Here is a 49790-nt window from a genome sequence, read left to right as displayed (position 1 = left end):
GCAGGTCGGCCGCCACCGTCGCCGGGTCGGCGCCGAAGCCGTAGAGCGTGCGGAACGCCTCGATCGCCGGCCCCGCCTCGCCGCGCACGCACTTTTCGAACAGCTCGATGGTCTGGATGCGGTCGGCCAGGCCCAGCATGTCGCGCACCAGTGCCGCGGTGACCAACGCGCCGGCGTCGGCCTGCACCAGCGCCTGGTCGAGCAGCGACTGGGCGTCGCGCACCGAGCCTTCGGCGGCGCGGGCGATCAGCGCCAGCGCGTCGGTCTCGATGCGCATGCCCTCGGCCTCGGCGATCTTCTCCAGGTTGGCGGCGATCACCTCCGGCTCGACCCGGCGCAGGTCGAAGCGCTGGCAGCGCGACAGGATGGTCACCGGCACCTTGCGGATCTCGGTGGTGGCGAAGATGAACTTGGCGTGCGGCGGCGGCTCCTCCAGCGTCTTCAACAGGGCGTTGAACGACTGGGTCGAGAGCATGTGCACTTCGTCGATGATGTAGACCTTGTAGCGCGACGAGACCGGCGCATAGCGCACTCCGTCCAGCAGCTCGCGCATCTCGTCGACCTTGGTCCGCGAGGCGGCGTCCAGCTCCAGGACGTCCATGTTGCGCCCTTCGATGATCGAGGCGCAGTGGATGCCCTCCACCGTCAGGTCCAGCGTCGGCTCATGCACCGTGGCGCTCTCGTAGTTCAGCGCCCGGGCCAGCAGGCGCGCCGTGGTGGTCTTGCCCACCCCGCGCACCCCGGTCAGCATGAAGGCGTGCGCGATCCGCCCCGAGGCGAAGGCGTTCTTCAGCGTCCGCACCATGGCCTCCTGGCCATAGAGGTCGTCGAAGGTCTTCGGCCGGTACTTGCGCGCGATGACCGTATAGGCGGCCGAGCTGTCGTCCCCGCTCATCGTCGGCGCCGGCGCGTCGCCGAACATGTCCACGGCGTTCGGGTCACGCTCGGGCGGCGCATCGGCCGCCCAGGGCGGGCCGTCGTCCCCATCTTTGGGCAGCGTGGAATCTTCGTCGGCCATGCCCTACATGTAAGAGATCGCCCGACCCCCGCGCCATGCGAAAGTGGGGCGCACCCGCTTTATCCCTTCCCCATGCTCGTCAGCGCCGCGCCCAAGTTCAGCGCCGCACCCGCTCCAGCCGGATCGACCAGTCCGTCACCCCCGCCGGCAGCGGCCTCGGGTAAAGCGTCAGGCGGTCGCCCGAGAGATCGAAGCGGCGTTCGCGTGTGGTCCCGGCGTTGTTCGGCGACATGGTGGTCTCAATGTCGAAGAGGATCACCTGCCGGCCTTCGTCCACCCGGTAGCGGCCGCAGTAGACCACCGTCTGGTCGAACAGCGTCCGCAGCTCGGCCTCGCTCGGCCGCGCCCCGGCCCACCTGGGCCGCGTGGTGTCGTTGAACAGCGTACAGACCCGCCCGGCCGAGGCGTCGTACATCATGTAGCCGGTGGGCCTTGGCCCGAGGTCCGGGTCCGGCCGCACCGTCCCGTCCGCCATCACCTGCCGCGTCTCGACCAGCCGCCAGGTCCCCGAGAGTCCGGCCGCGCCCTGAGCCGCCGCCGCAGGCAAGGCCCCGGCCAGCGCCGCCAGCGCGACCACCCCGCACGCCAAAACGCCCCTCATCGCACGTTCCCCGGCTCCGCCACCTCAGCGGCCGAGCCCATTTTACGGGATGGCGCGGCTCCGCGATAGGCGACGACACTGGTTTTGGGGAAAGGTGGAGACCGAACGGCGACCCGGAACGGAATTCGTTGTGGCTGCTGCCTTCCGGCCCTGACCAGGTTGGCGAAGCGTCCGCCCGCCGCCGATCTCCGCGCGGGGATATGGCGGATGGGGGGCGGGGTGGCAAGGGGTTGACGCGGAACGGTCAAGGCTCCCCCAACACCGCTCATCCCCGCGCAAGCGGGGACCCAGGCTTTTTCCGTGTTTGGGCCAATCGGGCGGCCCCAGGCATTCCCCGCTCAGCAACAAAAACACCTGGGTCCCCGCTTGCGCGGGGATGAGCGGATGAATTTGAGCCTGGCGCTACTCCGCCCCGGGCTTCGGCCCGCCCTTGGCCCCATCCTGTTCCTGCCGCCTCGCCCCCGCCAGGATCGCCGGCAGGGCGTAGTTGCCCTCGTGGCAGGCGTATTCGTAGACGATGCCGTGCAGCGGGGAGAAATCGTACTCGCCGCCCCAGGGCTTGTCCCAGGTGTCGGGGTCCTCGACCTGGAAGCGGTAGTTGATCCGGGTGGGCGAGACGCGGGTGAACCACTCGGTGACCTTGAGGTTCTTCCACGACCCCATGAAGGCCTGGCCCTGCGGGATGTTCGTCGTCTCCACCACCAGGGTGGCGCCCTCGAAGTGGCCGATGGAGTCGCCCATCCACTGGCGCACCCCGTCGGTGCGGTGGCCGCCCTTCAGCCGGATGATCCGCGTGTCGTGGATCAGCTCCACCTGGATCACCACCGCGTCAGGCGACTGCACGATGTTGTAATTGTTGTTGTAATAGCCGTTGGCGAGCATCGGCGGCCCGGCGTTGGCGCCGAAGCCCATGATGCAGCGCTCGCCCAGCGAGCGGTTCTCATAGCTGTCGTAGATGTCCCGCGGGAAGCCGCGGCCGGGAGGGGCGCCGGCCTTGCGGGCGGGCGGCATGCCGTTCGGCGTCGTCAGGATCGAGGAGCGGTACTCGCCGTTCACCTCCATCATGTGGTTGCCCGGATCGATCCAGAAGGTGTTGTAGCCGCCCACGTCGCCGCCGGCCGCGGCGAAGTCGGGCCGGATCTTGACGAGCTGCGCCTCGGGCGAATTGGGGTCGGTGACGGCGCCCGGCCCCTTCTTTTGATCCGTAGGCGCGTCGGCCGCGGCGAGCGCCTCGGCGAAGACCTTCTCCAGCGAGGCGGCCTGGGCCGCGGGGATCACCAGCTTGTCCGTCAGCTTCGCGTTGCGGGTCAGCGGCGTCATGGTCGCGTTGGACCAGTAGCCGGAGAGGTCCGGCTGGCCCATGGCGTTCCTGGGCGGCGACCAGCCCGGCGGCGAGACGGTGGGATCGGCTGCGGGGGGCGGGCCCTTGGCGGGCGCGGCGTGGACGGCCAGCGCCAGGCCGACGGTGGTGAGCGCTGTTCCCAGCGCGAGGATGAGGGCGCGTCGCATGGCGTCAGGTCTCCCTAGGGTCGGAGCTTCAATGAGACTCCCTGTATCATAACATCGCCTGCCCGCGACGGCTGGGCAAGCGCCGGCTGCGGCTACTTCGGTTTCCGGAACCGGAACAGGAACTGGTCGGTCTTGCCCAGGATGACGGGCTCCAGGACCATGCGGTCGTGGGCGTCGGCGGGGTTGGCGAGGATCGGGCTCTCGGCGTCGAGGACGAAACCCGCGGCCGTCACCTCGGCCTTCACGTCGGCCGGGTCGATGCGGTGCAGCCGGTTGGCGACCGCCAGGCCCGCGCCGGGCGTCGCGGCGTGGTCCAGCACCACATAGACGCCGCCCGGCTTCAGGGCCGCGAAGACCTTGCGGTTGAAGGCCGGCACGTCCGCCGGGCCCATGAAGCCCACGTGCAGGTCGTGGTAGTTCTGGCGGATGAACACCGCGTCCAGCCGCGGCGGCAGGACCATGGCGTCGATCTCCGGCGTGGTGATCTCCACATTGGCGTAGGCCGGGTCCTTGGCGCGGGCCTCGACCATGCCGCGCAGTTCGGGATGGATCTTGATCGCCTCCTCCGGAACGACCGCATAGACGCGGCCCTTCGGCCCGACGGCGGCGGCGAGCGCGGTGGTGAAGCGGCCGCTGAACACGTCGGCCACGCGGTCGCCGGGCTTCACGCCGATGAACTTCAGGACCTGCGGCCCCTTGAACTCCGGGTTGTTGAGCGCGTCGCCGCGCGACGGGTCGGTGGGCGCGCGGATGTCGAACTTCGGGGGCTGGGCCAGGACGCCGCCGGCGACGGCCGCTCCCATGCACACGGCCAGGGCCAGCACGGCCCCGCGCAAACGCCTCATCGTATCGCCTCCCTGTTTTGGCGGCATTCTAGGCCTGCCCGCCGCCGCGGGCCACGGTCCATCGCTGCCCCGGCGCGCGGGTGGTTAAGGCCGCCGCAAGCACCCTGACGAACCCGTTCACCCGCCGTTCAAAGCGCGGATTCAAATCTGGCGGCCGACCCTCAGCCGCAGGAGCGCCGGCCATGTCGAAAACCCAGACCCCGCGAAAATCGCCGGCCTCACCCTGGGCCGTGGCCCTGCTGATCCTGAGCAGCGGATTCGCCGCCGTCTCGCTCGCGCTGTGCACGACCGGCTACAGCCCCGCCTAGGGGTCAAACCTCATATAATAGTAAATAAATTCAATAGCCTATATATTCTCGCCGGGATGAGCGGCTTTGAAAACGGGCCTACGCCCCGGCCTTTTCCGGCTCCAGCTTGTCCTGCGTCCGGGTCTCGAAGTCGCCGGCGTCGTGGCGTTCGCGCAGTTGGCTGGAGGGCTCGCCGAAGGTGCGGTTGACCATGCGGCCGCGCTTCACCGCCGGGCGCTCGGCGATCTGGTCGGTCCAGCGCTGGACGTGCTTGTACTCGTCCACGCCCAGGAACTCGCCGGCGCCGTAGACCACGCCCTTGGCCACCGCCCCGTACCAGGGCCAGGTGGCGATGTCGGCGATGGTGTACTCCGCGCCGCCCAGGTACTCGCTCTCCGCCAGCCGGCGGTCGAGCACGTCGAGCTGGCGCTTCACCTCCATGGCGTAGCGGTCGATGGCGTATTCGATCTTGAACGGGGCATAGGCGTAGAAGTGGCCGAAGCCGCCGCCCAGGAAGGGCGCGGAGCCCATCAGCCACATCAGCCACGACAGGGTCTCGGCCCGAGCCGCGGGCTCGGTGGGCAGGAACTCGCCGAACTTCTCCGCCAGGTGGATCAGGATGGCGCCGCTTTCGAACACCCGGATCGGCTTGGGCCCGCTGCGGTCCATCAGGGCGGGGATCTTGGAGTTGGGGTTCACCTCCACGAAGCCGGAGCCGAACTGGTCGCCGGCGCCGATGTTGATCAGCCAGGCGTCGTACTCGGCGCCCGCATGGCCCCGCGCCAGCAGCTCCTCCAGCATCACCGTCACCTTCACCCCGTTGGGCGTGCCCAGCGAATAGAGCTGCAGCGGGTGGCGGCCGACCGGCAGGTCCTTCTCGTGCGTCGGCCCGGCGATCGGGCGGTTGATGCTGGCGAAGCGGCCCCCGTTCTCCTTGTTCCAGGTCCAGACCTTGGGCGGGACGTAGGCTTCGGCTTCGGACATGGGTCGCGGCTCCGTTGAGGCGTGGGCGAGGGCGCCGGGCGGCGCCGGCCCTTGCGATGTGGGGGATGCGCGGCCGTTTGACCAGTCGTCGTCATCCGAAGTCCTGTAGCCAAGCTCGACGGCGGATGGCTTTATGGGTCGAAGAACGCCGATCTCCTTCGCGGCGATCAGGAGCGGGGCATGATGCAATCCCTTGGTCCCTGGCGCGCCTGCGCCCTCGCGGTCCTGGTCGGCCTCGGCCTCGCCGCCTCGGCCCGGGCCGCCGGCTACCGGGCGCCGCGCACCCCCTGGGGCGCGCCCAACCTGCAGGGGCTGTGGAGCAACTTCGCCCTCACCCGCCTGGAGCGTCCGCCCGGCGTGCCGGCCAAGGTCTCCAAGGGCGACGACATCGCCGCCATCGAGCGCATCGTCTACGACCACATCCTGCCCGCCGATCCGTTGGGCAGCCGCGAGTCGGAGTTGTGGGAGCCGTCCCACCTGGCGGTGATCGACGGGCAGATGCGCACCTCCTGGATCGTCAGCACGGCGGACGGGCGCATCCCCTACACCGCCGAGGGCCGCAAGCGGCTGGAGGCCTGGCGGGCCGAGGCCTTCACCAATTTCGACGGTCCGGAGGTCCGCAACGCCAGCGAGCGTTGCCTGACGCCCAGCTTCTCGGCCGCCTCGCCGCCCATGCAGAACCCGCCCTATGCGGCCAACTACCAGATCGTCCAGACCCGCGAGGCGGTGGTGATCGTCTCGGAGATCGACAACGAGGTGCGCATCGTCCGCCTGGGCGGGCCGCATGTGCCGCACCGGCTCTGGGGCGGCGATTCCGTCGGCCACTGGGAGAAGGACACCCTGGTCGTCGAGACCGTGGGCATCCGCCCCGGCGAGACGTTCCGGGCGCCGATCTACTACATCGGCCCCGACGCCCGGGTGACCGAGCGTTTCACCCGCGTCTCACCCACCGAGATCCGCTACGCCTTCACCGTCGAGGACCCGGCGTCCTACACCGAGCCCTGGCGCGGTGAGATGCCGTTCCGGGCGAGCCAGGGGCCGATCTACGAATACGCCTGCCATGAGGGGAACTATTCCCTGGCCGGAATGCTCCAAGGCGCCCGCTACCAGGACGCCCACGCCAAGCCGGCGGCGCGCTGAGCTCCTTCCGCGCGGGGGAGGTAGGCGCCGCGCCGGCCCCGCCCTAGAAGGACCGCATGGCCCTCGACAGCTTCCTCAACACCTTCGCCGGCAACCCGCTCGACCGCGCCAGCGACCGGCGAAGCAAGCCCGAGTGGATCGCCGAGCAACTGGCCTCGCCGGACTCCCTGGGCCTGGCCATGTGGAACGGCCAGCCCTTCGTGGAGCCGGCCAAGGACGGCGGAATGCAGATCGCCTACCTGCCGGCCAAGCTGGCGGGCGAACTCGCCGGCGGCGCCGAACGGCTGCTGTTCATGGGCCTGTGGAAGGACACCGCCGTCTTCGCCGTCGACCTGGAGGACGCCGCCAACCCGGCCGACGGCGGGCCGCTCTCGGGCTTCGGCAAGTTCGAGGACCTGCGCGGCGTCGCGCTGCGGCTTCCCGCCACCGAGGCCGGCATCGTGGCCACCGCCAAGCAGATGTTCGAGTGGCGCCGCCGCCACCCGCACTGCGCCGTCTGCGGCCAGCGCAGCGAGGTCCAGGACGGCGGCTGGAAGCGCAAGTGCCCGTCCTGCGAGACCGAGCACTTCCCGCGCACCGACCCGGTGGTGATCATGCTGCCCTACCACGGGGACCGCTGCATGCTGGGCCGCCAGGAGCGCTGGCCGCCGGGCATGTTCTCGGCCCTGGCCGGCTTCCTGGAGCCGGGCGAGAGCATCGAGGAGGCCTGCGCCCGCGAGCTCAACGAGGAGGCGGGCCTGCGCGCCCGCAACGTCCGCTACCACTCGACCCAGCCCTGGCCCTATCCCTCCTCCCTGATGATCGGCCTGATCGCCGAGGTCGAGGACGACGAGGGAACCCCCGACCAGACCGAGCTCTCCGAAGTCCGCTGGTTCACGCGCGCCGAGGCCCGCGACCTGATCGCGGGCAAGCTCGACGGCGTCGCCGCCCCCGGCAAACTCGCCATCGCCCACCAGCTCATCAAGGCCTGGGCGGAAGAAGGCTAGACATCATCCCTCCTCTTTAGGGGAGGGATGAGCGCGTCGGTCACCCCCGCGTCCGGAACGGATCCGCGGGATAGACCCCCAGGATCTCGAACTTCTCGGCGAAGAAGCTCAGTTCCTCGAAGGCCAGCGCCAGGCCCCGGTCCTCGGGTCGGCCGTCGGCCTCGGCGTAGAAGAAGGTCGCCGTCCAGGCGCCGTTCTCCATGTAGCTCTCCAGCTTGGAGATGTTCACGCCGTTGGTGGCGAACCCGCCCATGGCCTTGTAGAGCGCCGCCGGCAGGTTCCGCACCCGGAACACGAAGCTGGTGATGCAGGGCGCCGTGAACGGCGGCGGCGGCGGGTCCTTCTGCGCCGTCATCACCAGGAAGCGGGTGGTGTTGTGGTGCTCGTCCTCGATGTCGCCGGCCAGGATGTTCAGGCCATAGATCTTGGCGGCCAGCGCCGGCGCCACCGCGCCCATCGTCGGATCGGGGCGCTCGGAGACGATCCGGGCCGAGGCGGCGGTGTCACCGGCGGCCTGCATGGTGACGCCCAGGGACCGCAGCACGCGGCGGCACTGGCCCCAGGCGAACGGCATGGAGACCACCGTCTTGAGGTCCTCCAGCTTCGTCCCCGGATTGGCCATGAGCTGGAAATGGATCGGCTTGAACCGCTCGCCGATGATCTTCAGGCCCGACGACGGCAGCAGGTGGTGGACGTCGGCCACGCGCCCGGCGATCGAGTTCTCCACCGGGATCATGCCGAGCTGGCAGTCACCGGTCTTCACCGCCTCGAACGCCTCTTCGAAGGTGGCGTGCGGCACGGGCTCCATGGCCGGATAGGCCGCCATGCAGGCCTCGTGGCTGTTGGCGCCGAGCTCCCCCTGGAAGGCGATGCGGTCCTTGCTCATGCCAACGTCCCATTCTTCAGGTTTCGGGCGTGGGCCCGCGCCCGCTCCAGGTCGGCGGGGTTGTCGACGCTGATCGGCGCCTCGTCGATCACCGCCGCCCAGATCGACATGCCCAGTTCCAGCGCCCGCAGTTGCTCCAGCCGCTCGCGCATCTCCAGCGGCGAGGGCGGCGCGGCGCAGAACCGTTCCAGCGCCCCGCGGCGGAAGCCGTAGATGCCGTGGTGCAGCCAGACCGGCCCGTCCCCATAGAGCACCGAGCGGGTGAAATAGAGCGCCCGAGCCGTCCGCCCATCGGCCTGCAGGGCGGCCACGACCTTGGGGATGTCCGGGTTGGTCCGCTCGGACGGATCGGCCTCGGCGACCATCACCGTGGAAAGATCGCACGACGGCTCCGCAGCCAGCAGGCGCGCCACGACCGCCACCGCCTCGGGCCTCACGAACGGGATGTCGCCCTGCAGGTTGATGACCACGTCGTGGCGCCGCCCGGGGTCCAGCTCAGCCAGGGCGGCCACGATCCGGTCCGACCCTGACGGCAGGTCCGGGTCGGTCAGCACCGCGCGGCCGCCGGCCGCCGTGACCGCGTCGACGATCTCCGAATCGCCCGCCGCGACGGCGACGGGACCGACGTCCGCGGCCTCAGCCTGCCTCAGCACGCGGACGATCATCGGTATGCCGTCGATGTCCGCCAGCGGCTTGCCGGGCAGGCGCGTCGCGGCCATGCGCGCGGGGATCAGGACGATGGGGTTCACGAGGATGCTCGCAGCCTTGCTTGGGCGGTTGCGCGAGCGCCGGTAGCGTGTAAGAGAGCCGGACGCAACAAGGGGCGGGATTCCCGCGCTTGCGCCGGCTTGTTCGCCGGTACGCAAAGAGGGCCGATTTCGGGACGATGAGCGACCTGACCTTCAACAAGTACGCCGGCGCTGTGCTCGCCACGGCCTTCGTCATCGCCGGCCTCGTGCAGCTCTCGGGCGGGGTGTTCAGCGACGAGAAGGTCGCCAAGCCGGGCTTCCAGGTCGCGGTCCAGGAAGAGGCCGCCGGGGGCGCAGCCGCGCCCGAGGTTCCGCCCGATTGGGGCACGGTGCTGAAGACCGCCGACCCGGCGGCCGGCGCGGCCGTGTTCGAGAAGTGCAAGTCCTGCCACAACGCCGACAACGGCGGCCCCAACGGCACCGGCCCCAACCTCTGGGGCGTGGTCGGCCGCGCGCCCGCCAGCCACGCGGGCTTCGCCTATTCCGACGGCATGAAGGCCTTCGCCGCCAAGCAGCCGATCTGGGACTACGAGCACATCTACGAGTTCATCAAGGGCCCGCAGGCCTATGTGAACGGCACCAAGATGACCTTCGTCGGCCTGAAGCAGCCGCAGGACCGGATCAACGTCATCGCCTATCTGCACGGCCAGGGCTCGACCCTGCCGATCCCCGCGCCGAACCCCGCCGCGGCGGCTCCGGCCGCGGCTCCCGCTGCGCCGGGCGCGGCTCCGGCGGCGGGCGCGGCCGCCCCCGCGAAACCCGGTGACAAGCCGGCGGCTCCGGCGGCTGCGGCTCCGGCGGCCGACGCCAAGACCCCGCCGACCAAGTAGCCCCCTTCCGCTCATCCCCGCGAAAGCGGGGATGAGCGGATGCTATGCCAGCCGCCTGAACGTCGTCGGCGGGCCCACGCCCGAGGCGTCTATCCGCGCGATCGCCGTCTCCAGGGGCTCGATGGCCACGGCCATGTGGAAGCCGTTGGCGTGGACGATGCGCCCGCCCTTGACGTCTGGTGGGTCGAGGCCGATGCCCACATGGCCCTTCCAGAACACCAGGTCGCCGCGCCCGAACGCGTCGCGCCCGATCTCGCGGCCCAGCGCGGCCTGCTGGTCGGCGTCCCGCGGACAGGCGAGCCCGCAGGCGAACAGCGCCGCCTGCACCAGCCCCGAACAGTCCAGGCCCAGGCTCTCGCGCCCGCCCCACAGGTAGGGCGCGCCCAGGAAGCGTTCGGCGACGCCCGCCACGTCGGTCTCGAAGGTCCCGATCGGCGTCAGGTGCCCGGCCGCCATCCAGCCGCCCCCCGCGGCCTTGGCCAGCCGGCCTTCCTGCGCCTCCACCGCCACCAGGGCGTTCATCGAATAGGGGCCCATGGCCCGCGACTTGATGCTCGGCTCGGCGAAGGCGTAGGTGCGCACCGCGCTCACCCGGTGGGTCGGCTCCGGCGCCGGCGAACTGAGCGCCGAGGCCGCCACGAACCCCACATAGCCGTCGCGCCGCGCCTGGCCCCAGAAGAAGCCGCCCTCCTCCTCGATGGCCTCGAAGGCCTCGCCGAACAGGATCTGGTCCATCTGCTCCGACGCCAGATCGGGCGCGCGATGGACGCCGGCGGCGGGGACCGCGCAGCTCATGGCCTTGGCGTCCAGATAGACCTCGGCGCGCGCCAGGCCCTCCAGCGCCCGGCTGGCGATGCCGTCGCGCAAGGGGGTCGTCCGCGGGTCCCAGGACGGCGAGGCGTCCATCACGCGAACCGATCCCGGATCATCCGGTAGAGGCCGCGGATCGCCTGGGCCTCGGCGCCCGCCGGGTGGCCCGGCCGACTGCGCGGGTTCCAGGCGAAGATGTCGAAGTGCGCCCAGGGCCCCGCAGGCGCGAACCGCTGCAGGAACAGGGCCGCGGTCACCGAGCCCGCCTGGGCCCAGGGGTCCGGGTCGTTCTTGATCTCGGCGACGTCGCTGTCGAGGGCCTCGGCGTAAGGCTTCCACAGGGGCATCCGCCACACGGGGTCCGAGGCCGCCCGGGCCGCGGCCTCGATCTGGCCGGCGAGCTCCTCGTCGTCGGTGTAGTAGGGCGGCAGTTGCGGCCCGAGCGCCACCCGCGCCGCGCCCGTAAGCGTCGCCAGGTCGATGGTCAGCGCCGGCTCCAGCTCGCCTGCCCGGGTGAGCGCGTCGGCCAGGATCAGCCGGCCCTCGGCGTCGGTGTTGCCGACCTCGATGGAGAGCCCCTTGCGCGAGGCCAGCACGTCCCCCGGCCGCATGGCGTCGCCGGAGATGGCGTTCTCCACCACCGGCGTCAGCACCGCCAGCCGCACCGGCAGCTTGGCGGCCATGATCATCCGCCCCAGCGCCAGGGCGTGGGCCGCCCCGCCCATGTCCTTCTTCATCTGCCGCATGCCGGCCGAGGGCTTGATGTCCAGGCCGCCGGTGTCGAACACCACGCCCTTGCCCACCAGGCAGACCAGCGGCCTGTCCTTACCGGCGCCCTCCCAGGCGATCTCGATCATCCGCGGGCTGCGCGCCGGATCGGCGGCGCGCCCGACCGCGTGGACCGCCGGATAGTTGGCCTCCAGCAGGGCGTCGCCGGCGACCACGGCGATGGTCGCGCCATGCAGCTCGGCGATCTCGCGGGCGATGGTCTCGATCTGCAGGGGGCCCATGTCGTTGGCGGGCGTGTTGACCATGTCGCGGGCGAGCGCGCAGGCGTGCGCCACCTGGCGGACTTCGCCCGCGTCGGCGCCCTCGGCGACCAGCCTGGCGCGCTCGCCCCCATGGGCCTTGTAGCGGTCGAACCGGTAGCTCCCGAGCGCGAAGGCCAGGGCGATCTGGTCGATCGACATCCCGTTCGGAACCCGCGCGATGCGGTAGGTTCCGGCCGGCAGCTTGCCCGCGAGCGTTCGGAAGGCCATGGGGTCGCCCCCGGCGCCCAGGCCGAACAGCACATGGGCCAGCGCCCCGTCGGCGCCGGGGACCAGCAGCAACTGCCCGGCCTTGCCCTTGAAGTCGGAGATCGCCGCGAACGCCTTGGCCCCGGCCGGAATGGACTCCAGCGCCGGCCCGGTCTCGGCCTCGGTCATCGCCTGCACCGGGATCGTGGAGCCGTCGGCGGCGTCGAGGATCACGTCGGACATGTGGAGCACGCCTTTCGGAAGGACGAGGAAGCCGTCCTTTTCCTAGGCGACTTTGCGATAGCCTTCCAACGGAAGGTGCTGCCGCCCTTCGCCTCTCCCCCGGCGAAGCCGAGAGGGAGAGGCGGCGGCTTCAGAGATGCGCGCCCAGCGCCGAGAGCGGGAAGGCCATCAGGGCGCCCAAGGCGATGGCGACGCCATAGGGCACGCCCTCGCCCCGCTCGGCCAGGCGCAGGAACCAGGCCGGGCCCGCGCCGATCAGCGGCCGCACGGTCGCCGAGCGCAGGCCGAGCAGGCACAGGGCCAGCCCGCCGCCGGCGACGCCCGTGACCAGCAGGAACGTAGGCGCGCCGGTGAGGCCCAGCCACAGGCCCGCGGCCGCGAACAGCTTGGCGTCGCCGCCGCCGATCCAGCGCAGGGCGAACATCGCCATGCCGGCGAACAGGGCCACGACGCCGACCGCCACATCCACCGCGACCAGCCGCCACGGAAGGCCCAGGGCCACGACGGCGACCGCAAAGCCCACGACCAGCGCGGCCGGCATCCAGTTGGGGATGGTGTAGCTGGTCGCGTCGCGCAGGCCCGCGGCGATCACGATGACGGGGAAGACCAGCAGGGCCAGGGTCTGGAACAGGTGGATCATCGCGCGCTCCCCTAAAGTCGCCAGCATGGCGCACGGCGATGAACGGAGGGTTTCATCGCGGCGTCGGGACGCCGCGGAACGCAAAACCCCCCGACGGTCGCCCGTCGGGGGGTTTCTTGGGTTCGCGTCGTGCGACGCCTAGGCGGCGCCGGCGTTGCCGATCGTCGTCTTGATAGAGTCGAAGGTCGAGCTGAGCTGGCCGCCGAGCGCGGTCAGCGCCGTGACGATGGCGACCGCAATCAGCGCGGCGATCAGACCGTATTCGATCGCGGTCGCGCCGGACTCGTCTTTCAGGAAGCAATTTACAAATTTAGACACGCTACCTCCTTTGCTAAGCGACCAATCGCTTGCAGGCTCAAAATGTCCGATTAGGACGCGGCGTTCAGCTTCGTGGTGATCCCGGTGAACGTCGTGCTGAGCTGCCCGCCGAGCGCGGTCAGCGCCGTCACGATGGCGACGGCGATGAGGGCGGCGATCAGGCCATATTCAATGGCGGTGGCGCCGGATTCGTCCTTCAGGAAGCGGGTGACAAGCTTGGACATGGTCATCTCCTTTTAAGCGAGCAGTCGTTGGCGGGCTTCAAGCGGTTTGCCTGCTCGCCCTAATGCCACTCCAAGTTCGCAGGTCTCGCTTAATCGGTAGTAAATGGAATAGTATTCAATCTAATTTTCTTTGGTAAATTGAGTTTAATCCTTAAATTTGATTAACCACGCAATATGCTGAAAGCAGCTTGGCCGTAGCTCTTGCTTATTGCGCGGCGTTAAATCTCGGTTAGCCACGGGGCGCTATCCTGGCTCCGACACTTGAGAGAGACTCGTGCGTAGCCGCCCACCCTTCCGGCCTGGCCGTTTCGCGGCGCGGTTCGCTCGCGCCGAGCGCGGCGTCACCGCTGTCGAATTCGGTCTGGTCGCCGCGCCGATACTGCTCCTGACCTTCGGCGCGCTCGAACTGGCCCTGGTCTTCCTGGTCTCGACCACCCTGGACATCGCGACCGAGGCCGCCTCGCGTCAGATCCGCACCGGCAATTTCCAGATCAGCGCCGCCAACACCAAGACCGACTTCAAGAACCTGGTCTGCGGGGGCATGACATGGCTGAGTGGCAGTTGCGCCTCCGGCCTATGGGTCGATGTGCGCACCTTCTCGAGCTTCTCCGGCCTGGCCACCACGCCACCCATCAATCCGACGACCTTCGTTCCGGGGACCACGCCCACCTGCTTCGCCGCCGGCCAGCCGACCGACATCGTGCTGGTGCGCACCTACTTCGTCTGGAACCTGTTCACGCCGCTCCTGAACAACGCCCTGGAGAACATGGGCGGCGGCTCGGGCGAGCGGCTGATCACCTCCACCACGGCGTTCCGCAACGAGCCCTACAACAGCAACCCGCCCATAGGCGCCTCATGCTGAGACGCCTGCGATCCGACCAGCGCGGCCTGGCCGCCGTGGAGTTCGCGCTCATCGCGCCCATGATGATCCTGCTCTACACCGGGCTGGCGGAGTTCACCCTGGCCATGATGGCCGAGCGCCGAGCGGCCCACGCCGCCTCGGTGGTGGCCGACCTGGTGGCCCAGACCAACCAGATCACGGTCGCTCAGGTCAGCGACGTCTTCACCGTCGCCAACGCCATCATGAGCCCGTTCAGCACCACGACGCTGAAACTGCGGATCACCAGCGTCACCGCCGATGTCAACGGCGTGCCCAAGGTGAGCTGGAGCCAGGGCAGCGGCCTGGGCGCGCTCACGACCGGCGCGACCGTCGCCGGCTTTCCGCCCACCCTGCTGGCGGCTGGCGACAGCGTCATCATGGCCGACGTGCAGTACGCCTTCACCTCGCCCCTGAAGTTGAACCTGCCCAATCCCATCAACTACAGCGACACCTTCTACCTGAGGCCCCGCACCTCACCCTCGGTGACCCTGCTTCCCTAGAGCTTGGGCGGGGCGGCCGGGCCGCCCCCCTTGACGAACATCAGGCCCGCCAGCCCGATCGCCAGCAGCAGGATGATGGTGGCGAAGCCGCCCTGCTGGCTGTGGGTCGCCCGGGTTCCCCAGTTGACCAGGGTGGGCGCCAGCCACGCCGTCGCCACGCCCGAGAGCGCGAAGACGCCGAAGAAGGCGCCCGCCTGGCTCGGCGGCGTCAGGCGCGTCAGCAGGGTGCGGCTGGAGGCGTACTGGCCTGAAATGAACACCGCGTTCGAGAAGCCGATCAGGATGAAGATCCAGTCGGGAAGCTGGCGGAACACCGGCCCGTTCCACATCGGCGCATGCGCCGCCGGATCGTAGGGCCACAGGTACAGGATCCTGTCCGGCGCGATCCCGAGCATGGCGCCGAGACCGACGATGGTCATGAAGATCTGGATCCTCAGCGCGTTCTTCGGCCCGACGCCGGCGTCCAGCCAGCGGGCGACCAAGCCGCCGAAGGCCGCCAGCACGCTCAGCAGGACCCCGTAGGCCAGCATCGCCAGCGGCGGCCACTTCATGACGCCCACGGCGTAGACGCCCGCGTAGATCAGCACCCCGTTCATGCCGTCGACGAAGAACATCCGCGCGCCGAGGTAGATCACCGCGTCGCGGTAGCGCCGCACGGTCTTCAGCATGGCGGCCAGTTCGCCGGCCCCCGCCGCCCAGGCCTTCAGCACGGGGATGCCGGTGCGCGGCGCGTCCGGGGTGAACAGGAAGAGCGGGATCGAGCCCACCGCGAGCAGCCCCGCCGACATCAGGGCCACCACCCGCTCCGGCTCGTGGGTCGCCGGGTTAAGGCCGAACAGCGGCGAGGCGGGAACCCAGGCCCAATGCACCTTGCCCGGCAGGGCGAAGGCCCAGGCAGTGAAGGCCAGCGCCACCACCGAAAAGGAATTGCCCAGCGTCAGCGCCAGGCCCGAGGCCTTGTGCGCCGCGCCCAGGCCCGCCGCCCGCACCAGCAGCGAGTTGTGAAGCACCTCGGTGTAGACGAACAGCACCCGCGCCGCGATCACCAGCAGCATCAGGACGCCCAGCGTGATCGCCCCGCCGGGCTTCGCCCACCAGAGCGCCGCGATCAGCGGGACCATCATCCCGACCGCCAGGCCCAGCCAGCCCTTGCGCGGCCCGAGCTTGTCGATGGACGCGCCCAGAAACGGCGCCGTCACCACCACGATCCAGCCGATGTACTGGTCCCAACTGGAGATCACCTGCTGGCCGCGCACCGGGTCGCCCACCAGCACCGAGGCCACGTAGGGCATGAAGATGTAGATCGTCACCAGGATGATGAAGGGATCGCGACCGCCCTGGAAGATCGACCAGGCCGCGCCCCCAAGACTGAGCTTCCCGTCCCCGCCCACCTCGCCGATCATCGGCTCGTCGATCACGGCGGACACGCCGTGAACCTCCAGCGGTGCGGACTCGGTCAAGGCGACGCCCTCCCAGGCTCCGCCCTTGGACAGGCGGTCGGGGAACGACGTTGCCGGACTTTCGGGACCGAAGCTAGGCGACTGCTCCTCTCCCCCGCGCAGCGAGAGGGAGAGGGTCGGGAGAGGGCGGCTCGGCTCCTCCGTCTCGGCTGCGGACGGCCAAGGGCCCTTGGCTCGCCGGCGGTGGATCGCGTCCCAGGGCGCCGCCCTCTCCCGACCCTCTCCCTCTCGGCTTCGCCGGGGGAGAGGAGGCGCTAACCCAGCTTCGTATCCGCCGCCGCCAGGGCCGTCTTGGCGTCGGCCGCGAAGCCCTGGGCGTTCAGCGCCTCGCAGAGCGCCGTCAGGCACAGGCGCACGTGCCAGGCGGTGGCCGAGGCGCCCATCAGCCCGATCCGCCAGACCTGGCCCTTCAGCGGCCCGAGCCCCGCGCCGATCTCCAGGTCCCAATGCTTCAGGACGTGGGCGCGGACGGCCGCCTCGTCGACCCCGTCGGGCACGCGCACGGTGTTGAGCTGCGGCAGGCGGTGCGGTTCGGCCACCAGCATGGAGAGTCCCGCGGCCTCGACGCCGGCGACCAGGGCCTCATGCATCCGCGCGTGGCGGACGATGGCCGCCTGCTGGCCCTCCTCGAAGATCGCCACCAGGGCCTCGTGCAGGCCGTAGAGGGCGTTGATCGGGGCGGTGTGGTGATAGGTCCGGCCGCCCTCGCCGCCCCAGTAGCTCATCAGCAGGTTGAAATCCAAAAGCCAGTTGCGCACTTTTTCCTTGCGGCCCGAGATGGCCGCCTGCGCCCGCTTGCTGAGCGCGATGGGCGACAATCCCGGCGGCGCGGAGAGGCACTTCTGGGTCCCCGAATAGACCACGTCGGCGTCCCAGGCAGCCACGTCGACGACGATGCCGCCCAGCGAGGTCACGCAGTCCACCACCGCCAGCGCCCCGTGCCTGCGGGCGACGGCGCAGAGGCTGGCCGCGTCGCTGCGCGCGCCGGTGGAGGTCTCCGCATGGACGAAGGCCAGGACCTTGGTCGGCGCCTCGGCCACCGCCGCCTCGACCCGCGCCGGATCGACCGGCAGGCCCCAGTCGTGGTCGACCGTGACCACCGTCGCCCCGGCGCGGCCCGCCATGTCGGCCATCCGCCCGCCGAACGCCCCGTTGATCGCGATCACCGCCCGGTCGCCGGGCTCCAGCAGGTTCATGATCGCCGCCTCCATGCCGGCGGTGCCCGGCGCGGGCAGCGGCACGCAGGCGTGGTCCGGCGCGTTGAACAGGCGCTGCAGCGCCCCCTTGATCTCCTCCATCAGCGCCTGGAACTGCGGGTCCAGGTGGCCGATGGTCGGCCGCGCCAGGGCGCTCAGCACCCGCGCGCTGACGTCGGAGGGGCCGGGGCCCATCAGGATCCGCCGGGGCGGCTGGAAGCTTTGCATGAGGTATCCCTGGATCTTCAGGCGAGCAGGCGGGCTTGGAGCCGCTCGCGCAGCGGTGGGTCGACCCCCAGGACGTCCGTCAGATAGCCGTCGAGGGAGCCGTGCGCCTCGCGGATCGCCGCAAACGCGGTCTCCAGATAGGCAGGATTGACCGACACCGCCACGCGCAGGGCCGCATCGTCGACGATCTTGCCCGCCGTGTCGCGGAGCCAGGGGCCCAGGAAGGCCATCTTGCGCGCCATCCGCGCCTCGTCGTTGGTCAGCAGATAGTCGGCCATGATGTCGTCCGGGCCGACGCCCAGGACGTGGTGGGTGAGCGCGCAGATCAGCCCCGTGCGGTCCTTGCCCGCCGCGCAATGCACCACGATCGCCCCCTCGGCCTGCGCCAGGGTTTGGAAGTAGCGGGTGAAGAGATCGATGTGCCGCGGCTCGAACGGGGCTCTGCGATAGTAGCCGAGGCCGTCGGCGAGGAACCACTCGGCGTCGACCTCGACGCCCTTCATCATGTCCACCCAGTCGCCGTGGTCGGACAGGATGTCGTTCTCCACCACCGCCGCGCCGAACCCCGGCCAGCGCTTGGAGGGCTCGCGCCGGCGCTCCTCGGTGCGGCGCAGGTCGACGATCGCCGCCAGCCCCAGGCCGGCCATCCGCGCCAGGTCGGCGTCGGTGGCGTAGGCGTGGTTCGCCGAGCGGTACAGCAGCTCGCGCTTCACCGGCCGCCCGAAGGACGTGTCGTAGCCGCCGAAGTCGCGGAAGTTCTCGATGCCGTCGAAGTCGATGTGCCGGGTCATGGCCGGTCAGATAGCCGGGTTTTCGCGGCGGATCGAGAGCCCGCCGCCGGTCAGCGGCGGACGTGGACCACGGCCCAGCGGTCGGCGTAAAGCCGTCGCCATCCCGGCATTTCGTCCATCGCCTCCACGACGGGCGATCCGGCCCTGAAGAGGGTCCAGCCGACCTGGCGTGCGTCCAGCGTGGCGGCCAGCGCCGCGCGGTCCGGCCTCACCAGCCGGTCGTAGGCCTCCAGGTAGGCGTCGCCGTAGAGGTCGGCCCGGCTGTCGATGAACGGCTGCAGGCCGCGGCCGATCAGATAGCCGCCGAAGCTGTAGTCGTTGAGGACGTGGGTCCGGAGAGTCGCGGCCGGAACCGCGGCGATCGCCGAGACCGGCCTGCCGGCTGCGTCGCCCAGGACCACCGGCCAGGCGACCCGGCCCGCCGCCAGCAGGACCGCGAGCGCCAGGGCCCCAGCGGTCAGGATCGGAGCCCTGGCCGGCCGCTCGCCCGACGCCGGCGCGGCCGCGCCCTGGCCGAACGCCTGCGCCATGGGCCGGGCCAGGATCAGCGCGCCGATCACGCCCAGCATCTGCTCGTAGCGCGCGTGCTGCAGGGCGAGGTGCAGCAACAGCAGCAGCAGCATCGCGCGCAGGACCGGCAGGCGGATCGGCCGGGTGACCGCCACGAACAGGCCCGCCATCAGGGCGATCTCCAGCGGCCCGACGGTCGCGAAGCTGGCCGGCGCCCACTCGCCGATGTGGGCGAGGCTCCTCATCCCCAGGAGCTGGATCGGGAAGAGTACGGTCCCGATCCCGTCGGGGCTGACGACCGCCATGGCCGCCGCCGCGAGCCCGAAGGCGCCCCAGCGCAGCACGACGTCGCGGCGCGCCCCCGCCGACCGCGCCGCGAGCAGCGCCTCCAGCGCGAAGGGGGCGATCATCGCCAGGCCGAACATGAAGCCGCCGTGCAGGTTCGCCCACAGCGCCATCAGCGGCAGGACGACCCAGCGCGGCGCGCGGTCCTCGGCCCGGGCGCGCAGCAGTTCCGCGGTCCAGATCTCGAGAATCGGCAGGGCCAGCATGTGCGGCCGCGCCAGCAGGCTGCCCGTCCCCAGGCTGAGGCCGAGCGCCAGCAGGCAGAGCCACGGAAGGCCGGTCACCCATCGGCTGAGGTCGCGGGCGAGCAGCCAGGCCGTCAGGCCCGCGGCCGCCGCCGTCAGGATCACCACCGCGCTCCAGCCCCCCAGGCCGAACGCTCCGCCCAGAAGGATCTGCGCCAGCCATTCGTGCGTGTGCCAGGCCGCGCCGGCGAAGGTGTAGGAGAACGGGTCGCTGTGGATCACCGCGCGCCGGGCGATCATCAGCCGCCCGGCGGCCACGTGCCACAGGGTGTCGCCGTCGTTCAGCACGCCGACCGAAAGCGCGGCCAGAAACGCCAGCACCCCGGCCGCCGGCGGCGCGACGCTGCGCAGCGTCAGGCCCGCCGGCGCCCCCTCCCGCGCGCCGCTCTGCGTTCGGCTCAGCAACGATCCCGTCTCCCGAAACCCGTCCGCCGTCAGGGTTGTGGTTAGGTTTCTCGAATAGGGTCTTGGGATGAAGATTTGGTCGCTGCAGGCGCTGCGGTTTTGGGCGGCCTTCGCCGTCCTGCTGTACCACGCCTGCAACACGACCTTTCACATCACCGGCCGGTTTGGGGTGCTGGGGGTCGATGCGGCCCTGTTCGGGCGGGTGGGCGTCGACGTGTTCTTCGTGCTCTCGGGCGTGATCATCACCCTGACCTCAGGAGGCCTGACCGCCGGCGCCTTCGCCGCAAGGCGGGCGCGCCGCATCCTGCCGCTCTACCTTCCGCTGACCGTCTTCTATCTGGTCGCGGGCGGGATCGCCGGCGCCGTGGGCTGGCGCGAGGCGGTCACCAGCCTGACGCTCTGGCCGGTCCTCGATCGCATGGCCGAGCCGGCCGTGCCGGTGGCCTGGACCCTGTGCTTCGAGGCCCTGTTCTACGCCGCGGCCGCCCTGGTGATCTGGCGGCCCAAGGCGGTCTGGGTCCTGCTCGCCCTGTTCGCCACGGCGCTCTGCCTGCGGTCCAGCCCGCTTCTGCGCTTTGTCGGCAATCCGATCGTCCTGGAGTTCCTCATGGGCGTTGGGCTGGCGCGGGCGCCGCGTTGGCGCGGCGCCGTCTGGCTCATCCCGATCGGCCTTGCGGCCACCTGGTTCCTCGGCCCGACGGTCTATCCGTCGGTCCTCGACGTGCCCGGCTTCCTGAACGGCGAGATGGCCTGGCGCCGGGTCCTGGCGCTCGGCGTTCCGGCGGCGCTGATCGTCTGGGGGACCTTGCAGGTCGAGGCCAGGGAAGGCGCGCAGACCCGGCTCGGCGACGCGTCCTATGCGCTCTATCTCGTGCACCTGCCGGTGGTGACCCTGCTGATCGCGGCGCTCTGCCGGGTTCCGGGCCTGCCGCCGGACGTCATCGTCCTTACGGCCGCCGCCGCCGCCGTCGCCCTGGCCTGGCGGGTCCACGAACTGTTCGAGAAGCCGCTGCTCGCCTGGGCCCGCCGTCCGGCCTTCCGCCTCAAGGCCGCCTGACCGAGCCCCGCCCTAGCCCGGCCCCGGCGCCGGAGCGGTCTCGTACTCGAACCCGGGCTCCTTGGCCGCCTTGCCGCCGGCCCCGCCGAACCGATAGTCGAGCCGGAAGAAGACCGCGCGGGACACCGGGCGGACGTCCAAATGCTCGAACAGGGTGGGCGTATTCAGCCTTCGCTCGAACTTGCTGCCCGCCAGCAGGTCCTGCACCGTCACGGTCGCGCTGATCCGGTCGTTGACCTTGTGCCGCCAGCCCAGGTTGATGGTGTAGGTCGGCTCCAGGACGCCCTGGGCGACGTAGCGCTTGGCGTTGGCCTGGGCGTTGAACTGCAGCAGGTCGTCCGGCCGCGCCTGCCAGTTGAGGCTCACCCGGCCGCCGACGGCGTAGCCCGACTCCGACGGGGCGTTGGCCACCAGATTGGCCGAGTTGATCTCGGCCCAGTAGGCGGTGGTCGAGGCCGTGTAGCTGAGCGTCGGCGTGACCTTGCCGTTGGCGCTCAGTTCGATCCCGGTCTGATGGCTGCTGCCGATGTTGCCGAAGCTGAACTCGAACACCCCGTCGCCCAGGTCCCGTTCCACCTGCTGCACCTGATGGACCTTGTTCCGGTAGAAAAGCGTCGCGGTATACGAGCTCTGCCCGTGGCGCTGCTCGTAGCCCAGTTCGTAGGACTGGGTCTCCTCCGGCTTCAGGCCCGGATTGCCGACCACCACCTCCTTCGGGTCGAGCACCTGGAGCAGCGGATTGAGCAGGAAGGCGGGCGGACGCTGAACGCGGGTCGAGATGCTGGCGGTGAGCTTGCGGTCGTCGTCCAGCTTGTAGCCCAGATGCAGGCTCGGATAGGCCTTGGCGTAGTCCTGCCCGGTGCGCTGGCCAGAGGTCAGTTGGTCCAGGCGAAGGTTCAGTTCCTCCAGCCGCAATCCCGCCAGCAGGCTCAGGTCGCCGAACGCATGCTCATAGGTGGCGTAGGCGGCGTTGATCGTCTGTTGAAGATTGAAGCGGTTCGCGAGCCCCGGCACGGGAACCAGTGTCGCGTCGGTCGGCCCGACCCGGTCGGTGTGGTCCAGGTCGTTGTTGTCGTGCTTCAGCTCGTAGCCGGTCTTCAGCGACCCGCCCGCCAAGGGTCGGTTGTAGCCGACCCGCAGTTCGGAGTGGTGATCGCCCTCGTCGTCGCGCGTGGCTTCCAGCGGGACCGTGGCGAGCGGCAGTTCCTGCACCGAGGCGTAGAGAATGCGGTTGCGGTAGTTGGAGACGTTGTAGATCGCGTCCACCGAAAGGTCGTGGCCCTCGGCGAAGGTGTGTTTCCAGCCCGCGTTGAGATTGGTCTCGAGGCCAAGCCCACGACGCTCGCCCAGGCGGTCCAGGATGCTGACCGGCTTGCCGTCGACGCCGTTGTCCACATAGCGGTCGAAGGGATGGCCCTGGGCCAGGTTCTCGTTGTAGCTCGCCGAGCCGGTGACCTGGTCTTTCGGGTCGGGCGTGTAGGTGACCGAGAGCCGGCCTGAAGGCCCGCGGGTGAGATTGCGCCCGCTGCCGATGTCGCTGTTCGTCAGGATCTGGCCGCTGGTCGGATCGAGCCCGCCGCGGAAATCGGAATTGTGCTGCTTGTTGCGCTGGTAGTTGCCCGCCAGCGATCCCGTCACCGCCAGCTTGGGCGAGTTGTAGCCGAAGTTGGCGCCCGCCCGCTTCAGGCCTGCGCTGGCCGCGGTGACATAGGCCGAGCCGGTCACCCCGGCGCCGCGGCTCTTCTTGGTGATCAGGTTGATGACCCCGCCTGAGCCCTCGGGGTTCAGCGCCGCCGACGGGTTGGTGATCACCTCCACCCGCTCGATCTGGTCGGCGGGCAGTTGCTGCAGGGCGTCGGCGCGGCCACCGCCGTTGAACGAGGCCGAGGGCTTGCCGTCCACCAGGATGGTGACGTTCTGATCGCCGCGGATGCTGAGCGTGCCCTGCACGTCGACGTCCACGGACGGCAGATTCCTCAGCGCATCGGCGATCGAGCCGGAGGTCGCGGCCAGGTCCTTGCCGAGGGTGTAGCTCTTCTTGTCGATCGAGGTCTCGACCTCCTGCGGCGCGGCGCCCGTGACCGTGACCGTTTCGACGGTGTGGGTCTTCGGGGCCGGCGCGGCGGCCTTGGCCTTGTCGCCGGGCTTGGCCGGCGCCGTGGGCGGACTATTCGCTGGCTTCGGCGCCTCGCTCTGCGCCATGGCGGAGCTTGCGCCCAGCAACGCGCAACCAATGGTCGTCAGGCCGACCCGCCAGATCCTCGAACCTGCCATTGGCGGCCCCCATCCCCGAAGAACGCAGTCATTCAACCGCAGATGGCGAAATGAAGGCTCGCTTGGACAAAATACAGCCGTAATTTAAGCCGGGGTCGGCTGTCAATCTACCGGCGTCACCGGAACGGCGGTTCGTCGAAGCTGCGCAGCTTGCGCGAGTGCAGGCGCGGGCCTTCCTGGCGCAGCAGGTCCATGGTGGCGATGCCGATCTGCAGGTGCTGGCCGATGGCGCGGTCATAGAAGGCGTTGGCCTGGCCGGGCAGCTTGATCTCGCCGTGCAGCGGCTTGTCCGAGACGCACAGCAGGGTCCCGTAGGGCACCCGGAAGCGGTAGCCCTGGGTGGCGATGGTGGCGCTCTCCATGTCGATGGCCACGGCCCGGCTCTGGTTGAACCGGAGCGCGCTGGAGGAGTAGCGGAGTTCCCAGTTGCGGTCGTCCGTGGTCACCACCGTGCCGGTGCGCAGGCGCCGCTTCAGCACCTCGCCGGTCTCGCCGGTGACGATCTCGGCGGCGTGGTTCAGCGCCACCTGCACCTCGGCGATCGGCGGGATCGGGATCTCCGTCGGCAGGGCGTCGTCCAGCACATGGTCGTCGCGCAGATAGGCGTGGGCCAGGACATAGTCGCCGATGGTCTGCGACCCGCGCAGCCCTCCGCAGTGGCCGATCATCAGCCAGGCCTGGGGCCTCAGGACCGCCAGGTGGTCGCAGATCGTCTTGGCGTTGGAGGGGCCGACGCCGATGTTGACCAGGGTGATCCCCGCGCCGTCCGGGCCCATCAGGTGATAGGCCGGCATCTGGTGTTTGCGCCAGGCCGCGGCCTGCACCACGGCTTCCGGGTCCGGCGTCGAGGCGTCGACCAGCACATGGCCCGCCGCCGACAGCGCCGTGTACGGACCGCCGGCCTTGATCTGCTCGCAGGCCCAGCGGACGAACTCGTCGACGTAGCGGATGTAGTTGGTGAACAGGATGTACGGCTGCACGTGGGTCGCCGGCGTGCCGGTGTAGTGCGCCAGCCGCGCCAGGGAGAAATCGGTGCGCAGGCCGTCGAACAGGGCCATGGGCCTGGGCTCGTCAGCGTCCTGCGACCAGGACCCGTCGACGATCTCGTCGCCGATGAAGGCCAGCTCCGTGGTCGGAAAATGCCGGGCGATCTCCGCGGAGCCGATGTCGGCCAGCGCGATGTCGGCCTGGCCGTCCAGCACATAGGGGAACGGCATCTCCTGGGTGGAGCGCCCGACCTCGATCTCCACCTTGAAGTCGTCCATCAGCAGGCTGAGCTGCTCGATCAGGTAGCTGCGGAACAGCGCCGGCTTGGTCACCGTGATCGCATAGTGGCCCGGGGCGCCGATGCGGGCATAGGCGCGGCTGATCCGCGGGAACGGCTGGCCCGCCGGCCAGTGCAGGCGAAGCTCGGGATAGACGAAGGCGCCGGCCGCGCGCACCGCGGGGTCGGGCGGCGGCCCACCGGCCAGGAATTCCTTCAGGGCGCCCCGGAGCGCCTCGACCGTCTTGCCGTATTCGTCTTCGAGCCGATCAACGATGCCGGCTGCTGCTGTCTTCGATGTCATCGCCCTATTATAGGCGCCCCTGCCCAAGCTTGGCGAGCGGGCGCGCCGGAGGTCTTGAACGGCCGCGGAGCGGCGCCCTCCCGATTTTGACCGCCAAGGACACCAAGATCGCCAAGGAGACGCGAAGATCCAAAGACCACGAAGACCGCGAAGGGGCTGATCAGGCCGCGGCGTGGCGCCACGCTGGGCGTCTTTGTGATCTTCGTGTCCTTGGTGGTCTTGGCGTTAAAAAGACTGAGCCCCCGCTCCGCGGAGTCTCAGGCATAGGCGCTCGCCGAGCCGTCTCTTTTTCCAGCAGCATCTCGCGCCGCGGCCGCCGTGCGTCCGGCGGGATGGACGCGGCCAAGGTTCCCGGCGACAAAGGCGCCCGAAGAAACCCCCGGGACCCTGAATGAACCGCCTTTTCTCGATCCTCATCGTCGTGGCCATGGTGCTGGGCGTCGCCGTCGGCTGGGGGGTCCACGAATACGCCGCGCCCGCCGCGGCCAAGGCGGTAGCCTCCAACCTCTCGATCGTCACCGATGTCTTCCTGCGGCTGATCAAGATGATCATCGCGCCCCTGGTGTTCTCCACCCTGGTGGCCGGCATCGCCCACATGGAGAACGCCTCCACCATCGGCCGCGTGGGGGCCAAGACCCTGGGCTGGTTCATCTGCGCGTCCCTGGTCTCGCTGACCATCGGCCTGATCATGGTCCACCTGATCCAGCCGGGCGTCGGCATGCACCTGGTCGCCGAGCCGACAGCGCCGGGCGCCGCGGTCGACATGACCAAGTTCAACCTCAAGGAGTTCGTCAGCCACATCTTCCCCAAGTCCATCGTCGAGGCGATGGCCAACAACGAGATCCTGCAGATCGTCATCTTCTCGGTGTTCTTCGGCACCGCCGTGGCGGCCATCGAGGACCGCGCGCCGGCCGTCGTCGCCCTCGTCGAGCAGGTCTCGGCGATCATGCTGAAGGTCACCGGCTATGTGATGAAGACCGCGCCCCTGGCGATCTTCGCGGCCCTGGCGGCCACCGTCTCCACCCAGGGCATCGGCGTGCTCGCCACCTACGCCAAGTTCGTCGGCGGCTTCTATGTCTCGATGCTCCTCTTGTGGGCGCTGCTGATCGCGGTGCTGCTGCTGATCGTCGGGCCCCGCGCGATGAAGCTGATCCTGGCGATCCGCGAGCCCGCCCTGCTGGCCTTCTCCACCGCCTCGTCGGAGGCCGCCTATCCCGGCACGCTCGAGGCGCTGCAGCAGTGGGGCGTCTCGCGCCGGGTGGCGAGCTTCGTCCTGCCGCTGGGCTACTCGTTCAACCTCGACGGCACGATGATGTACTGCACCTTCGCGACGCTGTTCGTCGCCCAGGCCTACGGGGTCCACCTCACCCTCGGCCAGCAGATCACCATGCTGCTATTGCTGATGGTCACGTCAAAAGGCGTGGCGGGGGTTCCCCGCGCGTCACTGGTGGTGATCTCTGCGACGCTCACCTACTTCCATCTGCCGGAGGCGGGCCTGTTGCTGATCCTGGCGGTCGACAACCTGCTCGACATGGGCCGCTCGGCCACCAACGTGGTCGGCAATTCCGTGGCCGCCGCCGTCGTCGCGAAGTGGGAAGGCCAGATCGAAGCGCCGAAGACCGAGGACGCCGTGATCGCCGAAGCCGCGGGCTAAAGGGCCGGTCGAGGCCCCTCTCCGCCTTCGCCGGGGCAGATCGATTCAGGGCCCTCGGCCGCGGATGCGTCAATCTGTCCGGAAAGGCTTTCATTAGGCATGTCGCTTAACGGGGCGTTCGCCTCGTGGGCGCTAATTCGCTGGCCAGTATCCTTGCTCGCCTGAGGCCCCCTCCCCGTGCCCGATAGCGTCCAAACGTCGGCCGACCTGCGAGCGCGCGTCGCCGAGCTTGAATCCGAGCGCGAACTGACCCTTCGCCTGGCCCAGACCGACAGCCTCACGGGCCTGGTCAACCGCGGCGCCTTCACCGCGGCGCTGTGCGAGCGGCTGGAGGCCGCGCGGGCGGCGCAGGCCCGCGTGGCCCTGTTCGTCGTCGACCTCGACCGTTTCAAGCACCTCAACGACACCCTGGGCCACCACGCCGGAGACCTCTTCCTGGCCGAGGTGGGCGAGCGGCTGCGCGCAGACGCGGCCCCGGGCGAGCTGGTCGCCCGACTGGGCGGCGACGAGTTCGCGGTGATCTCCCCGGTCGCCGAAGCAGGCCCCGCCGCGCCGGCCCGCCGGGCCCAGCGGCTGCTCGACCTGCTCACCCAGCCGCATGCGATCTACGGCCGCCAGGTCTCGCCCGGCGCCTCGGTGGGGGTCGCGGTCTATCCGGACGACGCGCCCGACGCCGGCGACCTGCAACGCTTCGCCGACATGGCGCTCTATCGGGTCAAGACCCAGGGCGGCCGCCGCTGGTCGGCCTTCGACGCCGAACTGCGCGCCGAGAACACGCGGCGCCGCACCCTCGAAGCGGAGCTGCGCCGCGCCATCCCCGCCGGCGAGATCGAACCCTGGTTCCAGCCGGTGGTCGACGCCCGCGACGGGCGGATCGTCGGCGTCGAGGTCCTGGCCCGCTGGCGCCATCCCGAGCAGGGCCTGCTGGCCCCCGCCGCCTTCGTCCCCATGGCCGAGGAACTGGGCCTGATCGGGCGCATCGACGAGGCGGTCTTCGAGGCCGGCTGCGCGCGGACCGCCCCCTGGGTCGAGGCCGGCCTGATCGAGACGGTCGCCTTCAACGTCTCGCCCCGCGACCTCCTGGACCCCGGCTTCTCGCGCAAGCTGATCGGGCGGCTGGGCAAGACCGCCCTGCCGGCCACCGCGCTCACCGTCGAGATCACCGAGACCTTCCTGCTGCAGGACCTGGCGCTCTCGCGCCGCCACATCGAGCGGCTGACCGCCAAGGGCGTGAGCATCGCGCTCGACGACTTCGGCACCGGCTATTCCAACCTGCGCGCCCTGATGCACCTGCCGATCCAGACGGTGAAGCTCGACCGTTCGCTGATCTGCGACGTGGCCAAGGACGGCCGCGTCGCCAAGCTTGTGGCCTCCATGCTGCACGCCGCCCGCGCGCTGGGCGTCCGCATCGTCGCCGAGGGCGTCGAGGAGGAGGCCCAGGCCATCTTCCTGCGCAGCGCCGGCTGCGACCGGATGCAGGGCTACTTCTTCGCCCGGCCCATGCCGGCCGCCGACATGGAGGCCCAGCTCAGGGTCTCCCACGCCGAAACGCCGCGCGTCTTCGACGCCGCACCGACCCGCCGCCGCGCCCGCGCCTGAGGGCGCCTGCCCCGTTTCGCCTGTCGTCATGGCCGGGTTCGCGCCGCCAGCCCCATTGCGAACACCCTTGCCCGCTTGTTTGCGGGCCTGCATGACAGCGCCGATGCTCAAGCCCGCCCTGGCCCTCGCCCTCGCCGGGGCGCTCCTCGCCCTCTCACCGGCCCAGGCCGCCCGCCATCCCGCCGCCATCGGCTACTCCCGCGACGCCGAGCGGGTGCTGGCCCAGGCGCGGGCGGCGGCCGGGGGCGCCGGCTGGTACATGCTGCGCGGCTGGCACGAGACCGGCCACGTGGGCGGCGTCCCCTACGAGCGCTGGCTGGACCCCTTGCGCTTTGGCCTGCGGGTCGAAGTGCGCGACCCGGCGGGCATGCGCGTCGAGGGCTTCAACGGCCAGGGCGACTGGACGATTCCGGCGCCCGGCGCAGCCCCTCTCACCGGCGACGAGGCGGCCACGGCGCGGGCGCGCGGCGAGGCCTTCTTCGGCGTCTACGGCTTCTTCTACGCCGCCCGATTCGACGCCCACGGCCAGGTGCTGGGCGTGCGCCAGGCCGGCGGCAGGAGCTACGACGTCATCGAGGCCAAGCCCTACGGCGGCGATGCGCGCCAGCTCTGGTTCGACCGCCGCACCCATCTGCTCGCCCGCATCGTCGACCGCACCGGGCCCGAGCCGGTGACCGTCGAGCTCTCCGACTACCGCAAGGTCGGCCCAGTCCGCGTCGCCTTCCGCGAAACCGTCATCGGCGCCGGCGGCCCGCCCCGCGTGCGCCAGATCGACAGCCTGGTCTTCGCCCCCTCCGACCGCGGACTCTTCAGCCTGCCCCGAACCGCGCCCTAGGGCGTTTCTCAACTATCTAGTTGAATTTATTAAATAACGTCATGGCCCCGCTTGTCCGGGCCGCCCATGACCTCCGCGTCGAAGACGGGGCGCGGCGCGGCCGTGGGCCTTTCCGCAGCGGCGGCGTTCATGGGTCGCCCGGACAAGCCGGGCGATGACGATCGTGGGGATGACCATCCAGGCCACGCGCTTGCTCGGCGCAGCGAGGCTGCTACAGCTTGGCCGCAGGCGGAGGCGACGTGCCCATGCGACTGCTCCTGAACGTCCTGTGGTTCATCTTCGGCGGCTGGATTTCCGGGTCGCTGTGGATCCTGGCGGGCGTGATCTTCGCGATCACCATCGTGGGCCTGCCCTGGACCCCGGCGGCGTTCCGGCTGGCGGGCTTCAGCTATTTCCCGTTCGGCAAGATCCTCATCGACCGCGACGACGGCCCGGCGAGCCTGCTGCTCAACGTGCTGTGGCTGATCTTCGCCGGCTGGTGGCTGGCCCTGCACCACCTGGTCCTGGCCGCGGCTCTGGCGGTGACCATCATCGGCATCCCCTTCGCCTGGCAGCACGTGAAGCTGGCGCTGGCCTCCCTGACCCCGGTCGGCAAGGCGGTCGTCGAGGCCTGAGGCCCCGAATACAATTCTGGCGCGTGATTATCCTGGATTAATCGTTCTGCGGCATGGTCGGCGCGTGCGAGAGGACCACACCGCCGTGTTGCGTCTGTTCGATCAGGGTCTCGACGAGATGGCCGCGGGCGCCCGCGCCTCGTTCGGCGCGCGCCTGACCGTGACCCTCGGCGTCGCCGCGATCGCGCTCGCCTTCCTGCCCTGGCAGGCGTGCCTGGCCTGGGGCGTCGTGGTCGGCGGGCTCGACGTGCTGAGCTGGTTCCTCACCCGCGACCAGCACCTCGGCCTCCCGGTGACCATGGCCGCGCGGCTGCGGCACGTGGGCTGCCTGATAGGCGGCGTCATAGGCTGGGTCGTCCTGGGTGTGCTCTTCTGGCGCGCCGGAAGCGCGGCCGGCGCGATCGCCGCCGTCGCCATCTGGCTCTCCGTCATGGGCTTCGCCCAGGTCTACGCCTACCAGTCGCGGGCGGGCTACCTCCTGGCCGGGGCGCTGCCCGCCGCGGCCCTGCTGATCACCCCTCTGGCCTCGCCCAGCCCCGCCGTGCCCCATGGCCTGCCGGCGTGGCTGGTCCTGGCGGTCAGCGTCGGCTTCTCGATCTCGGGCGCCCAACAGACCCGCGCCGCCCGCCACCGCTACGAAAAGGCGACCCAGGACCTGCGCGAGAGCGAGCGGAGCTACCGCCTGCTGGCCGACAACGTCATCGACGTGATCTCCCTGACCTCGGCGGACAACCAGCGGCTCTACATCTCGCCATCGATCGAGCGCGTCCTGGGCTTCGAGCAGGGCGAGCTGATGCGGACGCCGAACTACACCTACATGCACCCCGAGGACACCGAGACGATCCAGGCCTTCATCACCTCCGTCACCGAGGAGAGCGGCCCGAAGACCACGACCTACCGGGTCTTCGCCAAGGACGGATCGGTGGTCTGGGCCGAGACCACCTTCTCGCGCCTCAACGACGGCAGCGGCCGGCTGCTGGGCGTCTCCCGCGACGTCACCCTGCGCAAGACCCTCGAAAGCGACCTGAAGGACGCGCTCGCCCGATCCGAAGCCGCCGCGGCCGCCAAGACCGACTTCCTGGCCAACATGACCCACGAGCTGCGCACGCCGTTGACGGCGATCGTCGGCTTCGCGGGCGTGCTGCGCCAGTCGGAGGCGCTCTGCGAACAGGACGCGCGCCATGCCGGCCTGATCCACGACGCCAGCCAGACCCTGCTGGGCGTGGTCGGCGACGTGCTGGATTTCTCCAAGCTCGAGGCCGGCGCCTTCGAACTCGACCCCGAGCCCTTCGACCCGGTCGCCACCGTGCGCTCGGCCGTGGGCATCATCTCCGAGCAGGCCGCCGCCAAGGGCCTGGCGCTCACCGCCCGGGTCGACGAAGCCACGCCGGCCCTGGTCGGCGATGCGGCGCGCCTGCGCCAGGTGCTGCTCAACTTCCTCTCCAACGCCATCAAGTTCACGCGCGAGGGCAGCGTCGACCTGACCCTCAGCCAGGGCCTCGAGGCCGGCCGCTGCCGCCTGCGCGTCGCGGTGGCCGACACCGGCATCGGCATCGACGAGGCCCACATCGGCTCGCTCTTCACCCGCTTCACCCAGGCCGACGCCTCGGTCTCCCGCCAGTTCGGCGGCACGGGCCTGGGCCTGGCGATCTCCAAGCAGATCGTCGAGGCCATGGGCGGGCGGATCGGGGCGAGCAGCGTGATCGGCGAAGGCTCGACCTTCTGGTTCGAGGTCGACCTGCCGCTGGCCGCCGACGGCGCCGCGCCTGTCGAGCCCGAGGCGGCCGGCGCCGTCATCGACCGTCCGATCCGCCTGCTCGTCGTCGAGGACAACGCCGTCAACCGCGAGCTGATCACCATCCTGCTGAGCCCCTTCGGGGTCGAGATCGACACCGCCTGCGACGGCGCCGAGGCGGTGGAGGCGGTCAGCCGCGGCCGCTACGACGTGATCCTGATGGACATGCAGATGCCGGTGATGGACGGCCTGACCGCCACCCGGCGCATCCGCGCCCTGCCCGACGCCGACGCCGCCCGCACGCCGATCGTCGCCATGACCGCCAACGTCCTGCCCGAACAGATCGCCCGCTGCCACGAGGCGGGGATGGACGACCACCTGGGCAAGCCGATCAACCTGCCCCAGATGCTGGCCGCCCTCGACCGCTGGACCAGCCCCGCCGACGCGCGCGCGGAGCCCCGGCCCGACGCGGTCGCGCCGCCTATTTCGACGCCTCGGCGTAGAAGCCGTCCAGCCGGCCGGGCGCGTTCCAGAACGCCGGATTGAAGGTCCACAGGTCGTCCCACCTGATGGCGGCGATCAGCCCGTCCTTGGCGCGCCGGCCTTCACCTGTTCGCGGGCCCGGCTGAGCAGGGTCGCGAGCTTGCCCTGGAAGGCGCCCCGCGTCCGGCCCTTGCCGATCCCGGGACCCTAATCGCCGGTCGCGCGTTTGTGGCTCGGACCCAGCCCGTCCAGGGGAAACAACGCCAATGTACAGCTCCGATGACACGGCCCTCATAGAGAAGATCGCGATCTACATCGGCGTCGCCCTGGTGGTGATCGGCGGGACCGCGTTCGCCGTGGTGATGGGGTACGCCAAGCACGCCGGTCAGTGATCGGCGCCTGAACAGCCGCCTGGATTGCACGCGGGCGACGGTTGCGGACATTTCTGCGCGGACTAAGCTGCCGCCCGAACGGCATGTGGGGCCTTTCGAGTTTGTCGCCGCTTCGGGACTAACCGCGCCGATCGCCGGTCGAGATCCACGCCACTTCCCGGATGCCGGCGGCCCCCTGTGACAGGGACGGCGGGAACGGGAAGATGCCAGATCCAGCGGGCTCGCAACGGAAGGTCGCCCCGGCGCTCCTGCCCGTCGCGACCGCCACGCTCGCCGCCGCGATCTTCATCGCCGACATCCTCACGCCGGTGGGCGTCGCGGTCGCGGGGCTCTATGTGGTCGTGGTGCTCATGGCGGCCCGCTTCCTGCGGCCGCGCGGCGTCGTGCTGGTCGCCGTGGGATGCGCGGCGCTCACCCTGGTCAGCGACATACTATCGCGTTCCGGCGGCCCGGACGCCGAGGGCGTGGTCAACCTGTTCACCAGTATCGCGGCCATCTGGGTGACGGCCTTTCTCGCCCTGCAGGGCCAGGCGGCGGAGGTCAGGCTGCGCGACCAGGCCAGCCTGCTCGACCTCACCCACGACACCATCTTCGTGCGCGGCATGGACGACGTCATCACCTACTGGAACCGCGGCGCCGAGGAGCTGTACGGATGGTCCGCCAAGGAGGCCATCGGCCAGGTCAGCCACCGGCTCACCCAGACGGTCCTTCCCGCCCCGCTCGAGGAGATCAACGCCGAGCTGCTGCGCGCCGGTCGCTGGGAAGGCGAGCTCGTCCACACCCGGCGCGACGCGACCCGGGTCACCGTGGCGAGCCGGTGGTCGCTGCAGCGGGATCGGGAGGGCAGGCCCGCGGCGATCCTGGAGACCAACAACGACATCACCGGGCGCAAACAGGCGGAGTACCTGACCGGGCAGGTGTTCGAGAGCTCGCCCGACGGGATGTGCATCGTCGGACGGGATTTCCGGATTCAACGCGCCAATCCGGTCTTCGCGCGGATCTGGGGCGTCGCCGCCGAGGGGGCCGTCGAGACGCACATCGCCGACCTGATCGAGCCGGAGCGCTACGAGCAGGTGAGCCGGCCGGCCCTTGAACGGTGCTTCGCGGGGGAGGCTTCCACCTATTCGGCATGGATTCCCACGCCGCAGGGCCGGTCCTACCTGGCGGTGAGCTATTCGCCGCTGCGGCCGCACGCCGACGAGGTGGAGGCCGTGCTGGTCATCGCCCACGACCTCACGGACCTCATGCTGGCGTCGGAGGCCCTGCGCACCGCGCAGGCGGACCTCGCCCACGTCAACCGCGTCGCGACCATGGGCCAGCTCACCGCCTCCATCGCCCACGAGGTCAATCAGCCGATCACCGCGGCGGTCATCAACGCCCAGGCGGCCCTGCGCTGGCTGCGCGGCAAGCCTCCCGACCTGGCCGAGGCCCGCCAGGCGCTCGGCCGGGTCGTCGACAACGGCGGGCGGGCCGCCGACGTCATCGGCCGCATCCGCGCCATCGTCACCAAGGCGCCGCCGCGCACCCGCCGCTTCAGCCTCAGCGAAGCCCTCGACGGCGTGATCGCCCTGACCCGCGCCGAGGCGCTGAAGCACGGCGTCTCCGTGCAGGCCGAACTCGCCGCGGACCTGCCGTCCGTGCACGGCGACCCGGTCCAGGTGCAACAGGTGATCCTCAACCTGATCATGAACGCCATCGAGGCGATGAGCGGCGCCGATGACGGGCCGCGGGAGCTGCGCCTCGGCGCCGGGATGGACGCGGACGGCTGCATCCACGTCGCGGTGCGCGATTCCGGCCCAGGCCTCGACCCGCGGAGCGCCAGGCGCGTGTTCGACGCCTTCTACACCACCAAGGCCGACGGCATGGGCATGGGCCTGGCCATCTGCCGCTCGATCGTCGAGGCGCACGGCGGACGGCTGTGGGTCTCCGCGAACGAGCCCCGCGGCGCCGCCTTCCACCTGACCCTGCCGCCGGAGGGCGCCGACGCCGCCTCCAGACAGCCCAGCGAGGCGCCCGCGTAACGGGCCGGTAACCCCGTCACCCAAGTGTCGCCGGACCGTAGCGCCACGGCCTTGCAAGGTTCACCGGCCTGTCGGGGACGCGCCCTAGCTTCCGCGCCGCGTCGCCGACCCGGCGGCGGGAAGGAAGGAGCTCCTCCCATGAAGCCTATCGTCCTAGCCCTCGTGGCCGCCGGCGCATTCACCGCCGCCGGCCTGGCCCAGGCCCAGATGCGGGCCGAGACCGACACCATGACCGTCCGCGTCGACGACCTGAACCTGGCCTCCGCCCGCGGCGCCGCCATCGCCCTGCGGCGCGTCGACCAGGCCGCGCGGACCTTCTGCGGCGATCCCCGCTGGCACGACCTCGGCCGGATCCAGGTCTCGGGCAGGTGCCGCAGCGAGATGACCGGCAGGGCGGTCGCCCAGATCGCCGCGCCCCTGGTCACCGCCCTCTACGAGAAGACCGCCCGGCCGCTGGCCCTGGCCGTCAACTGACGCCCCGACCGGCGCGGCGCCGGCCCCAAGGTCGACGCCGCGCCACGGGAGCCGCCCCGCCGGGATTTCCGCTTGGCCGCGGCTTGGTCCGCATGAAGCGCGCTGGGCGCCAAGCGACGCCCAAGGACGGCCGTCCTCCAGCTCACACGCCTATCGCGAGCATCCTTGTAATATCCACTCTAAGGTTGCATTCCTCTGCCGAAGGGGGAACATGTCACGCCGATCCGGCGTCCCAAGGGGGGAAGACATGAATTCTCGTTCGGCCGTTGCGGCCCTGGTTGCGTGCGCCGCGTCCCTCGCTGTCGGCGTTTCGTTGGGGGTGGCGAAAGCCGAGTCCGGTCCTGGACCGGGCGGCAAGGTGGTCAGGGCCAAGGGCGGGGCGACCCCGCCGAAGGCGATTGTGGCGGCGATGCCGGGCTGCGCCGGCTCGGCCTGGATCGCCGACAGCAACGCCACGAACCATACGACCGCGATCCCCAATCCGGCGGGGTCCTCGCCGCCCTCGTCCTTGACGGTTTATTTCAGTCCGGGCGGCGACCCGTCGGCGGCCGTCTTTCCCGTCGCGTGGAGCTGGGACAACCACCTCAGCGGCAACCCCGTGACGATCGAGGTGACGGCCAACCGGATCAGCCTGCAGATCTTCAGCCAGAGCCCCCTGCATGGCGTCTGGTCGGCCGCCACGGGGGTCTGGACGACCTACGCCTCCGGCTACTGGGCGGCCGTCGCCTGCAAGTGACGGCGCGGGCCGTCGGCGCGCAGCCGCCCCGAGGTCGACGCCGCGCCACGCAGGCCGCGCTCGCCGGATTTCCGCATCGGGTCAGCCGGGACAGGTCTGGAGCGTTCGGCGGCTGGGTTGAATCGGCTGTGCGCCCCCTCGGTCTCGCCGCGTCCCGCGTCGATCCACCTCCCCCGCACTCTGCGGCGCGAGGGAGGAGCGATGCTCCGCTCCTCCCCGAAGGGTACACTTCGGGGGCGGTGTCAGCGAAGCTGACGGAGGGGGCGACGCCGTCGCGTCAACTCGAGCGCCGAAAGCCCTAGCCGCGCCGCGCGGTCCGCCACCCCGGCCGCCTGGCCAGCCGGTTCACCGCCCGCTGCAGGGGCGCGGCCTCGCGCTTCGTCGCCGCCAGGGCGAACGGGCCGTTGCGCTCCCAGATCTCGATCATCTGGTCGGTCAGCCACTCGGCCCGCACGTCACAGGCCAGCGTCACTTCCCGCGCGAAATCCGGCCAGCGCCGATACCAGCCATAGAGCGTCCGCGCGCTCGGCATGTCCGCCTCGGCCCCGAGGCTGCGCAGCGACGCGCCCGCCACGATCCGCTCGCCGATGGTCTCGCACAGCGCCTCCATCCGCGCCCGGCCCCGCGCCGCGGCCGCCGCCCGTCTTCCGACCGCCATCGCCACCCTCAGCGCCCGGCTCCACTCCGGCTGCTCCCGCCGCCAACGGTCCAGGACCGCCAGGCACGGCAGCGACGCATCCGACGCCAGGACCCGCCGCAGCCCCGCCCCGCGCATCACCGCCAGCAGCACCCGGTCGGCCACGGCCTCGTCCCAGGCCCGCCAACGCCCGTGGCCCGTCGAAGAGCGCCGCGAATACCGCCCCTCGCGCAGCCGCCACAGCGCCGCCTGGAATTCCCCCTGCGTCCGCCGCCAGTGCCGATAGGTCGCCTGGCTCGGCATGCCCTCGCGCCCCAGCAGCGACCGGACCGGCTCCCCCGCCGCCGCCCGCGCCAGGAACGCCGCCGCCACCGCCTCGTCGAACGCGAACCGCCGCGCCCAGTCTCCCCGCCGCCGCGCCGCCGCCAGGTCCGCCGCGAACAGCGGATCGCCGCGCCGCCACCCCCGCACCGTGTCCGCCGACGGCATGTCCGGCCCAGCGCAGATCGCCGCCACCGTCTCCCCGCCCGCCACACGGGCGACGACGGCGGCCTTCAGGACGGAGCGGTTGGGATAGGCGAAGGGCATGGGGAGAGAGTAGCGCAGCTCGCTGGGATACGAGAACATTTAACGAACACAAGTGCTCGGCTCATATCCGCGAAAGCGGCAAAGCCCGTGGCCCAGCCCTCCGCCGGACAGGCCGAGCCATGGATCTCATGCCAGCCCCAAATCCCCCCCAGCCCAAAGGGCGATTGAGGGGGAGGTGGATCGCGGCGCAGCCGCGAGACGGAGGGGGTTCAAGCCCCCGGCGTCTGACACCTCCTGCCGGCGGCCGTGGCGCCGACCGCGGCTCGAAGCACCTGACGGAGCGGGCCGGAACCCCCTCCGGCCCTTCGGGCCACCTCCCCCTCAATCGGGCTCCGCCCTGGGGGAGGATCTTCAGGTGGCCGTCCGTCGGACAGGCAGAGCCATGGATCGCCGGCCGGGAGGGCTCTTGGGCGCGGCTCGGGAACCCCTAAAGCAGCAGCGGAATGGCGTTGCCGAAATTGTGGAGCAGGACAGGGAGCAGCAGGCTTCCCGTGCGCAGGCGCATCCAGACGGCGATGAAGGCAGGCAAGGCGGTCACCGCCATCGTCATCGGGTCGAGCGCGACGTGGCCATGAGAGAAATTGAAGGCGTGGGCGAGACCGAACAGCGCGCAGGACAAGACGGCGCCCCAGCCCCAGTCCGCCCCCAACACCCGGGCGCGCGCGGTGAACGCCCGATCGAGCGCGAGCAACAGGACGCCGCGATAGAAGGGCTCCTCCTCCAGGCCCGGCATGGTGAGTTGGAAGGCGAGGGTCTCCGGTGAGACCGACTCATTCGGGGAGATCAAGGCGATCACCACGAAGACCCCGCAGTAGAGCAGCGCCACCAGGAGGCAGCTCTTCAGGCTGCCCTCAGCCTGCGCGAACGTCAGGCCCGACCGCCTCCACCCGAACGCCGGCAGCGCGGCCACGGCCAGCGTGGCGGCCAGGGCGAGGACCTTGCCTTGCCAGTTCCAGGCGCTCTTCGGAATGACGTGCGGCAGCAGGCCATACCCGCGCGTGAGCAGGAAGTCGTTGAGCAGCACCAGTCCCGCGGCGACCAGCAGCCATCGCAACGAGAAGCTTTCCCGGCGCGTGAAGCCGATCGCGCCGCCGACCATCAGCAACAGCGCGATGACCGCCGCCGTCTGAATAATCCCGTCCACTGCGCCCCCCAGGGTCGCCCCCACCCGTCAGGACGTAGTTCTGCACGAAGGGGGCCAGTTCTCAACGCGCGGTTGAGCATTCGTCCAAAGGTGTCCGCCCCCAACCCCGCTCATCCCCGCGTTCGCGGGGACGAGCGGACGTGGAGCAAGCCCGCAGTAAGGCGTCCGTCGGACAGGCCGAGCCATAGATCTCATGGCAGCCAGTTTGCCTGCCGGTCTCGGCAACTCAAGGACGGCGCAAAGCGCCGCCGCCCCGCGGCCGGCCAGGGGCCGGTCCTTGACTTGCCGAGACCGGCAGGCTCGCATCCACCGTGAGATTTAGGGGCAGGAGGCGCCTACGGCGCGTCCGTGAAGATTAGGGCTCAATCTTGAAGCAAATATCAGACGACGAACCACTAGCCGAGGACCTAGCGCTGGTGCTGGGGAAACTTCCCGGAATCCAAATGTCTCGCCCGCTATTTCGCTACTTTGACGAACACCAGCGTTACATTTCATTCTTCATGTTCGTCAATAACTTAGCGTCCCGGGCGGATGAGGTTCGCGTCACCGCCGCCGAGGCGTTGCTGAAAGTATACCCTGAAGAGGCTCAAGAGGCGCGCCGATATCGGGAAATGACGGAAAATCCAAGCTTGGTATTTGATCAACTTAAGGCATTTGCAGATATACAATCTCGAAATCTCCTCCTTACCGCAGTAAACAACTTCCTTTGCTATTTTTCTGAAGCCATCCAGGCAGCGATGGCAAAACGGCCGGAGATGTTGAGGTCGAGCGCAACTATGCGCGTTGACGAGGTGCTTACGTTCAGGCGCCGATCCGAACTTGTCGCATATCTTGTAGATCGACAGGTAAACGAGCTTTCGTATGGCGGCCTCTTGCGAATGGAGGAATATATGCGGGACCGCCTCGGGATCGAACCATTTATCACTGAGGATTCAAGATCTTTGATGATAGTCGCAATTGAATTGCGAAACGTTCACACCCACGCAAGGGGTATTATCAACGACTTGTTTCTTGGCAGAGTCAAAGAACACATGGGATTCAAATTTGTACGAGGCCGACGCTTCCACGTTGATCTAGATGAGTTCGCCAATATTATGTCGAACAACATAGAAGTCGCCTGTCGAATTGACACGGCGCTTGCATCCAAATTCGGTATTAGGCGCAAGCGCTTTAGTGCTTGGCGCGCGACGTCCTAGGATCGGCAATCTAACCGCCCCCCCTACCCCGCCACCACCCCCGCCTCCGCCTTCTTCACCTGCATCCGCTCGAACGCCGCCCACACCCCGTCATTCCCGTGCCACTGCCCGCGGGTAGCCGCCTTGGAATACTCCGTGCTCCGCGCCTCGAAGAAGTTGGCGTGCTCGACCCCGCTCAGCATCGACTGCAGCCAGGGCAGCGGGTTTTCCTTCACCCCGAACACTTCCGGGAGCTGGAGCTGGCGCAGGCGCCAGTCGGCGATGAAGCGGATGTAGGCCTTGATGTCGTCGGGCGTCATGCCCTGGACCTCGCCGGCCTCGAAGGCCAGGTCGATGAACTTGTCCTCCAGGCCCACCACCGTCTTGCAGCAGTCGACGATGTCGTCGGCCACGGCCTTGGTCACCGCCCCGGTCTCGGCGTTGAAGGCATGGTAGAGCTGGACGATCCCTTCGCAATGCAGGCTTTCGTCGCGCACCGACCAGGAGACGATCTGGCCCATGCCCTTCATCTTGTTGTGGCGCGGGAAGTTCATCAGCATGGCGAAGCTGGCGAACAGCTGGAGCCCCTCGGTGAAGCCGCCGAACATGGCCAGGGTGCGGGCGATGTCGGCGTTGGTCTCGACGCCGAACTTCTGCATGTAGTCGTGCTTGTCGCGCATCGCCTGGAATTCCAGGAAGGCCGTGAACTCCGAGTCCGGCATGCCGATGGTCTCGAGCAGCAGGGCGTAGGCGGCGATGTGGATCGTCTCCATGTTGGAGAAGGCCGCCAGCATCATCTTCACTTCGGTCGGTTTGAAGACGCGGGCGTAGCGCTCCATGTAGTTGTCGTTCACCTCGACGTCGGACTGGGTGAAGAATCGGAAGATCTGGGTCAGCAGGTTGCGTTCGCGGTCGTTGAGCTTGGTGGCCCAGTCCTTCAGGTCCTCGCCCAGCGGCACCTCTTCGGGCATCCAGTGGACCTGCTGCTGGCGCTTCCAGAAGTCGTAGGCCCAGGGGTAGCGGAAGGGTTTGTAGGCCGCCGAGGGCGTGAGCAGGCCGGGCAGGACGCGGACGTTGGAGGCGGGTCGTTGAGTCATCTCGGTCGCCCTGTCGGCATGGTTTCGTCCGGGTTAACGTGACGCAAGATGTAGTGGTCGGCAAGCGTCAGCACGCCGCATCTAGGGGTTATCCACGAGGTTGTGATGAGCAGGGGATATGTCCTTTACGGCGCGGCGGGGTCCGGGTCGGTGGCGGTCGAGGCGGCGCTGACGCTGCTGGGGGAGCCCTATCGGGTGGTGGAGCGCGCCACCTGGAAGGACGCGGCGGTCCGCGAGGAGATGGCGCGGGTCAATCCCATGCGCCAGGTGCCGGCGCTGATCCTGCCCACCGGCGAATTGATGACCGAGAGCGCCGCGATCCTGACGCTGCTGGCCGACGGCTGCGCCGACTCGGGCCTGGCGCCGGGCCTCGAGTCGCCGATGCGGCCCCGGTTCCTGCGCTGGATGAGCTTCATCTCCGCCCAGATCTATTCGCTCTACTGGGTGCGCGACGACATCACACGGCTGGCGGCCGACGCGGGCCACGAAGCCGTGATCCGCGAGCGCACGGCCGCGCGGATCACCGACTGCTGGCGGATCATGGGCGAGCAGGCGGCGCCGGCCGGCCGCTTCCTGCTGGGCGACGAGGTCTCGGTCCTCGACCTCTACCTGGCCGTGGTGTCCCGCTGGGGGCCGCGGCGGAAGAGCTTCTACGCCGCCGCCCCCGGCCTGGCCGGAGTTGTCCGCGCCGTGGACGCCGAACCGCGCCTGGCCGCGCTCTGGGCCGAACGATTCCCGTTCGCCGAGGGCTGGGAAGGGTAGAACCTCCTCTCCCCCGACGCGAAGCGCGAGGGGAGAGGGTAGGGTGAGGGGCGGTGCGTGCGGAGGTAATCCGCCAATCGTCCCGCCATGACCATGAACGGCGCCGCCGCCGATTTTCGCGTCACCGACGGGAGAGACGGACGGGTCCCAGCCGCCCCTCTCCCTACCCTCTCCCCTCGGACTTCGTCTCGGGGGCGAGGCGTTGGACGCGCTAGCTGCCCGGCCGGATCGACAGCGAGAAGGCCACCATCGAATCGGCTTTGGGGTCGACGCCGAACAGCATGTTCTGGCCCTTCACCTGGCGGTGGATGTAGCCGAGCGAGGTCTGCATCGCGCCGCGGCGCCAGCCGACGCCGACCTGGGCGTCGCCGATCAGGCTGGCCGTGGCGTCGGTGGAGAAGCCGGCGCGGTCCCAGCCGGTGTCGCCGTGCAGCATGTTGAGGCCCACCGCGCGGCCGGTGGCGGCGGCGAACAGGTACCAGCGGCCGCGGTCGCCGAAGGCCGCGCCGTCGCGCACGCCCATGGCGGTCAGCCGCTGCTTCAGGCTGGCGTCGCCCTGCATCAGGCGCAGCGTCGCCCCGGCCTCGGCCGAGCCGCCGAAGCTGGTGACGCCGACGCCGGCGTGCGGGGTCAGGTCCAGGCCGAAGCCCCTGCCGTCGTAGGCCAGGGCCGCCGGCCAGTCGCGGGTCACCGCCACCTCGTAGGCTTGCGGATCGTACTGGGCGCGCCCCAGGTTCAGCGGCAGGCCGAGCGGCGTGCGCAGGACCCCGCCGACGCTGATGCGGATCGAGTCGACCGGCCCGTCGCGGCCGGGCGGCGTGAGCGTGGCGGCGCCGGTCATCCAGCGCACCAGGCCCGCGCCCGGCTCGTAGGTCTCGCGGTCGATCAGGCGGCTAACCGGATCGACGGACTGGGTCGCGGCGCGCGGGGCGAAGGCGGCGCCGTTCAGCAGCGCAAGCGCCGCGATCGGGTCGTCATCGCCCTTGGGCGGCTGGATCTGGGTGGAGAGCGGGAGTTCGCCGGTGAGCGATTGCGCGCTCGCGGCGCTCGCCGCGGCGCAGGTCAGGACGGTGGCCAGTATAGCCAGCGGCCGCATCATCGGCTCTCCTCAGACCGCAATTCCGAGCGTGCGGTCCGTCGCAATAGCGATAGAGCGCAAACGGAACTGTGGTTCCCCGCGAGCAGCCTAGGCATGGGCCCAGGCTTCCGCGAGTCAAATCTGGGGTATGCAAATCTCGTGCCGCGCACCTGGCTCCCCCTCGGATTCAGGGACGCCGCCGCTACGCCGCGACCTCAGGCGCGCCGGCCCGAGGTCGTTTTCCTGCCGGCGATCGGCGGGAGGGCTGTTAGGCTTGGGAAATCCCCGCCTATTGGCAGGCGAGGCATTCCTCGTAGTCGGTCTTCGCCACGCCGGACATGTCGACCGCCGCATGGGTCTCGCCGCCCGCGTGGCTCGCCCGCTGCACGGACTTGGACCGCAGGTAGTAGAGCGACTTGCACCCCCGCTCCCACGCCTGCCAGTGGAGCATGTGCAGGTCCCACTTATCGACATCGCCCGGCAGGAAGATGTTGATCGACTGGGACTGGCAGATTTCCGGCGTCCGGTCGGCCGCCAGCTCGACGACCCAGCGCTGGTCGATCTCGAAGGCCGTCTTGTAGACGTCCTTGTCGTCCTGGCTGAGGAAGTCGAGGTGCTGGACCGAGCCCTCGTTCTCGAGGATCGAGTCCCAGACAGCCGCGGTGTTGTGGCCTTTGCTCTCGAGGAGCTTCTCCAGGTAGGGGCTCTTCACCGCGAAGGTCCCCGACAGGGTCTTGTGGCTGTAGATGTTCGCCGGGATCGGCTCGATGCCGGCCGACGTGCCGCCGCAGATGATCGAGATCGAGGCGGTGGGCGCGATGGCGAGCTTGTGGGAAAAGCGCTCCATCATGCCGCGCTCCTCGGCGTCGGGGCAGGGTCCGCGCTCGACGGCCAGGGTCCGCGAGGCCGCGTCGCACTGACGGCGCAGCGTCTTGAAGAGCCGCATGTTCCAGCTCTTGGCGAGCGCGCTCTCGAACGGCACGTTCTGCTGCTGCAGGAAGGTGTGGAAGCCCATCAGGCCCAGGCCCACCGAGCGCTCGCGCCTGGCCGCGTAGACGGCGTTGGCCATCTCCGGCGGGGCGCGGTCGATGAAGTCCTGCAGGACGTTATCGAGGAAGCGCATGACGTCCTCGATGAACGTCGGGTGGTCGCGCCACTCCAGGAAGGTTTCGGCGTTGACGCTCGACAGGCAGCAGACGGCCGTGCGCTCGGCGCCCAGGTGATCCTTGCCGGTGTGCAGCATGATCTCGGAACAGAGGTTGGACTGCCGCACCGAGAGGCCCAGCTCGCGCTGATGCTGCGGCATGGCGCGGTTCACGGTGTCGGCGAAGATCAGGTAGGGCTCGCCGGTCTGCAGGCGGATCTCGAGGATCTTCTGCCACAGCGAGCGGGCGTCGACCTCGCGGACGACCTCCTTGGTCTTGGGCGAGCGCAGGCCGAACATGGCGCCGTCGCGCACGGCTTCCATGAACTCGTCGGTGATCGAGATGCCGTGGTGGAGGTTCAGGCTCTTGCGGTTGAAGTCGCCGGAGGGTTTGCGGATCTCCAGGAACTCCTCGATCTCGGGATGGTGGATGTCGAGGTAGACCGCCGCCGAGCCGCGGCGCAGCGAGCCCTGGCTGATGGCGAGCGTCAGCGAGTCCATCACCCGGATGAAGGGGATGATGCCGCTGGTCTGGCCCGCGCCCTTCACCTTCTCGCCGATCGAGCGCACGCCACCCCAATAGGTGCCGATGCCGCCGCCGTTGGAGGCCAGGTGGACGTTCTCGTTCCAGACGCCCTGGATGCCTTCGAGGCTGTCCGGCACGGCGTTCAGGAAGCAGGAGATCGGCAGGCCGCGGTTCGCGCCGCCGTTCGACAGCACCGGCGTCGAGGGCATGAACCACAGCTTCGAGATGTAGTCGTAAATCCGTTGCGCATGGTCGGCATCGTCGGCGTAGGCCGTGGCGACTCGTGCGAACATGTCCTGGTAGCTCTCGCCCGCCAGCAGGTAGCGGTCCTCGAGCGTGGTCTTGCCGAAATCGGTCAGCAAGGCGTCCCGCGCGCGGTCGACCTCGACCTTCCGGACCAGCGTGAGCTGCGGGCGCGCCGCGGCGTCCGCAACCCGTTCAATAGCCTCGGCAATCCCAACTTTCGCCGCTTCACTCATCGTTCCTGACCCATGCCCCTCTCGGAACCCGGCTCGATCAAGCCCTGTTCCCCTGCCCCACATGTTGTGGGCGTGACGCCCGAACAACCTACATATGGGGCACCCGTCCTAATGACTCGTCAATGAGGGCCATGGTTCGGCCCCCAGATTTTTTCGTAAACCAGGGGTTAACAGCCGCACCTGCCCCTCGGCAGATCAAGGGCTTGGCGCGCATTGCCGCACCCCCGCTCACGACACTGTGACCGACCGACAGGGCGAGCCGCGTGATGCGGAGACAAACGCCGCCAGGGGCGTCAACCTTGGCGCAAGGCCGGCGCGGCGCGCTGCTCCCGGATCACGGCCTCGAAGCCCCGCAGGCGCTTGTAGATCGACTGCAGCTCGACGATCGTCGACCAGGAGTTGACCAGGTACTGGAACGAGCCCCGGACCTGATCGAAGGCGTTGAGGATCTGCTGCAGCAGCCCAAGGGTGATCGCTCCCGCCACGATGGCCGGCGCCAGAACGATGTAGGGGAAGATGGTGTCGATCTGCAGATAGATAATCCGGCCGATGTTGAAGTACATGTAATTGAAATATAGACGGAAATAGCTCCTCCGAACGTCCTCGAACAGCCCTCGGACCGTGGGCGGCCGGGCGCGCGCGGGGTCGTCCTCGCCATAGACCAGCTCTTTGCGGTAGGCGGCCTCGACGAGCTGGTTGCGGAAATTGAGCCCCGGGAGGCGAACCCCGATCACCGCCAGGAAGCCCGTGCCGAACAGCGACCAGACGACCGCGGCAAGCACCAGCCCATGGGGGACGCGGCCGATCACGGGCAGCACGTCCACGTTCGCGGAGAGGCGGAGCAGCACCGGCAGGAACGCGATCAGGGTCATGACCGAGTTGATCAGGCTGACCCCGAGGTCCTCGGTGGTGGCCGCGAAGCGCATGGTGTCCTCCTGGACCCGCTGCGCTGCGCCCTCGACAGCTCGAAGTTCGCGCCAGTGGTCCAGGTAGTAGTCGTTCATGGCCATCCGCCAGCGGAACACGTAGTGGCTCACGAAGAAGAGGGTGAGCACGCCCACGACAACCGCGGCGAGAGCGATGTCCGAAAAGGTCAGGAGCTGGCCGTAGAATTGCGAGAGCGTGACGTGTCCCTTGTGGCTCAGGGCGGCCTGGACCAGGTCGTAGAACGGCCCGTACCAGTTGTTGATGGCGACGCTGACCTCGACCTGGAGGTAGGTGGCGAACAGGATCAAGGCCGACCCGAGGATCGACCAGCGCCACCAGCGGTGGGGCGCGGCGAGTCGCCAGGCCGCGGCGAACAGGCCAACGCTGATCGCGAAGTAGAGGTCGAACCAGAGGAACGGCTTCGACCAGAACATCGAGACCCCGATGATCGGCGGCGCGCCCGGCGCTGCCGGAGGCAGTCCGATGTGGGCGCCGAAATCGCGCCCTCCGGCGTACCACAGGGCCACCGAGAGGCCCGTCCAGAGCAACGCCGACCAGCCGAAGATCCCCGGCCGAGGAAAGAACGCCACGAACATCAGCCACCGACCCCCAGGGGATGCGAAGGGCCTTGCGAAACACGTCTATCCACTACGATGCCTGACATCCGTCCGGTGCTCGGAAACGCCTCCCAGGCAGCGGCAGATGTTATATTATAACGGCAACGTTGTGGCGCCCCCGCGTCGGGCGCGGACACAAACGTCCGAGGAAACCGCCGGCCGTCCTTCAGGAATTCAGGTTCAGCAGCGCCGGGTCGCCGCCCTGGGCGGCGATGTTGACGCTCACCGCACGTTCCACGGCATAGCGCAACAGGGCGTTGGGACCGCCCGCCTTGGGGCCGGTGCCCGACAGCCCCTCGCCGCCGAAGGGCTGGACGCCCACCACCGCCCCGATCATCGAGCGGTTCACGTAGGCGTTGCCGGCGGGGACCAGGCTGCGGACCTGCTCGGCGAAGGCCTCGATGCGGCTGTGCACGCCCAACGTCAGGCCGTAGCCCGCCGCGGCAAGCGGCGCCGCGGCGGCGGCCAGGTCGTTGGCGTCATAGCGCACCACATGCAGGATCGGCCCGAAGACCTCCTTCTGCAGGAAGGCGGCGGACGGGATCTCCGCCAGGACCGGGCCGAAGAAGTGGCCGCCGGACGGCGCCGCCAGTTCGTGCAGCACCTTGGCCTCCTCGCCCAGCCGCTGGCGGTGGGCGGCCAGGGCGGCGCGCGCGTCCTCGTCGATCACCGGGCCGACGTCCGTGCGCGGGTCGGCCGGGTCGCCCAGGACCAGGGCGTCCATCGCGCCAGCCAGGCCCTCGATCAGGGCGTCGGCGGTCTCGTGCGGGGCGAACAGCATGCGCAGGGCCGAGCAACGCTGGCCCGCCGAGCCGAAGGCCGAGGCGATGACGTCGTCGATCACCTGTTCGCGCAGGGCGGTGGTATCCACGAACATGGCGTTCAGGCCGCCGGTCTCGGCGATGAAGGGCACGATCGGGCCGTTGCGGGCGGCCAGCGTGCGGTTGATCGCCCAGGCGGTGTCTGTGCCGCCGGTGAAGGCCACGCCGGCGCAGGACCGGTGCGCGACCAGGGCCTGGCCGACGGTCGCGCCATCGCCCGGCAGCAGGTGCAGCAGGTCCGGGTCCAGGCCCGCGGCGTGGTAGAGGCGCACGGCCTCGGCGGCGATCAGCGGGGTCTGCTCGGCGGGCTTGGCCAGGACCGCGTTGCCGGCGGCCAACGCCGCGGCGATCTGGCCGGTGAAGATGGCGAGGGGAAAATTCCACGGACTGATGCAGGCGAAGACGCCGCGTCCGTGCAGGGAGAGCTGGTTGGTCTCGCCCACCGGCCCGCGCAGGGTCTCCGGATGGGCGAACTGGCGTTCGGCCAACATGGCGTAGTAGCGGCAGAAGTCGGCGGCCTCGCGCACCTCGGCGACGCCGTCCGAGAGCGTCTTGCCCGCCTCACGCGCGCAGATCGCGATCAGCCGCTCGCGGTTGGCCTCCAGGGCGTCGGCCATGGCGCGCAGCACCGGCGCTCGACCCTCGCCGCCCAGGTCGTTCCAGGCCGGCTGGGCCGCCGCCGCCGCCGCGTAGGCGGCGTCGACATCGGCGATCGTGGCGTCCGAGGCCTGGCCGACAGGGCGCGAGAGGTCGGAGGGCGAGACTCGCGGGGCGCCTTTGCCGGAGTTCGTCTTTCCACGGACGATAGGCGCTGCGGTGAGCGGCGGCAGGGCGGCGACCGCGCCGGCCAGGGTCTCGCGGCTGGCGGCGATGGATAGGTCCAGGCCCTGGGAGTTCCTGCGGCTGGGGCCATAGAGGTCGGCGGGCAGCGGGATCCTGGCGTGCGGCGCGCCGCCGGAAGCCTCGACCGTGGCGATCGGGTCGGAGACCACCTTCTCGACCGGCGTGCGCTCGTCCAGCAGGGCGTGCACGAACGAGGTGTTGGCGCCGTTCTCCAGCAGGCGGCGGACCAGATAGGGCAGCAGGTCCTCATGGCTGCCTACCGGGGCGTAGACCCGGAGCGGGAACTCGCCATAGCGCTCGCGCGCGCCGGCGTAGAGCGCCTCGCCCATGCCGTGCAGGCGCTGGAACTCCGGACTGAGGCCCGCCTGCGTGGCCATCAGGCGCACGGCGGCCAAGGTGTGCGCGTTGTGGGTGGCGAACTGGGCGTAGAGCGCGGGCGCCGCGCCCAGCAGCGTGCGGGCGCAGGCGAGGTACGAAAGGTCCGTCGCGGCCTTCGTCGTATAGACTGGATAGCCCGGCAGGCCCGCCACCTGGGCGCGCTTGATCTCCGAGTCCCAATAGGCGCCCTTGACCAGCCGCACCATCAGCCGCCGCCCCGTGGCGCGCGCGATGCCGGCCACCGCCTCTATCACCTGGCGCCCGCGCTTCTGGTAGGCCTGGACCGCCAGGCCCAGGCCCGTCCAGGCCCCGAGCTCGGTTTCGCCGGCCAGCGCCGCAAGCAGTTCCAGGGAGACGACCAGCCGGTCGGCCTCCTCGGCGTCGAGGGTCAGGTTGATGTCGGCGGCGGCCGCCAGCAAGGCCAGGCGCCTGATGCGCGGATAGAGTTCGCCCCACACGCGGTCGGGCTCGCGCGCCTCGTAGCGCGGCGAGAGCGCCGAGAGCTTCACGGAGATGCCGTGCCCGGCCTCCGGGCCCTGGGATCCGGCGTGCTTGCCCACCACCCGGATCGCCGCGGCGTAGGCGGCCTCGTAGCGGTCGGCGTCGGCCTCGGTGCGCGCGCCCTCGCCCAGCATGTCGAAGGAGCAGACGAAGCCGTCCTGGGCCGCGCGCCGAATCGCCTTCTCGATGGTGGCGCCCAGGACGAACTGCTCGCCCATGATTTTCACCGCGGCGCCGACCGCGCGGCGGATCACCGGCTCGCCCAACCGCCCGGCGAGCTTGCGGATGAAGCCCGGCAGGTCGGCGCCGGCTTCCTCGTCCGGATCGATCAGCTTGCCGGTGAGCATCAGGCTCCAGGTCGAGGCGTTGACCAGGATCGAGTCGGAATTGCCGGCGTGGCTCGCCCAGTCGGCCGAGGCGATCTTCTCGGCGATCAGCTTGTCGCGGGTCTCCTCGTCAGGCGTGCGCAGCAGGGCTTCGGCCAGGCACATCAGCGCCAGGCCTTCGCGGGTCGACAGGCTGAACTCCTGCAGGAAGCTCTCGACGACGCCTTGGCGCCGGGCGCCGCGCCGCGCCGCGCGGACCAGGGCGATGGCCTCCTGGCTGACCGCCGCGCGATCTTCGGCGCCCAGGGGCCGGGCGGCCAGCGCCGCGGCGACGGCCTGCCGTTCGTCCAGGAACTTGGCGGCGTCCAGATGATCGAAGGGCATGGCGGTCTCCGTGCTCGACATTCATCCGGAATAGGATCCAATTCCTCGAATGTGCTGCGGATATCCATATAGGGTGCACGACAATCATCGGCAGGAGGCAAGAATGGCGAATATTGTGCGGCTCGACGATATGGACCGCCGCCTCCTGCGGGTGCTGCAGGCCGACGGCCGGATCAGCAACGGCGAGCTTGCGGAACGATGCAGCCTCTCCGCCTCGGCCTGTTCCGATCGCGTGCGGCGGCTGCGGGAGAGCGGCTACATCACCGGCTTCTCCGCCGTGCTGGACCCCGAGAAGGTGGGCCGCGCCCTGCTGATCTTCGTGGAGGTCGTCCTCGACCGCACGACGCCGGAGGTGTTCGAGACCTTCGCCGCCGCGGCGAGGCGGGCTCCGGACGTTCTGGAGTGCCACATGGTGGCCGGCGGCTTCGACTATCTGATCAAGGCGCGCGTGCGCGACTTCGCGGAGTACCGGAAGTTCCTCGGTGAAGTCCTGGTGCGGATCCCGGGCGTCCGGGAAACACGGACCTACGCCGTACTGGAAGAAGTGAAATCCACCACCCAACTGCCGGTGTAGCCGCCCTGCCCGAAACGGGGAGGGATGAAACGCAAGGAGCCCGGCCTTTCGGCCGGGCTCCCGCAACTTTCACCGATCGCTCGGCGGTCGAGATCAGAAGCTGATGTCGACCGTGGAACGGCGGTTCAGCGGTTCCTTCACGCCATCGGCGGTCTGGACGGCGAGGTTGGTCTTGCCCTTCCAGTCGACCGACAGGGCGGTCTGGGCGACGCCCATTCCGACCAGCGCGTCAGCGACGGCCTTAGCGCGGCGTTCCGACAGGCGGATGTTGTAGGCCGCCGAACCGGAGGTGTCGGTGTAACCCACCACAGTCACCTTGGTCGCGTGACCGCCCGAAGCGTAGTTGGCCGCTTCCTGCACCACCGACTGGGCTTCCGGCGTCAGGATGTACTGATCGAACGGGAAGTAGACGATGAACTGCTTGGCCTCATAGGCCGGCGGCGGCGGAGGCGGCGGCGGCGGAGGCGGAGGCGGCGGGG

Annotated in this window: 45 protein-coding genes and 1 other RNA gene; 19 read left to right on the top strand and 27 right to left on the bottom strand. The window is 69.8% G+C overall.

Annotated elements, in window-relative coordinates:
* The 5 genes from dnaX to VNW53_RS09225 form a co-directional block, all read right to left on the bottom strand.
* Nucleotides 1-1018: DNA polymerase III subunit gamma/tau (dnaX, locus tag VNW53_RS09245; RefSeq protein ID WP_325555224.1), on the bottom strand; the 1018-nt coding region annotated here is incomplete at its 3' end.
* A 97-nt stretch (nt 1019-1115) separates the two neighbouring features.
* On the bottom strand, nt 1116-1619 hold the full coding sequence (locus tag VNW53_RS09240; protein ID WP_325555222.1) for a lipocalin-like domain-containing protein: 504 nt from the start codon (nt 1617-1619) through the stop codon (nt 1116-1118).
* Between the two features lie 92 nt (nt 1620-1711).
* Nucleotides 1712-1810, bottom strand: an RNA gene (gene ffs, locus VNW53_RS09235) — signal recognition particle sRNA small type.
* 211 nt (nt 1811-2021) lie between these two features.
* Nucleotides 2022-3128, bottom strand: a complete 1107-nt coding sequence (locus VNW53_RS09230; protein WP_325555220.1) for a hypothetical protein — start codon at nt 3126-3128, stop codon at nt 2022-2024.
* Between the two features lie 92 nt (nt 3129-3220).
* A complete protein-coding gene (locus tag VNW53_RS09225; RefSeq protein ID WP_325555219.1) occupies nt 3221-3973 on the bottom strand; it encodes a methyltransferase in 753 nt (250 codons plus the stop codon).
* A 182-nt stretch (nt 3974-4155) separates the two neighbouring features.
* On the opposite strand from VNW53_RS09225, the gene VNW53_RS09220 reads away from it, so the two are divergent.
* A complete protein-coding gene (locus VNW53_RS09220) occupies nt 4156-4281 on the top strand; it encodes a hypothetical protein (protein WP_325555217.1) in 126 nt (41 codons plus the stop codon).
* 78 nt (nt 4282-4359) lie between these two features.
* On the opposite strand, the gene yghU is transcribed toward VNW53_RS09220, so the two are convergent.
* On the bottom strand, nt 4360-5244 hold the full coding sequence (gene yghU, locus VNW53_RS09215) for a glutathione-dependent disulfide-bond oxidoreductase (RefSeq protein WP_325555215.1): 885 nt from the start codon (nt 5242-5244) through the stop codon (nt 4360-4362).
* Between the two features lie 180 nt (nt 5245-5424).
* On the opposite strand from yghU, the gene VNW53_RS09210 reads away from it, so the two are divergent.
* Together VNW53_RS09210 and nudC are read left to right on the top strand one after the other, a co-directional pair.
* Entirely contained in the window at nt 5425-6384 is a 960-nt protein-coding gene (locus VNW53_RS09210; protein WP_325555213.1) for a hypothetical protein, read from the top strand.
* Nucleotides 6385-6440: 56 nt separating this feature from the next.
* Nucleotides 6441-7370: an NAD(+) diphosphatase gene (gene nudC, locus VNW53_RS09205; RefSeq protein WP_325555212.1), complete on the top strand. Its 930-nt coding sequence runs from the start codon at nt 6441-6443 to the stop codon at nt 7368-7370.
* A gap of 40 nt (nt 7371-7410) precedes the next feature.
* Here the strand turns inward: nudC and VNW53_RS09200 are convergent, their stop codons facing one another.
* Together VNW53_RS09200 and VNW53_RS09195 are read right to left on the bottom strand one after the other, a co-directional pair.
* Entirely contained in the window at nt 7411-8256 is an 846-nt protein-coding gene (locus tag VNW53_RS09200; protein WP_325555211.1) for a prephenate dehydratase, read from the bottom strand.
* Nucleotides 8253-9005, bottom strand: a complete 753-nt coding sequence (locus VNW53_RS09195) for a 3-deoxy-manno-octulosonate cytidylyltransferase (protein ID WP_325555210.1) — start codon at nt 9003-9005, stop codon at nt 8253-8255. Before VNW53_RS09195 ends, VNW53_RS09200 begins: the two co-directional genes overlap by 4 nt.
* A 137-nt stretch (nt 9006-9142) precedes the next feature.
* Between VNW53_RS09195 and VNW53_RS09190 the strand changes: the two genes are divergently transcribed.
* A complete protein-coding gene (locus VNW53_RS09190) occupies nt 9143-9835 on the top strand; it encodes a cytochrome c family protein (RefSeq protein ID WP_325555209.1) in 693 nt (230 codons plus the stop codon).
* A 42-nt stretch (nt 9836-9877) separates the two neighbouring features.
* On the opposite strand, the gene VNW53_RS09185 is transcribed toward VNW53_RS09190, so the two are convergent.
* From VNW53_RS09185 to VNW53_RS09165, 5 genes are all read right to left on the bottom strand, one after another.
* Complete coding sequence (locus tag VNW53_RS09185) at nt 9878-10741, bottom strand: NlpC/P60 family protein (RefSeq protein WP_325555207.1); 864 nt, start codon at nt 10739-10741, stop codon at nt 9878-9880.
* The gene (locus VNW53_RS09180; RefSeq protein WP_325555205.1) at nt 10741-12126 is read right to left on the bottom strand and encodes a M17 family metallopeptidase; all 1386 of its coding nucleotides are present in this window, start codon (nt 12124-12126) and stop codon (nt 10741-10743) included. The genes VNW53_RS09185 and VNW53_RS09180 overlap by 1 nt, the downstream gene beginning before the upstream one ends.
* 130 nt (nt 12127-12256) lie before the next feature.
* Nucleotides 12257-12766: an A24 family peptidase gene (locus tag VNW53_RS09175; RefSeq protein WP_325555203.1), complete on the bottom strand. Its 510-nt coding sequence runs from the start codon at nt 12764-12766 to the stop codon at nt 12257-12259.
* Nucleotides 12767-12904: 138 nt separating this feature from the next.
* Complete coding sequence (locus VNW53_RS09170) at nt 12905-13084, bottom strand: Flp family type IVb pilin (RefSeq protein ID WP_325555202.1); 180 nt, start codon at nt 13082-13084, stop codon at nt 12905-12907.
* Between the two features lie 50 nt (nt 13085-13134).
* A complete protein-coding gene (locus VNW53_RS09165) occupies nt 13135-13308 on the bottom strand; it encodes a Flp family type IVb pilin (protein WP_325555200.1) in 174 nt (57 codons plus the stop codon).
* Between the two features lie 274 nt (nt 13309-13582).
* Here VNW53_RS09165 and VNW53_RS09160 point away from each other — a divergent pair, with 274 nt between their 5' ends.
* Together VNW53_RS09160 and VNW53_RS09155 are read left to right on the top strand one after the other, a co-directional pair.
* A complete protein-coding gene (locus VNW53_RS09160) occupies nt 13583-14170 on the top strand; it encodes a TadE/TadG family type IV pilus assembly protein (RefSeq protein ID WP_325555198.1) in 588 nt (195 codons plus the stop codon).
* Nucleotides 14164-14688, top strand: a complete 525-nt coding sequence (locus VNW53_RS09155; RefSeq protein WP_325555196.1) for a TadE/TadG family type IV pilus assembly protein — start codon at nt 14164-14166, stop codon at nt 14686-14688. The genes VNW53_RS09160 and VNW53_RS09155 overlap by 7 nt, the downstream gene beginning before the upstream one ends.
* Here the strand turns inward: VNW53_RS09155 and VNW53_RS09150 are convergent.
* The 4 genes from VNW53_RS09150 to VNW53_RS09135 form a co-directional block, all read right to left on the bottom strand.
* Nucleotides 14685-16148 (bottom strand): MFS transporter, encoded by a 1464-nt coding sequence (locus tag VNW53_RS09150; protein WP_325555195.1) that lies wholly within the window; start codon nt 16146-16148, stop codon nt 14685-14687. The two genes, VNW53_RS09155 and VNW53_RS09150, sit on opposite strands and share 4 nt — an antisense overlap.
* A gap of 254 nt (nt 16149-16402) precedes the next feature.
* On the bottom strand, nt 16403-17572 hold the full coding sequence (locus VNW53_RS09145) for an alanine--glyoxylate aminotransferase family protein (protein WP_325555194.1): 1170 nt from the start codon (nt 17570-17572) through the stop codon (nt 16403-16405).
* 17 nt (nt 17573-17589) lie between these two features.
* On the bottom strand, nt 17590-18363 hold the full coding sequence (locus VNW53_RS09140; protein ID WP_325555192.1) for a tyrosine-protein phosphatase: 774 nt from the start codon (nt 18361-18363) through the stop codon (nt 17590-17592).
* Between the two features lie 50 nt (nt 18364-18413).
* Nucleotides 18414-19868 (bottom strand): hypothetical protein, encoded by a 1455-nt coding sequence (locus VNW53_RS09135; RefSeq protein WP_325555191.1) that lies wholly within the window; start codon nt 19866-19868, stop codon nt 18414-18416.
* A gap of 67 nt (nt 19869-19935) precedes the next feature.
* Between VNW53_RS09135 and VNW53_RS09130 the strand changes: the two genes are divergently transcribed.
* The gene (locus VNW53_RS09130; RefSeq protein WP_325555189.1) at nt 19936-20925 is read left to right on the top strand and encodes an acyltransferase; all 990 of its coding nucleotides are present in this window, start codon (nt 19936-19938) and stop codon (nt 20923-20925) included.
* Nucleotides 20926-20937: 12 nt separating this feature from the next.
* On the opposite strand, the gene VNW53_RS09125 is transcribed toward VNW53_RS09130, so the two are convergent.
* A complete protein-coding gene (locus tag VNW53_RS09125) occupies nt 20938-23127 on the bottom strand; it encodes an outer membrane beta-barrel family protein (protein ID WP_325555188.1) in 2190 nt (729 codons plus the stop codon).
* A 188-nt stretch (nt 23128-23315) separates the two neighbouring features.
* The gene (locus VNW53_RS09120; RefSeq protein ID WP_325555187.1) at nt 23316-24767 is read right to left on the bottom strand and encodes an AMP nucleosidase; all 1452 of its coding nucleotides are present in this window, start codon (nt 24765-24767) and stop codon (nt 23316-23318) included.
* A 391-nt stretch (nt 24768-25158) separates the two neighbouring features.
* On the opposite strand from VNW53_RS09120, the gene VNW53_RS09115 reads away from it, so the two are divergent.
* From VNW53_RS09115 to VNW53_RS09075, 9 genes are all read left to right on the top strand, one after another.
* Nucleotides 25159-26421, top strand: coding sequence for a dicarboxylate/amino acid:cation symporter (locus VNW53_RS09115; RefSeq protein ID WP_325555185.1), 1263 nt, complete (start codon nt 25159-25161; stop codon nt 26419-26421).
* Between the two features lie 177 nt (nt 26422-26598).
* Nucleotides 26599-28020, top strand: coding sequence for a bifunctional diguanylate cyclase/phosphodiesterase (locus tag VNW53_RS09110; protein WP_325555183.1), 1422 nt, complete (start codon nt 26599-26601; stop codon nt 28018-28020).
* A gap of 103 nt (nt 28021-28123) precedes the next feature.
* The gene (locus VNW53_RS09105) at nt 28124-28855 is read left to right on the top strand and encodes a hypothetical protein (protein WP_325555182.1); all 732 of its coding nucleotides are present in this window, start codon (nt 28124-28126) and stop codon (nt 28853-28855) included.
* A 245-nt stretch (nt 28856-29100) separates the two neighbouring features.
* Nucleotides 29101-29469, top strand: coding sequence for a YccF domain-containing protein (locus VNW53_RS09100; RefSeq protein WP_325555180.1), 369 nt, complete (start codon nt 29101-29103; stop codon nt 29467-29469).
* 85 nt (nt 29470-29554) lie between these two features.
* A complete protein-coding gene (locus VNW53_RS09095; RefSeq protein WP_325555179.1) occupies nt 29555-31750 on the top strand; it encodes a hybrid sensor histidine kinase/response regulator in 2196 nt (731 codons plus the stop codon).
* Between the two features lie 203 nt (nt 31751-31953).
* On the top strand, nt 31954-32079 hold the full coding sequence (locus tag VNW53_RS09090) for a hypothetical protein (RefSeq protein WP_325555178.1): 126 nt from the start codon (nt 31954-31956) through the stop codon (nt 32077-32079).
* Nucleotides 32080-32282: 203 nt separating this feature from the next.
* A complete protein-coding gene (locus tag VNW53_RS09085) occupies nt 32283-34100 on the top strand; it encodes a PAS domain S-box protein (RefSeq protein WP_325555176.1) in 1818 nt (605 codons plus the stop codon).
* 138 nt (nt 34101-34238) lie between these two features.
* Entirely contained in the window at nt 34239-34574 is a 336-nt protein-coding gene (locus VNW53_RS09080) for a UrcA family protein (RefSeq protein WP_325555174.1), read from the top strand.
* Nucleotides 34575-34893: 319 nt separating this feature from the next.
* Nucleotides 34894-35310, top strand: coding sequence for a hypothetical protein (locus VNW53_RS09075; RefSeq protein WP_325555173.1), 417 nt, complete (start codon nt 34894-34896; stop codon nt 35308-35310).
* Nucleotides 35311-35608: 298 nt separating this feature from the next.
* Here VNW53_RS09075 and VNW53_RS09070 read toward each other — a convergent pair whose 3' ends face one another.
* Together VNW53_RS09070 and VNW53_RS09065 are read right to left on the bottom strand one after the other, a co-directional pair.
* Complete coding sequence (locus tag VNW53_RS09070) at nt 35609-36574, bottom strand: hypothetical protein (protein WP_325555171.1); 966 nt, start codon at nt 36572-36574, stop codon at nt 35609-35611.
* A 388-nt stretch (nt 36575-36962) separates the two neighbouring features.
* Nucleotides 36963-37679, bottom strand: coding sequence for a CPBP family intramembrane glutamic endopeptidase, BDIM_20840 family (locus tag VNW53_RS09065; protein WP_325555170.1), 717 nt, complete (start codon nt 37677-37679; stop codon nt 36963-36965).
* Nucleotides 37680-38095: 416 nt separating this feature from the next.
* Here VNW53_RS09065 and VNW53_RS09060 point away from each other — a divergent pair, with 416 nt between their 5' ends.
* A complete protein-coding gene (locus VNW53_RS09060) occupies nt 38096-38875 on the top strand; it encodes a hypothetical protein (protein WP_325555169.1) in 780 nt (259 codons plus the stop codon).
* A gap of 23 nt (nt 38876-38898) precedes the next feature.
* Here the strand turns inward: VNW53_RS09060 and VNW53_RS09055 are convergent, their stop codons facing one another.
* Nucleotides 38899-39951 (bottom strand): ribonucleotide-diphosphate reductase subunit beta, encoded by a 1053-nt coding sequence (locus VNW53_RS09055; protein ID WP_325555167.1) that lies wholly within the window; start codon nt 39949-39951, stop codon nt 38899-38901.
* A gap of 105 nt (nt 39952-40056) precedes the next feature.
* Here VNW53_RS09055 and VNW53_RS09050 point away from each other — a divergent pair, with 105 nt between their 5' ends.
* On the top strand, nt 40057-40713 hold the full coding sequence (locus tag VNW53_RS09050; RefSeq protein ID WP_325555165.1) for a glutathione S-transferase family protein: 657 nt from the start codon (nt 40057-40059) through the stop codon (nt 40711-40713).
* A gap of 211 nt (nt 40714-40924) precedes the next feature.
* Here the strand turns inward: VNW53_RS09050 and VNW53_RS09045 are convergent, their stop codons facing one another.
* The 4 genes from VNW53_RS09045 to putA all read right to left on the bottom strand — a co-directional run bounded on the left by VNW53_RS09045 (nt 40925) and on the right by putA (nt 48737).
* Entirely contained in the window at nt 40925-41812 is an 888-nt protein-coding gene (locus VNW53_RS09045) for a lipid A-modifier LpxR family protein (RefSeq protein WP_325555163.1), read from the bottom strand.
* A 268-nt stretch (nt 41813-42080) separates the two neighbouring features.
* The gene (locus tag VNW53_RS09040) at nt 42081-43940 is read right to left on the bottom strand and encodes a ribonucleoside-diphosphate reductase subunit alpha (protein WP_325555161.1); all 1860 of its coding nucleotides are present in this window, start codon (nt 43938-43940) and stop codon (nt 42081-42083) included.
* A gap of 293 nt (nt 43941-44233) precedes the next feature.
* Nucleotides 44234-45463 (bottom strand): peptide antibiotic transporter SbmA, encoded by a 1230-nt coding sequence (gene sbmA, locus VNW53_RS09035; protein WP_349255828.1) that lies wholly within the window; start codon nt 45461-45463, stop codon nt 44234-44236.
* A gap of 187 nt (nt 45464-45650) precedes the next feature.
* Complete coding sequence (gene putA, locus VNW53_RS09030) at nt 45651-48737, bottom strand: bifunctional proline dehydrogenase/L-glutamate gamma-semialdehyde dehydrogenase PutA (RefSeq protein WP_325555157.1); 3087 nt, start codon at nt 48735-48737, stop codon at nt 45651-45653.
* Nucleotides 48738-48840: 103 nt separating this feature from the next.
* On the opposite strand from putA, the gene VNW53_RS09025 reads away from it, so the two are divergent.
* Nucleotides 48841-49311: an Lrp/AsnC ligand binding domain-containing protein gene (locus tag VNW53_RS09025; protein WP_325555155.1), complete on the top strand. Its 471-nt coding sequence runs from the start codon at nt 48841-48843 to the stop codon at nt 49309-49311.
* Between the two features lie 93 nt (nt 49312-49404).
* On the opposite strand, the gene VNW53_RS09020 is transcribed toward VNW53_RS09025, so the two are convergent.
* The coding region (locus VNW53_RS09020; RefSeq protein ID WP_325555153.1) for an OmpA family protein at nt 49405-49790 on the bottom strand (386 nt) is incomplete at its 5' end.

The organism is Phenylobacterium sp. (genome assembly GCF_035569475.1).
In the GTDB taxonomy this organism is placed as follows: domain Bacteria; phylum Pseudomonadota; class Alphaproteobacteria; order Caulobacterales; family Caulobacteraceae; genus Phenylobacterium.
Note: the sequence above shows the minus strand (reverse complement) of the source record. Positions and strands in the feature narration are given on the sequence as shown.

What these genes read in the sequence shown, in the direction of transcription:
- VNW53_RS09240 (WP_325555222.1), bottom strand. Translation starts at nt 1,619, where the DNA reads ATGAGGGGCGTTTTGGCGTGCGGGGTGGTCGCGCTGGCGGCGCTGGCC.
- VNW53_RS09230 (WP_325555220.1), bottom strand. Translation starts at nt 3,128, where the DNA reads ATGCGACGCGCCCTCATCCTCGCGCTGGGAACAGCGCTCACCACCGTC.
- VNW53_RS09225 (WP_325555219.1), bottom strand. Translation starts at nt 3,973, where the DNA reads ATGAGGCGTTTGCGCGGGGCCGTGCTGGCCCTGGCCGTGTGCATGGGA.
- VNW53_RS09220 (WP_325555217.1), top strand. Translation starts at nt 4,156, where the DNA reads ATGTCGAAAACCCAGACCCCGCGAAAATCGCCGGCCTCACCCTGGGCC.
- yghU (WP_325555215.1), bottom strand. Translation starts at nt 5,244, where the DNA reads ATGTCCGAAGCCGAAGCCTACGTCCCGCCCAAGGTCTGGACCTGGAAC.
- VNW53_RS09210 (WP_325555213.1), top strand. Translation starts at nt 5,425, where the DNA reads ATGATGCAATCCCTTGGTCCCTGGCGCGCCTGCGCCCTCGCGGTCCTG.
- nudC (WP_325555212.1), top strand. Translation starts at nt 6,441, where the DNA reads ATGGCCCTCGACAGCTTCCTCAACACCTTCGCCGGCAACCCGCTCGAC.
- VNW53_RS09200 (WP_325555211.1), bottom strand. Translation starts at nt 8,256, where the DNA reads ATGAGCAAGGACCGCATCGCCTTCCAGGGGGAGCTCGGCGCCAACAGC.
- VNW53_RS09190 (WP_325555209.1), top strand. Translation starts at nt 9,143, where the DNA reads ATGAGCGACCTGACCTTCAACAAGTACGCCGGCGCTGTGCTCGCCACG.
- VNW53_RS09185 (WP_325555207.1), bottom strand. Translation starts at nt 10,741, where the DNA reads ATGGACGCCTCGCCGTCCTGGGACCCGCGGACGACCCCCTTGCGCGAC.
- VNW53_RS09180 (WP_325555205.1), bottom strand. Translation starts at nt 12,126, where the DNA reads ATGTCCGACGTGATCCTCGACGCCGCCGACGGCTCCACGATCCCGGTG.
- VNW53_RS09175 (WP_325555203.1), bottom strand. Translation starts at nt 12,766, where the DNA reads ATGATCCACCTGTTCCAGACCCTGGCCCTGCTGGTCTTCCCCGTCATC.
- VNW53_RS09165 (WP_325555200.1), bottom strand. Translation starts at nt 13,308, where the DNA reads ATGTCCAAGCTTGTCACCCGCTTCCTGAAGGACGAATCCGGCGCCACC.
- VNW53_RS09155 (WP_325555196.1), top strand. Translation starts at nt 14,164, where the DNA reads ATGCTGAGACGCCTGCGATCCGACCAGCGCGGCCTGGCCGCCGTGGAG.
- VNW53_RS09145 (WP_325555194.1), bottom strand. Translation starts at nt 17,572, where the DNA reads ATGCAAAGCTTCCAGCCGCCCCGGCGGATCCTGATGGGCCCCGGCCCC.
- VNW53_RS09140 (WP_325555192.1), bottom strand. Translation starts at nt 18,363, where the DNA reads ATGACCCGGCACATCGACTTCGACGGCATCGAGAACTTCCGCGACTTC.
- VNW53_RS09130 (WP_325555189.1), top strand. Translation starts at nt 19,936, where the DNA reads ATGAAGATTTGGTCGCTGCAGGCGCTGCGGTTTTGGGCGGCCTTCGCC.
- VNW53_RS09125 (WP_325555188.1), bottom strand. Translation starts at nt 23,127, where the DNA reads ATGGCGCAGAGCGAGGCGCCGAAGCCAGCGAATAGTCCGCCCACGGCG.
- VNW53_RS09120 (WP_325555187.1), bottom strand. Translation starts at nt 24,767, where the DNA reads ATGACATCGAAGACAGCAGCAGCCGGCATCGTTGATCGGCTCGAAGAC.
- VNW53_RS09115 (WP_325555185.1), top strand. Translation starts at nt 25,159, where the DNA reads ATGAACCGCCTTTTCTCGATCCTCATCGTCGTGGCCATGGTGCTGGGC.
- VNW53_RS09105 (WP_325555182.1), top strand. Translation starts at nt 28,124, where the DNA reads ATGCTCAAGCCCGCCCTGGCCCTCGCCCTCGCCGGGGCGCTCCTCGCC.
- VNW53_RS09100 (WP_325555180.1), top strand. Translation starts at nt 29,101, where the DNA reads ATGCGACTGCTCCTGAACGTCCTGTGGTTCATCTTCGGCGGCTGGATT.
- VNW53_RS09090 (WP_325555178.1), top strand. Translation starts at nt 31,954, where the DNA reads ATGTACAGCTCCGATGACACGGCCCTCATAGAGAAGATCGCGATCTAC.
- VNW53_RS09085 (WP_325555176.1), top strand. Translation starts at nt 32,283, where the DNA reads ATGCCAGATCCAGCGGGCTCGCAACGGAAGGTCGCCCCGGCGCTCCTG.
- VNW53_RS09080 (WP_325555174.1), top strand. Translation starts at nt 34,239, where the DNA reads ATGAAGCCTATCGTCCTAGCCCTCGTGGCCGCCGGCGCATTCACCGCC.
- VNW53_RS09070 (WP_325555171.1), bottom strand. Translation starts at nt 36,574, where the DNA reads ATGTTCTCGTATCCCAGCGAGCTGCGCTACTCTCTCCCCATGCCCTTC.
- VNW53_RS09055 (WP_325555167.1), bottom strand. Translation starts at nt 39,951, where the DNA reads ATGACTCAACGACCCGCCTCCAACGTCCGCGTCCTGCCCGGCCTGCTC.
- VNW53_RS09050 (WP_325555165.1), top strand. Translation starts at nt 40,057, where the DNA reads ATGAGCAGGGGATATGTCCTTTACGGCGCGGCGGGGTCCGGGTCGGTG.
- VNW53_RS09045 (WP_325555163.1), bottom strand. Translation starts at nt 41,812, where the DNA reads ATGATGCGGCCGCTGGCTATACTGGCCACCGTCCTGACCTGCGCCGCG.
- VNW53_RS09040 (WP_325555161.1), bottom strand. Translation starts at nt 43,940, where the DNA reads ATGAGTGAAGCGGCGAAAGTTGGGATTGCCGAGGCTATTGAACGGGTT.
- sbmA (WP_349255828.1), bottom strand. Translation starts at nt 45,463, where the DNA reads ATGTTCGTGGCGTTCTTTCCTCGGCCGGGGATCTTCGGCTGGTCGGCG.
- putA (WP_325555157.1), bottom strand. Translation starts at nt 48,737, where the DNA reads ATGCCCTTCGATCATCTGGACGCCGCCAAGTTCCTGGACGAACGGCAG.
- VNW53_RS09025 (WP_325555155.1), top strand. Translation starts at nt 48,841, where the DNA reads ATGGCGAATATTGTGCGGCTCGACGATATGGACCGCCGCCTCCTGCGG.